The organism is Amycolatopsis heterodermiae (genome assembly GCF_034929455.1).
Lineage (GTDB): Bacteria > Actinomycetota > Actinomycetes > Mycobacteriales > Pseudonocardiaceae > Amycolatopsis > Amycolatopsis heterodermiae.
Genome location: NZ_JAYFSI010000018.1, coordinates 114,927 through 161,173, shown reverse-complemented (window position 1 = coordinate 161,173; position 46,247 = coordinate 114,927). Strand labels below are relative to the sequence as shown.

At 72.1% G+C, this 46,247-nt stretch carries 38 protein-coding genes (1 of these 38 only partly in view); 23 read left to right on the top strand and 15 right to left on the bottom strand.

From position 1 onward, the window contains the following. Positions 1-580 precede the first annotated feature (580 nt). Positions 581-1,342 carry a precorrin-6A synthase (deacetylating) gene (gene cobF / locus VA596_RS46220; protein WP_323336643.1) on the bottom strand — a complete coding sequence of 254 codons (762 nt, stop codon included), beginning with the start codon at positions 1,340-1,342 and terminating at the stop codon, positions 581-583. A 101-nt stretch (positions 1,343-1,443) separates the two neighbouring features. Here cobF and VA596_RS46215 point away from each other — a divergent pair, with 101 nt between their 5' ends. Genes VA596_RS46215 through VA596_RS46205 form a run of 3 tightly spaced genes read left to right on the top strand, consistent with a single transcriptional unit; the run spans position 1,444 to position 4,106 of the window. Next, positions 1,444-1,650, top strand: coding sequence for a heavy-metal-associated domain-containing protein (locus VA596_RS46215; protein ID WP_323336642.1), 207 nt, complete (start codon positions 1,444-1,446; stop codon positions 1,648-1,650). A gap of 5 nt (positions 1,651-1,655) precedes the next feature. Beyond that, positions 1,656-3,767 carry a heavy metal translocating P-type ATPase gene (locus tag VA596_RS46210; protein ID WP_410171989.1) on the top strand — a complete coding sequence of 704 codons (2,112 nt, stop codon included), beginning with the start codon at positions 1,656-1,658 and terminating at the stop codon, positions 3,765-3,767. 57 nt (positions 3,768-3,824) lie between these two features. Continuing rightward, complete coding sequence (locus tag VA596_RS46205) at positions 3,825-4,106, top strand: metal-sensitive transcriptional regulator (protein ID WP_247055614.1); 282 nt, start codon at positions 3,825-3,827, stop codon at positions 4,104-4,106. 1 nt (position 4,107) lies between these two features. Here VA596_RS46205 and VA596_RS46200 read toward each other — a convergent pair whose 3' ends face one another. From VA596_RS46200 to VA596_RS46185, 4 genes are all read right to left on the bottom strand, one after another. Next, on the bottom strand, positions 4,108-4,791 hold the full coding sequence (locus tag VA596_RS46200) for a CPBP family intramembrane glutamic endopeptidase (protein ID WP_323336640.1): 684 nt from the start codon (positions 4,789-4,791) through the stop codon (positions 4,108-4,110). After that, positions 4,788-6,053 carry an ABC transporter substrate-binding protein gene (locus VA596_RS46195; RefSeq protein WP_323336638.1) on the bottom strand — a complete coding sequence of 422 codons (1,266 nt, stop codon included), beginning with the start codon at positions 6,051-6,053 and terminating at the stop codon, positions 4,788-4,790. The genes VA596_RS46200 and VA596_RS46195 overlap by 4 nt, the downstream gene beginning before the upstream one ends. A 66-nt stretch (positions 6,054-6,119) precedes the next feature. Further along, entirely contained in the window at positions 6,120-6,965 is an 846-nt protein-coding gene (locus VA596_RS46190; RefSeq protein ID WP_323336636.1) for a coiled-coil domain-containing protein, read from the bottom strand. Between the two features lie 120 nt (positions 6,966-7,085). Beyond that, complete coding sequence (locus VA596_RS46185; RefSeq protein ID WP_323336634.1) at positions 7,086-7,805, bottom strand: MgtC/SapB family protein; 720 nt, start codon at positions 7,803-7,805, stop codon at positions 7,086-7,088. Between the two features lie 121 nt (positions 7,806-7,926). On the opposite strand from VA596_RS46185, the gene VA596_RS46180 reads away from it, so the two are divergent. Next, positions 7,927-8,601 (top strand): maleylpyruvate isomerase family mycothiol-dependent enzyme, encoded by a 675-nt coding sequence (locus VA596_RS46180; RefSeq protein WP_323336632.1) that lies wholly within the window; start codon positions 7,927-7,929, stop codon positions 8,599-8,601. A gap of 728 nt (positions 8,602-9,329) precedes the next feature. Here VA596_RS46180 and VA596_RS46175 read toward each other — a convergent pair. From VA596_RS46175 to VA596_RS46165, 3 genes are all read right to left on the bottom strand, one after another. Beyond that, a complete protein-coding gene (locus tag VA596_RS46175; protein WP_410171988.1) occupies positions 9,330-10,673 on the bottom strand; it encodes a copper resistance CopC/CopD family protein in 1,344 nt (447 codons plus the stop codon). Next, positions 10,670-11,248: a hypothetical protein gene (locus VA596_RS46170; protein WP_323336631.1), complete on the bottom strand. Its 579-nt coding sequence runs from the start codon at positions 11,246-11,248 to the stop codon at positions 10,670-10,672. The genes VA596_RS46175 and VA596_RS46170 overlap by 4 nt, the downstream gene beginning before the upstream one ends. A 173-nt stretch (positions 11,249-11,421) precedes the next feature. After that, positions 11,422-12,117 (bottom strand): winged helix-turn-helix transcriptional regulator, encoded by a 696-nt coding sequence (locus VA596_RS46165; protein WP_323336629.1) that lies wholly within the window; start codon positions 12,115-12,117, stop codon positions 11,422-11,424. Between the two features lie 296 nt (positions 12,118-12,413). Here VA596_RS46165 and VA596_RS46160 point away from each other — a divergent pair, with 296 nt between their 5' ends. From VA596_RS46160 to VA596_RS46150, 3 genes are all read left to right on the top strand, one after another. Next, entirely contained in the window at positions 12,414-14,705 is a 2,292-nt protein-coding gene (locus VA596_RS46160; protein ID WP_323336627.1) for a TOMM precursor leader peptide-binding protein, read from the top strand. Positions 14,706-14,742: 37 nt separating this feature from the next. Continuing rightward, positions 14,743-16,182, top strand: coding sequence for a SagB family peptide dehydrogenase (locus tag VA596_RS46155; RefSeq protein ID WP_323336626.1), 1,440 nt, complete (start codon positions 14,743-14,745; stop codon positions 16,180-16,182). An 81-nt stretch (positions 16,183-16,263) separates the two neighbouring features. Beyond that, entirely contained in the window at positions 16,264-17,469 is a 1,206-nt protein-coding gene (locus VA596_RS46150) for a sensor histidine kinase (RefSeq protein WP_323336625.1), read from the top strand. Between the two features lie 583 nt (positions 17,470-18,052). On the opposite strand, the gene VA596_RS46145 is transcribed toward VA596_RS46150, so the two are convergent. Beyond that, positions 18,053-18,658 carry a response regulator transcription factor gene (locus tag VA596_RS46145; protein ID WP_323336624.1) on the bottom strand — a complete coding sequence of 202 codons (606 nt, stop codon included), beginning with the start codon at positions 18,656-18,658 and terminating at the stop codon, positions 18,053-18,055. A 182-nt stretch (positions 18,659-18,840) separates the two neighbouring features. Further along, positions 18,841-19,590 (bottom strand): helix-turn-helix transcriptional regulator, encoded by a 750-nt coding sequence (locus VA596_RS46140; protein ID WP_323336623.1) that lies wholly within the window; start codon positions 19,588-19,590, stop codon positions 18,841-18,843. A 443-nt stretch (positions 19,591-20,033) separates the two neighbouring features. On the opposite strand from VA596_RS46140, the gene VA596_RS46135 reads away from it, so the two are divergent. Both VA596_RS46135 and VA596_RS46130 read left to right on the top strand, forming a co-directional pair. Further along, positions 20,034-20,216, top strand: coding sequence for a hypothetical protein (locus VA596_RS46135; protein WP_323336622.1), 183 nt, complete (start codon positions 20,034-20,036; stop codon positions 20,214-20,216). A gap of 319 nt (positions 20,217-20,535) precedes the next feature. Continuing rightward, positions 20,536-21,141: a response regulator transcription factor gene (locus VA596_RS46130; RefSeq protein ID WP_323336620.1), complete on the top strand. Its 606-nt coding sequence runs from the start codon at positions 20,536-20,538 to the stop codon at positions 21,139-21,141. A 502-nt stretch (positions 21,142-21,643) separates the two neighbouring features. Here the strand turns inward: VA596_RS46130 and VA596_RS46125 are convergent. Then, positions 21,644-23,995 (bottom strand): sensor histidine kinase, encoded by a 2,352-nt coding sequence (locus VA596_RS46125; protein ID WP_323336618.1) that lies wholly within the window; start codon positions 23,993-23,995, stop codon positions 21,644-21,646. Positions 23,996-24,156: 161 nt separating this feature from the next. Beyond that, positions 24,157-24,675, bottom strand: coding sequence for a DUF899 family protein (locus VA596_RS46120; RefSeq protein WP_323336616.1), 519 nt, complete (start codon positions 24,673-24,675; stop codon positions 24,157-24,159). A 145-nt stretch (positions 24,676-24,820) separates the two neighbouring features. On the opposite strand from VA596_RS46120, the gene VA596_RS46115 reads away from it, so the two are divergent. Beyond that, the gene (locus VA596_RS46115; protein ID WP_323336614.1) at positions 24,821-25,441 is read left to right on the top strand and encodes an L-threonylcarbamoyladenylate synthase; all 621 of its coding nucleotides are present in this window, start codon (positions 24,821-24,823) and stop codon (positions 25,439-25,441) included. A 6-nt stretch (positions 25,442-25,447) separates the two neighbouring features. Here VA596_RS46115 and VA596_RS46110 read toward each other — a convergent pair whose 3' ends face one another. Continuing rightward, on the bottom strand, positions 25,448-26,110 hold the full coding sequence (locus VA596_RS46110) for a maleylpyruvate isomerase family mycothiol-dependent enzyme (protein WP_323336612.1): 663 nt from the start codon (positions 26,108-26,110) through the stop codon (positions 25,448-25,450). Between the two features lie 140 nt (positions 26,111-26,250). On the opposite strand from VA596_RS46110, the gene VA596_RS46105 reads away from it, so the two are divergent. Both VA596_RS46105 and VA596_RS46100 read left to right on the top strand, forming a co-directional pair. After that, positions 26,251-26,634, top strand: a complete 384-nt coding sequence (locus tag VA596_RS46105; RefSeq protein ID WP_323336611.1) for a YciI family protein — start codon at positions 26,251-26,253, stop codon at positions 26,632-26,634. A 1-nt stretch (position 26,635) separates the two neighbouring features. Further along, on the top strand, positions 26,636-27,898 hold the full coding sequence (locus VA596_RS46100) for an RNA polymerase sigma factor (RefSeq protein ID WP_323336609.1): 1,263 nt from the start codon (positions 26,636-26,638) through the stop codon (positions 27,896-27,898). Positions 27,899-28,264: 366 nt separating this feature from the next. Here the strand turns inward: VA596_RS46100 and VA596_RS46095 are convergent, their stop codons facing one another. Then, positions 28,265-28,963, bottom strand: coding sequence for a winged helix-turn-helix transcriptional regulator (locus tag VA596_RS46095; protein ID WP_323336608.1), 699 nt, complete (start codon positions 28,961-28,963; stop codon positions 28,265-28,267). A 69-nt stretch (positions 28,964-29,032) separates the two neighbouring features. After that, complete coding sequence (locus tag VA596_RS46090; protein ID WP_323336606.1) at positions 29,033-29,845, bottom strand: AfsR/SARP family transcriptional regulator; 813 nt, start codon at positions 29,843-29,845, stop codon at positions 29,033-29,035. A 568-nt stretch (positions 29,846-30,413) separates the two neighbouring features. Here VA596_RS46090 and VA596_RS46085 point away from each other — a divergent pair. The 11 genes from VA596_RS46085 to VA596_RS46035 all read left to right on the top strand — a co-directional run. Continuing rightward, on the top strand, positions 30,414-31,241 hold the full coding sequence (locus VA596_RS46085) for a helix-turn-helix transcriptional regulator (RefSeq protein WP_323336604.1): 828 nt from the start codon (positions 30,414-30,416) through the stop codon (positions 31,239-31,241). Positions 31,242-31,269: 28 nt separating this feature from the next. Then, positions 31,270-32,268: a DUF1702 family protein gene (locus VA596_RS46080; protein WP_323336602.1), complete on the top strand. Its 999-nt coding sequence runs from the start codon at positions 31,270-31,272 to the stop codon at positions 32,266-32,268. Positions 32,269-32,381: 113 nt separating this feature from the next. Beyond that, on the top strand, positions 32,382-33,365 hold the full coding sequence (locus VA596_RS46075; RefSeq protein ID WP_323336600.1) for a DUF1702 family protein: 984 nt from the start codon (positions 32,382-32,384) through the stop codon (positions 33,363-33,365). Then, positions 33,362-35,335 carry a CRTAC1 family protein gene (locus VA596_RS46070; protein ID WP_323336598.1) on the top strand — a complete coding sequence of 658 codons (1,974 nt, stop codon included), beginning with the start codon at positions 33,362-33,364 and terminating at the stop codon, positions 35,333-35,335. The genes VA596_RS46075 and VA596_RS46070 overlap by 4 nt, the downstream gene beginning before the upstream one ends. A gap of 4 nt (positions 35,336-35,339) precedes the next feature. Next, a complete protein-coding gene (locus VA596_RS46065) occupies positions 35,340-36,347 on the top strand; it encodes an enediyne biosynthesis protein (protein WP_323336596.1) in 1,008 nt (335 codons plus the stop codon). Between the two features lie 54 nt (positions 36,348-36,401). Continuing rightward, positions 36,402-36,959, top strand: a complete 558-nt coding sequence (locus VA596_RS46060) for a DUF5987 family protein (protein WP_323336594.1) — start codon at positions 36,402-36,404, stop codon at positions 36,957-36,959. Continuing rightward, positions 36,956-38,671, top strand: coding sequence for a GMC family oxidoreductase (locus VA596_RS46055; RefSeq protein ID WP_323336592.1), 1,716 nt, complete (start codon positions 36,956-36,958; stop codon positions 38,669-38,671). The genes VA596_RS46060 and VA596_RS46055 overlap by 4 nt, the downstream gene beginning before the upstream one ends. A gap of 27 nt (positions 38,672-38,698) precedes the next feature. Next, entirely contained in the window at positions 38,699-39,493 is a 795-nt protein-coding gene (locus tag VA596_RS46050; protein WP_323336590.1) for a TIGR03084 family metal-binding protein, read from the top strand. 154 nt (positions 39,494-39,647) lie between these two features. Beyond that, positions 39,648-45,473, top strand: a complete 5,826-nt coding sequence (locus VA596_RS46045; RefSeq protein ID WP_323336588.1) for a type I polyketide synthase — start codon at positions 39,648-39,650, stop codon at positions 45,471-45,473. Next, the gene (locus VA596_RS46040) at positions 45,470-45,922 is read left to right on the top strand and encodes an acyl-CoA thioesterase (protein ID WP_323336586.1); all 453 of its coding nucleotides are present in this window, start codon (positions 45,470-45,472) and stop codon (positions 45,920-45,922) included. The genes VA596_RS46045 and VA596_RS46040 overlap by 4 nt, the downstream gene beginning before the upstream one ends. Positions 45,923-45,925: 3 nt before the next feature. Beyond that, positions 45,926-46,247, top strand: the 5' portion of a protein-coding gene (locus VA596_RS46035) for a flavin reductase family protein (RefSeq protein WP_410171987.1). Its footprint extends 254 nt past the window's final position; the window shows 322 of its 576 coding nt (coding positions 1-322); the start codon lies at positions 45,926-45,928; its stop codon lies beyond the right edge, outside the window.

Below are 46,247 nucleotides of genomic sequence, written 5' to 3'. Positions count from 1 at the left end.
AGAGGGCCCGGCCCGGTCGAGAACCCATGGTTCTCCCGGCCGGGCCCTTTTCTATATACCCACCCACAGTGCATGTGTCGTCCCCGCAATCACACGCGTCGACCTTCTGATCACGTGCCGGCTCCCCAATCACGCGTGTCGACCCTGCAAACACACGTGTCGACTCCGCAGTCACGGCTGCCGACTCCCCAATCACGCAAGACCCGGCTGGAATCACGCTAGTTCCAACACTGATCACACGAGACCGTGTCCCGGCACCGAGTGATGCCCGCCTGATCACGCGTGAAGCCCGTGGGATCACATGAGCCGGCTTTGCGGTGTCCGAAGTGGACTCTTTGGCGCTCGAATTCCTTGCCGGCAAGCGCGACCGGACGCGGAATGGCTTGATTCCCAGCGGACCCTCACGTGCTCCGAGGTGGAACTCGCGTGATTCGGGCCGGACCTCGCGTGACCGAAGGCCGAACTCGTGTGACCGAGGGGCAACACTCGTGATCGCAGGGGCATCTCGCGTGATTGGAGGGGCATCACGTGTGATGGGGAAGCCGACTCGCGTGTCTGGAGGGACGGGTCGGGCGGGGGGTTAGGGGGTGGGGCGGCGGAGTAGGTACGTGTCCATGATCCAGCCGTGGCGTTCTCGGGCCGTTGCGCGGGTTTCGCGGATTTCGGCCGCCAGGGCCGGGGTTAGCGGGCCCGAGATGAGGATTTCGTCTGGGGTGCCTACGTACGCGCCCCAGTAGATTGTCAGGTCGTCGGACGTGAAGCGGTCGAATGTTGTGTGGGCGTCCAGGAGAACGAAGACGTCGTCGACGTCGGGCGGCCAGCCTGCGGCCAAGCGGCGGCCTGTGGTGAGCTGCACGGCTCGGCCGATCTGGTTCATCGTCGTGCGGTGGCGGGCCGTCAGGGCCGAGATGCTGCTGATCCCCGGGATCACCTCGTACTCGAACTCGACGTTCCCCCGCCCTAGCACCGCCTCGATCAACGCGATCGTGCTGTCGTACAGCGATGGGTCGCCCCACACCAGGAACGCGCCCGTCTGGGACGGTGTCAGCGAGGAGAGGATCGCGTGCTCGTAGAGTTCGGCGCGGGCTGCGTGCCAGTCGGCTACCGCTGCTCGGTAGTCGTCCGGGGTGCGGTCGCGGGGTGGGTCCGGGACGAGCACGGTGCGGTACGGGCGGGTGACGAACCGGTCGAGGATCTCCTGGCGCAGGCGGACCAGGTCGGACTTCTCCTCGCCCTTGTCCAGCACGAAGAACACGTCGACGCGGTTGAGGCGGTCCACCGCCTGCACGGTGAGGTGCTCGGGGTCGCCGGCGCCGATGCCGATCGCGTAGATCTTCCGCATTCCGCGAGTGTGCCTGCCGGAGCGAGCACCGCCACACTGGGGGTTGCTGGAGAACCCCTACCCCCGATGGGTATAAAGGAAGGGGAACGAGAGGAGCTCCGATGACCGAAACGACCTACACCGTCGAGGGCATGACCTGCGGGCACTGCGCCACCTCGGTGCGCGAAGAGGTCTCCGAGCTCAGCGGCGTCCGCGAGGTGGACGTCGACTTCGAGAGCGGGCGCGTCACCGTGACCAGCGACACCCCGCTGACCGCCGACGCCGTCGCCGCGGCCGTCACCGAGGCCGGCTACCGCCTGGTGGCCTGACCGCCGTGGCCACCGCGCAGTCCGAACGCGTCGAGCTCGCCATCGGCGGGATGACGTGCGCCTCCTGCGCGGCCCGCGTCGAGCGCAAGCTCAACAAGGTCGGCGGCGTGACCGCGACGGTCAACTACGCCACCGAGAAAGCCCAGGTCAGCTACCCCGGCGGGCTCTCGGTCGAGGACCTGGTCGGCGTCGTCGAGGCCGCCGGGTACTCCGCGCGGCTCCCCGAGCCCGAGGCGCCGGCCGAGGACGGCACGCTGCGCAAGCGTTTGCTCCTCTCCGCCGTGCTCACCGTCCCCGTTCTCGCGCTCGCGATGGTCCCCGCCTGGCAGGTCGACTACTGGCAGTGGGTCTCCCTCGTGCTCGCCGCCCCGGTCGTGACGTGGGGCGCGTGGCCGTTCCACCGCGCCGCCGCGGTCAACCTGCGCCACCTCACCGCCACGATGGACACGCTGATCTCGCTCGGCGTCGTCGCCGCCACGGCCTGGTCGCTGTACGCGCTCCTGTTCGGCATGGCCGGCGAGATCGGCATGCGCCACGGCTTCGAGCTGGTCGGCACCGGCATGGCCGGCGACAACCTGTACTTCGAGGTGGCCGCCACGGTCACCACGTTCATCCTGGCCGGCCGCTACTTCGAAGCCCGGTCCAAGCGCCGCGCCGGCGCCGCCCTGCGCGCGCTGCTGGACCTCGGCGCGAAGGACGTCACGGTGCTCCGCGGCGGTGATGAGCGCCAGGTACCGATCGAGAGCCTGCACCCCGGGGACGTCTTCGTCGCCCGCCCCGGCGAGAAGATCGCCACCGACGGGGTGGTCACCGAAGGCCGCTCCGCGGTCGACACGAGCATGCTCACCGGGGAGGCGACGCCGGTCGAGGCCGGTCCGGGGGACGCCGTCACCGGCGCCACGGTCAACGTCGGCGGGCGGCTGCTCGTCCGCGCGACGCGCGTCGGCGCGGACACGCGCCTGGCGCAGCTCGCGCGCCTGGTCGAGGCCGCGCAGAACGGCAAGGCGCAGGCCCAGCGCCTCGCCGACCGGGTGTCGGCGGTGTTCGTCCCCGCGGTCGTCTTCGCGGCGCTCGCCACGCTGGTCGTCTGGCTGGCGACGGGTGGCAGCGAAGAGCAGGCGTTCACCGCGGCCGTCGCGGTGCTGATCATCGCCTGCCCCTGCGCGCTCGGCCTGGCGACGCCGACAGCGCTGCTCGTCGGCACCGGCCGCGGTGCGCAGCTGGGCATCGTCATCAAGGGCCCCGAGGTGCTCGAGTCCACCCGCCGCGTCGACACCGTCGTGCTCGACAAGACCGGCACCGTCACCACCGGCCGGATGACGCTGGTCGAGGGGGACGGCGAGGTCCTCCGGCTGGCCGGCGCGGTCGAGGCGGCGTCCGAGCACCCGATCGCCCGCGCGATCGTGGCCGCGGCCCGGGAGCGGTTCGGCACGCTCCCCGCCGTCACGGACTTCCGCAGCACGGCCGGGCTCGGCGTGACCGGCGTCGTCGAGGGCAAGCGGGTCAGCGTCGGCCGGGAAGCGGCCGGGACGTCCGGCGTGCACGTGGCCTGGGACGGCGAGGTCCACGGGCAGCTGGTCGTCGCCGACACGATCAAGCCGACGTCCGCCCAGGCCGTCGCCGAGCTGCGCGCACTGGGCCTGACACCGGTGCTGCTGACCGGCGACAACGCGGGCGCGGCCCGGGCGATCGCGGCCGAGGCGGGGATCGACGAGGTCGTCGCCGAGGTGCTGCCCGAAGGCAAGGTCGACGTCGTGAAGCGGCTGCAGGCCGAGGGCCGGGTCGTCGCGATGGTCGGCGACGGGGTCAACGACGCCGCCGCGCTCGCGCAGGCCGACCTGGGCCTGGCCATGGGCACCGGCACCGACGCGGCCATCGAGGCCGGCGACCTGACGCTCGTGCGCGGCGACCTGCGCGCCGCGGCCGACGCGATCCGGCTGGCCCGCCGGACGCTGGCCACCATCAAGGGGAACCTGTTCTGGGCGTTCGCCTACAACGTCGCGGCCCTGCCGCTGGCCGCGTCCGGGCTGCTCAACCCGATGATCGCGGGCGCGGCGATGGCGTGCTCGTCGGCGTTCGTGGTGAGCAACAGCCTCCGGCTGCGCCGCTTCCGCTGATACGTGGGGTGGGTATAGTCGAGGCGGAGGGATGCCGACGACGGGGACAGGTGCGCGATGACGGGTTACGGCAACGAGCGAGAGGCCTATCTCAAGCGCCTGCGGCGGATCGAGGGGCAGATCCGCGGGCTGCAGCGCATGGTCGAGCAGGACAAGTACTGCATCGACATCCTGACCCAGGTCTCGGCGGCGACGAAGGCACTCCAGTCGTTCTCGCTGGAACTGCTCGACGAGCACCTCGCGACCTGCGTGGTCCAGGCGGCCGCGGCCGGCGGTGAGGAAGCCGACCTGAAGGTCCGGGAAGCCTCGGACGCGATCGCGCGGCTGGTGCGTTCCTAGCTCACCGGACCAGCACGGCCAGCGTCAGGCCGCCGGCGTTCGTCGTGAAGTGGACGATCACCGACGCCAGCACGCCGTGACCCCGGTGGCGCCACCAGTGCAGGAAGATCCCGGCGACGCCGGCCGCGGCCATCGCGAGGACCTGCAGCACCACCACCGGCGTGCCGCCGAACACCGCGTGGACCGCCGCGTTGCGGCCGATCGCCAGGGCCGGCAGGTAGTGCCAGAGCCCGAACAGGGCCGCCGCGCCCACGATCGGGGGCCAGCGCCAGCGGTCGTCCCGGGCGCCGAGCAGGGCCGGCAGCACGCCGCGGAACGCGATCTCCTCGATCAGCACCGTGCCGAACAGGATGCGGCCGCACGTCAACCAGAGCAGCTGCCCGAAGTCCGGGGTGCCGACCCGGCCGTCCTGGTAGACCGTCCGCAGCGCCGGCACGGCCAGCGCGATGCCGAACACCACCGCGACCAGCCCGGCGCCGGCCAGTCCGACCAGGGCGGGCCGCCGGACCGAGCGCAGGCCCAGGTCGGCCCACGACAGGCCGGCCGCGCGCGCCAGGCCGACCAGCACCACCGCGGCCACCAGCCCGCACACCGGGTACGCCCAGCCGGGCAGCACGCGGTTGGCCAGCGTGGTCGACGCGGCCAGCGTCACGACGGCCGCGACCAGGGCGAACGCTCGGATCAAGGGATGATGTCCCGCGAGTTGAGCGCGTCCGTCAGCCGTTCACGCAGCTCGGCCGCGGTGGTGGCCGGGTCGATCTCGGACGGCGGGGACAGCACCTTCGAGATCACCGTCGACAGGTTCTGGTACGCCGGGGTCAGCGGCCGGACGGCGGCGTCGGACAGCGCGGCCAGGATGTCCGGCTTCATCGGGAACTGCGCGGCCATCGTCGAGCCCGGGTCGGCCGGGTCCAACGGCGCCGGGTCGTCGTAGACGGACCTGGTCGTCGGGGCCAGGCCGTCCTCGATCGCCTGGTACTTCTGGCTCGCCGGGCTGCGCAGGCACAACGCCGCTTCGAACGCCTCCGCCTTGTGCGGCGAGTACGTGCTGATCGCCAGGTTGAAGCCGCCGATCGTGACGCGGCTCGCGCGCCCCGGCACCACCGACGGGTAGCGGGCCCAGCGGACGTGCGGCAGGTCCTGCGGCTTTTCCTTCGCGTAGGAGGCGTAGACGTACGGCCAGTTCAGCTCCAGCGCGCCCTGCCCGCGCTGGAACGCCTGCCGGACCTCGTCCTCCTTGGAGTTGCCCAGCGACGGGTCGGTGATCCCGGCCGTGGTGAGCGTCTTCAGCAGCTCCAGCGCGCGGACGGCGCCGTCGTCCATCAGCACGGACCTGCCGTCGTCGGAGAGGATGTGCCCGCCCGCCGACGCGACGAGCGTGTTGTAGAACACCACCAGGCCCTCGTACTGGGCGCCGGTGAACAGGATGTTCGCCGGCTTCCCGGCCGCCTTCAGGGCCTTGGCCTGCGTCATCATCTCGTCGAACGTCTTCGGCGGTGACGGCGTGAGCCGGTCGTCGTACCAGAGCAGCTGGACGTTCGTGTGCTTCGTCGCCGCGTACAGCTTCCCGTTCCAGCGCGCGGTCGACAGCGGCCCGGGCAGCACGTCCCGCGTCGCCTCGGCTTCGGCGGCGCCGGTCCACGGCACCACCCAGCCCGCCTCGGCGAACTCCGGCACCCACGTGACGTCCAGGCCGAGCACGTCCAGCGACGGGTCTTCCGCGGCGAGCCGGCGCACCATCTGCTCGCGCTGGCCGTCCGCGCTGCGCGGGAGCTTGTGGTACTCGATCCGGTACCGGCCGCCCGCGGCCGCGTTGCAGGTGTCGACGACGTGCTGGAGGTTGTTCTCCGGGGAGACGTACAGGTTGACCGTCAGGCCGGAGCCGCCGCCGCACGCGCTGAGCGTGCTCGCGAGCAGCACGGTGACCAGCGGGATCGTGACGCGCATGGGTCCCCCTCACCTCGGCCGGGCGATCACCTGATCATCGGGGCAACCCGGCCGGGGGACAAGGGGTCAGCCGACGGCGTCCGAAAGATCGTCCGCCGGGGAGCGTCTCTGGACGGGCACCCGTTTCGGCATCGGCAAGGTGGCTTCGGGGTCGGACGCCGGCCGCTCGTCGAGCGCGACGGCCGCCTCGGCCAGCAAAGATCGGCAGCCGGTGAGGCTCGCGTGGAGCTTGTCGCGGACCTCGGTGAGGGCCGCGACCTCGCGTTCCGCCGCCGTGACCAGGGTTTCGGCGCGCTGGGTGGCTTCCGCGACCAGCCTGTCGGCCTTGGTGCGGGCGGCCGTGTCCTGCTCGGCCAGCTCGCGCATCGCCTCGGCCCGGCGGAGCGTCATCGCCCGCGTGTGATCCTCTTCCTGCTGCGCCCGGCGGTGCGCCGCGGCCTCGTCGAGCTCGCGGCGGCGCTGCTCGGCCGCCCGCAGGAGTTCCTCGTGCTCGGTGCGCTGCCGCTCGCGATCGGCTTCGGCCTTGGCGAGGGCGCTGCGTTCCTTTTCGGTGAGCCGGACGGCCTCGAGCTCCGCGTCACCCTTGATCCGTTCGGCGGATTCCGTTGCCCGCGCGGTGATTTCGGTCGCTTCCTCGCGGGTGAGCTCGATCATCCGGCGCGAGCGCTCCTGCAGCGCGTCCGCCGCGATCGGGGTCCGGCTGATCCGGTCGATCTTCAGCCGGAGCTCACGGTTCTCCTCGGCGAGCGCGGCCGCGCGACGCGCCGCGGCGTCGCGTTCGGCGGTGAGTCTGGGGATCTCGGCTTCGGCCCACTCGACGTATTCGACGACCTGCGCGCGATGAAAACCGCGCCACGCCAGGTCGAATCCGGGCCGCGTGCGCGCCACGTCCTCGCCACCGCCGGGGGCCATGTCTCACCTCCGAATTGGATGGTTTCTCCTCGGCCGCACGTTTTCCTTGCGGTACCGGGGATTTCCGGGTGCACCCCAGTGTGCCGCAAACCCGCCCCCGCGCGCTGCCCGGGCGGGTGATCATTCGTCGAGCGGTTCTCCCGCGCCGGTGGACGTGCTCCGGACGCCGGGCAGTTCGGCCAATTCGGCGGCGAGGTCGTAAAGATCACCTCGCCCGTCGAGCCGCAGCGTGACGACCGCGATCCGTTGCCCTTCCTCGGAAACCGACTCGTGATCTACCTCCACGTGGTGCACGGACCAGCCACGTCCGGTGCACACCGCGAGCGCCGCGCGCAGCACGCCCTGGCCGTCGGCGTAGGTCAGCCGCACCACCGGCGGTTCCCTGCGGTGCCGGGCGACGAACCGCTGCAGCGGCGGCAAACCGCGTGTCACCACGAAATGCCCGATGGTCGTGCCGACCGCGAGCACCGGCAGGCCGGCGCCGCACGCCGTGCCGACCGCGGCGGTGAGCCAGATCGTCGCGGCCGTGGTCAGGCCGCGGACGGCGTCGCGGCGGACGAAGATCAGCCCGCCGCCGATGAAGCCGATGCCGGAGACGATCTGCGCGGCGATCCGCGACGGGTCGAGCGCGACGTGCTCGGTGCCGAGCAGGTCGGCGAAGCCGTACTTCGACACCAGCATGAACACGGCCGAGCCGACGCCGACCAGGCTGTGCGTCCGCAGCCCGGCGGCTTTCATCCCGGCTTCGCGCTCCAGGCCGATGGCGACGCTGAGCAGCAGCGCGAGCAGGACCGGCGGCAGCAGCTCCCACTGCGCCGACGTGGACCACAGTGTGGGCAAGGTCACGACCTCCCGGGGTCTCGGGGCGCCCGGCGATCCGGCAAGCGAGGAGAACCTCCGGGGCCGTCACCAGGGCATACTGAGCGGATATCACCGATCGTGCCAGGACGGGGGAGAGCGCATGACAGTGCGTCGGCCGGTCGCGGCCCCCGACTTCGTCGGTTACCCGGAGGTGCGGCGCGGCATCCGCGCGCTGCTCGACGGGCGCGACGGCCTGGACCTCCGGCCGGTCCCGGCGTGTCCCGAGTGGACCGTCACGGACCTGCTCGCGCACCTGACCGGCATCGCCGAGCGCGTGCTCGTGCGCCACGGCGGGACACCGCCGGCCGCGCCCGCGCCCCGGGACGTCCCCGGCCTGCTCGACCGCTGGGACACCGTGGGCGAGGAGCTCGACCGGCTGCTCGCCGAGGCGGGCGGGACCAGCGGCGAGATCATGGTGATGGACGCCTACACCCACGAGCTCGACCTGCGCGCCGCGCTCGGCGTGGCGCCGCCGGACGAGCACCTCGCCTGGGCCCCGAGCTTCGAGGTGCTGGTCCGCGGCTTCTCCGGCTCGGTCGCCGGCCGCGGCCTCCCACCGCTGCGGGTTCGCACGACGGAGGGTTCCGAGTGGACGGCGGGGCACGGCCGGCCCGCGGCGTCGCTGACCGCGCCTGCCCACGACCTTTACCGCGCCCTCGCGGGCCGGCGGTCGGCGGCTCAGCTGGCGGTGTTGGACTGGAGCGAGGCACCGGAGCCCTGGCTGCCTGCGTTCACCTGGGGGCCGTTCGTGCCGCCTTCGTATCCCGGCGTTTGAGTTCTGGCCGCTTGGCGGTGGTCGCCGTGGTTGGTCGGCTGGATGCTGGTGGCTGGGCTGGGGCTCGGCGCGGTGGTCTGGTCGGTTGGCGCCTGGTTGCTGTGCTGGGGTGGGGCCCAGCGAGGTGATTTGGTCGGCTGGAGTCTGGTGGCTGGGCTGGGGCTCGGCGCGGTGGTCTGGTCGGCAGGCGTTCGGTGGCGCAGCCGGCGATGTTGAGCCGGGGTGAGGCTCGGCGCCGTGGCCGGCTGGCGGCCGGTGGCAGAGCTGAGGTGGGGTCCGGCGCCGTGGTTTTGGTCGGCTGCGCCTGGTGGCTGTGCTGGGGTTCGGCGGTCGTTCGCCGAGGTGTTGGCCGGTTGGCGTTCGGTGGCGCGGCTGGTGGTGTCGAGGCGGGCTGAGGCTCGGCGCCGTGGCCGGCTGGCGTCCGGTGGCTGTGCTGGGGCGGGGTTGGGCGCCGTGGTTTGGCCGGTGTTGAGCCTGGGTGAGGTTCGGCGCCGTGCTCTTGGTCGGCTGGTGCCTAGTGGCTGTGCTGGGGTGGGCTCGGCGATCGTTCGCCGAGGTGCCGGTCGGTTGGCGCCCGGTGGCGCAGCTGGTGATGTTGCGCCGAGGTGCGGCGCCATCGTCTTGGTCGGCTGGCGACCGATGGCTGGGCTGGGGTGAGGCTCGGCGACGTGCGCCGAGGTGGCGCAGCTGCCGGGCCGGAGTGAGGTGTGGGAGCTGCCGAGCGCGGCTCAGCCTCCTGGCGAGGTCACCGTGAGGACTGCGGCCAGGCCCAGTACCAGCACCGACAGCACGACCTCCGTGCCGACCGCCAGGCGTAGCCGGCGCAGGTCGGCCGTTACCGTGGCCGTGCCGCCGGATGACCTGACCGTGATGCCGCGCTGTACCGCGCGGCGGGACACGCGCGCCACCGCCAGCAGGGCGGCGAACCCGGCGATCTTCAGCAGCAGGATCAGGCCGAATCCCGTGGTCCAAAGCGTCGAGATCGACGGCATGATCCGCAGCGCCAGCACGGCGCCGCTGACCGCGACCGCGAAGACCGCGCTGCCGGCCAGGCGGGAGAAGCGGGTGACCACCGGGCCCAGATCCTCGCCGGCAGTGGGGCGGCGCAGGGCGAAGGCGAGCTGGATCAGGCCGCCGGCCCAGATCGCGATGGCGCCGTAGTGCACCAGGTCCGCGCCGACCGAGACGAACATGATCGGGTCGGTCACCGGGTGGCCGGTCGCCGAGAAGCTCAGCAGCACCAGGAAGCCGGTCACCATCGCGCCGTTCTCGTACCGCGCGCGCAGCCGCTCGGATTGCCCGGGCGCCAGCAGCCGCGGCACGAGCACCGCCAGCACGGCGACGGCGGCCAGCCGCAGCAGCAGGAGCTTGCCGTAGGCCACGCGCAGGGTGTCCGACAGCAGCCCGGTGTCGAAGACGGCACCCAGGCCGCGTCCGGCGGCGTACGGGCCCTGGAGCACGAGCGCGGCGACCGCCGTGACGGCGGTGAGCCCGGCTCCCCACGACAGCAGGCGCCGGGTCCGCGGGTCGGTGCCGCTGTCCGGGCGGCACGTCCGCACGAACGCGAGCCCGCCGAGCAGCACCACCCCGATGTAGGAGAGCCAGCGGAACGTCGTGGAGAGGACGTCCACCGCGGGGTCGGTGCCGGTCGCGGCCGCGACCGCGCCCGCCGAGGTGATCAGCGGGCCGGTGCCGACGACGAAGGCGAACGTGCCGCGCACCGGGTGGGAGTCGGCGGAGACGAAGGCGTACTCGACGAGGTAGCTGCCGTCGGGCAGGTCCGGCCGCAGCCGGACGGCGACCTGCTCGGCGGCGTCGCCGGGCTGGAAGACCGGGCCGGTGTCGGCCTCGGTGCCCTGGGTGTCGACGACCTTCAGCGAGCCCGGCTGGATGCCGACGTTCTCCGACAGCGTGACCGAAACCTGGGCCGGCGCCGCGGTCAGCCGGGTGCCGTCACCCGGCGTGGAGGAGATGATCTCGACGTGCGCCGACGCCGGAGCCGCGGTGAGCACCAGCCAGCCGGCCAGGAAGGCCAGCAGGGCCAGTGCCCGCCGCAGCACCCGGCGGCTCACGAGCCGGACAGCGCCGGCGCCTGCGGCTTCAGCCCGCAGGTGCAGCCGGTGAGCTCGTGCTCGGCCTTCGACGCGCGCCGGTGCAGCACGACGGCCACGATCATCGGGATGGTGACGATCGTGTTGTAGAACAGGTGCAGCTCCACCCGCGGGATCAGCAGCTGGATGATGCTGGTGGGCACCTTCTGCCCGGCCAGCCGCCAGCCGGACTGGGCCTGGATGAACAGCAGCAGGTGCTCGATGTGGTGCCAGAACTGGATGCCCAGCGCCAGGTTCCACCACTGCCGCGAGCGGCCCGCGAACCCGTGCCGCAGCACCCAGAGGAACACCAGCATGACGAGCGCGTAGCCGTAGTGCAGCCACTCCTGGGAGATCAGCCACGGGAACGGCATGCCGAGCACGCCCCTGGCCCGTGACGTCGGCCAGCCGAGCCCGTAGATCTGGACGGCCTGGACGATGTGCTCCGCCCAGTGCGCGATGACGATGATCATGAACACCGCGAGGGCGCGGTGGTGGTAGCGGCTGTTGAGCCCGCCGAGGAAGCCCGCGGGCCGGGCGAGTTCGGACGTCGACATGCTGACCCCAGTTTTCGCGTGTACGCCAATGCCTTGGTGCGTAGACGATAGCCGCTCGCGCGCGGTGATCCGTTACTCCGGATTGCTGACATCGCAAGGGAAGTTGCGGCAGACAGCGGATTGCGCACCGGCGGGCGGGTGAGACCGCGCCACCCGCCGGTGCGGGGGACAGGTCAGTGGAGGGCGAGCCCGGTCGGGCGCTCCGGTGCCGGCGGGATGTGGAACAGCCGGGTGAACAGCTCGAGGTGGGCCGGGTCGCCGTCGATGCGGACCTTGCCGCTGCTGATGGCGTCCTGGGCGCCGAGCTTGCCGTTGAACAGGTCGATCATCGCCGGTCCCTGCGGCTCGATCACCAGGTCCGCCGCGGGCAGCGCGCCCGCCGCGGCCTTCAGCGCGCCGTCGTCGACCATCGCGTGCACGATCATCTCGCCGCCCAGGTGGTGCAGCTCGTAGTTGACGTGCACGCCGGACGCGGCCTCCTCCTGGAAGGTCGTGTACAGCGAGATGATCGCGGTGTCGAGGGTGAACACCTCGTCGGCGCGGGGGTAGGTGAGCGAGCGGGCGCCCCACAGCCCCAGCTCGAGGACGATGTTGTCCAGCTCGTTGCCGTACTCGGTGAGCTCGTAGACGACGCCGGCGTCCAGCTGGGACAGCACGCGGCGGCGGACCACCCCGGCCTCCTCCAGCTCGTTGAGCCGCGAGGTGAGGATGCTGACCGGGATCCGCGGCAACGTCTGCTGCAGGTCGGTGAACCGCTTGGGGCCGAGCACCAGGTCACGGACGACGAGCAGCGACCAGCGTTCGCCGACGATCTCGAGCGCCCGTGCCAGGCCGCAGAACTGTCCGTAGGTGCGAGCAGAGGTAGGCATACTCGGGTCCTCACTTGTCTCGGGTCCGGACCGGGCACCGTCCGGCTCGCGCGTGGCCGCGGGTTCCGCTACGGTGCCTCAGTCGCCGTGCATGTACTCCCGGCGTCTCCGTCTACGGTGACGGCTCGGGACGTGACCCGGCCAGTGGGATCCTCACCGCTACCACATGTGTTGCCCAGGTGGGCCCGTGCAATTCGCACGACTTCGCGATGTCTCGCGCACTGGCTGCGAGTCCCCCGGAGGAGCAGGATTCGGACACTCGTCCCGTACGACCTCGCAGACCGGCAGGAGTGCTCATGCGCAATCCAGCGGTGGACACGACCGGTGCGCGGACGGCGGGCGGGCAGGGGGCCGCGGGGCCGACGCTGGCGTTCAAACGGCACCTCCGGGCGGAGGTGCGGGCCGGGAAGGGCGCGTACCTGTTCTCGGAACAGGGTGTCATAGCCATGCGCGGCGCGCAGATCGAATCACTCGCGTCCCTGCTCGACGGGACCCACGACCTCGAAAGCCTGCTGCGCGACCGCCCCGGCGGGATGCCGCCGGACCAGGTCCGCGCGCTGCTGGCCCAGCTCGTGCAGGCCGGGCTGGTGACGGTGCGGGAGCAGGGCGGGCAGAACGACGAGCGGGCGCTGGCCTACTGGGACGCCTGCGGGGTGGACGCCGAACGCGTCGCGACCCGCGAACGGCCGAGCCGGGTCCGGCTGATCACCGTCGGGGACGACATCGGCACCGAGCGGGTGCGCGCAGCGCTGACCGAGGCCGACGTCGAGGTGGTCACCGGCGGGACCGACGTCGCCGACCTGTCCGTGGTGCTCTGCTCCGACTACCTCGACCCGCGCCTGGCCGCCGTGGACGCCGCGCACCGGGCCGGCGGCCGTCCGTGGCTGATCGCGCGGCCGTTCGGCGCCCAGGTCTGGATCGGGCCGGTGCTGCGGCCCGACGGCGGGTGCTGGCACTGCCTGACCCACCGGCTGTGGGGCCACCGGCACGCCGAGGCGTGCGTCCAGGAGGTGCTCGGCCACGACGGTCCCGCGCGGCGCCCGGTATCGGCGGTGCCGCCGCTGACCGCGGCCGCGGCCCACTTCGTCGCGCTCGAGGCGTGCAAGTGGCTGGCCGGCTACCGCTACGAAGGCCAGCAGTGCGTGTGGACGCTCGACACGCTCGACCTGCAGGGCCGCCTCCACGAGCTGCGCCGCCGCCCGCAGTGCGACGGCTGCGGCGACACCGGGCTGGTGGCCCGGCGCTCGGCGGCCCCGGTCGTGCTGCAGCCGGCGAAGAAGGTGACCTCCGGCGGCGGCGGGCACCGCACCGCGACGCCGGCGCAGATGCTCGAGCGGCACCGGCACCTGATCAGCCCGATCACCGGCATCGTCAAGGCGGTGCGGCCCGACCCGTCGGCCCCCGCGTTCGCCAACGCCTACCACTCCGGCCCGAACGTGACCCGGGGCGTCACCGGGATGGCCGCGCTGCGGGCCGGGCTGCGCTGCCAGAACGGCGGCAAGGGCGTCACCCCGCTCGACGCCGAGGTCGGCGCGCTGTGCGAGGCCGCGGAGCGGTTCTCCGGCAGCTACCAGGGTGACGAGCTGCGTATCCGCGCCACCTTCGCCGAGCTCGGCGAGGAAGCCCTGCACCCCAACGACTGCATGCTGTTCGCCGAGCGGCAGTACGACGGCCGGGAGGCCTGGAACGCCGAGCACGCGGACTTCCAGCGGGTGCCCGAGCGCTTCGACACCGGCGCCGCGATCGACTGGACGCCGGTGTGGTCGCTGACCGGCCGGCGCCGGCTGCTGCCGACGGCGCACCTGTACTACGGCACGCCCGGCGCGCGTGGCGTGCACGCCGACTCGAACGGCGCGGCGGCGGGCAGCAGCCTGGAGGACGCGATCCTGCAGGGCGCGCTCGAGCTCGTCGAACGCGACGCCGTGGCGCTGTGGTGGTACAACCGCGTCCCGGTGCCGGGGGTGGACCTGAACTCCTTCGGCGACCGGTGGCTGGAGGAGATGACCCGCAACTACGCGGGCATCGGCCGCGAGCTGTGGGTGCTCGACCTGACCTCGGACCTCGGGGTGCCGGTGATGGCCGCGCTGTCGCGGCGCACCGACGGCCCGCGCGAGGACGTCATCCTCGGCTTCGGCGCCCACCTCGACCCGCGCATCGCGGTGCGCCGCGCGGTGACCGAGCTCAACCAGATGCTGCCGATCGTGCTGGCCGCCGGCCACGAGCTGGACGACCCGGACGCGCGCCGCTGGCTGGAGTTCGCCACCGTCGCGAACCAGCCCTACCTCCGGCCGGCGGCCGGGGAGCGGATGCGGGCGGCGGGCGACTTCCCGTTCGTCGAGCGCGCCGACGTCGGTGACGACGTCGAAGCGCTGGCCGCGACGCTCGGCGGGGCCGGCTTGGAGCTGCTGGTGCTCGACCAGACCCGCCCCGACGTCGGGATCCCGGTCGTCAAGGTGCTCGCGCCCGGCCTGCGGCCGCTGTGGGCCCGCTTCGCCCCGGGCCGCCTGTTCGACGTGCCCGTCCGGCTCGGGCGGCTCGACGCGCCGACGCCGTACGACCGGCTCAACCCGCTGCCCATGTTCCTGTAGCTCCTCCCACTCGCGGTACCCGCTCTAGGAGTTCGCTGTGCCTGCTGACCGCCCGGAAGCGGGCTCGGAGACCGTCCGGCTCTGGTCGTTCACCGAAGACACCCTGCTGGAGAACGGGGAGGACGACACCCTGGTCGCGGTCACGTGGTGGGGTGAGTACGAGCTGGCGCACATCGCCCCGCAGGTACGCGACTCGCTGGACCGGATGCTGCTGGGGCCGGTTTCGATGGACAACCTCGCCTCGTCGATGCCGGACGCCGCCGGGGACTGGCGGGGGATGCTGCGGAAGGTCCTCGACCGGCTGGCGGGCTCGGTGGTCCACTCGGTCGGGCTCAGCGACGGCCGCGGGCCGGTGCTCTCGGCGATCCCGGTGACCCAGGCGCCGGTGTTCTCCGCCGAGCCCGTCCCGCCCGGCCGGCTGGTCAAGCTCTCGCGGTTCGCCACGATGCGCCCGGACGACGGCGCGCTCGTGGTCGAGTCGCCGCGCGCCCGGTACCGGCTCGCGCTGCTGCGCCGTCCCGCCGTCACCGTCGCCTCGTCGCTGGCCGGGCCCGTCACCGTCGAGCGGGTCGCGGCCGACAGCGGGCTGCCGGAGCCGGTCGTCGCCGACGTCGTCGCGTTCCTGGTCGCCGCGGGGGTGGCGCTGGTCGCCGGGCCGGGGGCGGAGTTCGCCGAGGACACCGACACCGACCTGGCCGTGTGGCCGCCGGAAGACCTGATGTTCCACTCCCGCAGCCGGACCTGGCAGAAGGTCGGCCCGCTGGAGCCGGGCGGCGACCGGTCGGGGCCGGAGCCGCCGGTGCTCAAGCTGCTCCCCGCCGGTCCGGTGATCCCGCTGCACCGCCCGGACCCGGTGACCGTCGGATCCGACGGCGCGAGCCTGACGTCGCTGCTCGAACACGACCACAGCTGCCCGGAGTCGACCGGCCGGAGCCTCACCGCCGAGCAGCTGGGCGAGTTCCTCTTCCGGGCCGCCCGGGTCCGCTCGATCGGCCAGGCCCACCTCCCCGGCTGGCCCAGCCACGAGGCGTCCCAGCGGCCGTACTTCAGCATCGGCTGCCTCTACGAGCTGGAGATCTACCTCAGCGTCAACCGCTGCGTCGGCCTGGCGCCCGGGATCTACCACTACGACCCGCTCGCGCACGCGCTTGCGCCGGTCAACGACGACCCCGCGGCGCTGGCCGCCCTGCTCGACCTCGCGATGATCGGCGCCGGCGGCCACCGGCGCCCGCCGGTCCTGCTGACGATCACCGCGCGGCTGACGCGGACCGCGTGGGTCCTCGGCAAGGCCGCGTACGCGACGACCCTGGTGCACGTCGGCTGCCTGCAGCAGATCCTCTACCTGACCGGGCTGGCGATGGGGCTGAGCGCACACGCCGTGCCGGTCGACGCGGGCGACCGGGTGGACCGCACGCTGGGGCTGGAGTGGCCGGCCGAGGTCAGTGTCGGGGAGTGCGTGCTGGACCTGCCGGGGTGACGCCGTTCCGGTGACGCGCCGTCGCCGGAGCCGACCTCCTGTTACCTTAAACTCTCGGGGGTGGGCGACGCGGGAGGGGCCGTGGTTGTTCCGGTACGGATTTCTGGGGTCGGCCTGGCCGCCCGGACGGTCGCGGCCGCCGACGAGCCTGATGAGCCGGAAGAGACGCCGGCCGCCGTGGCCGCGCGCGGGCAGCGGGACTTCCGCCACCTGGTCACCGGGGCCCGGTTCGTGGCCGCCGTCGCGGTGGGCCTGCTGGTACCGGCCTTCACGCTGACCGGGCGGGAGCCCTGGCCGGCCCAGCTCTCGGCGGCCGGGTACACCGCCGCCCTCGTCGTCGTCTACCTCGCCGGGCTCGGCCGGGGGCGGGCCCGCCGTCCGGTGCCCGCGCTGATCCTGCTCGCCGCGCTGAGCGGGCTGCCGATGCTGCAGCTCGGGGTGCGCTGGGCGGTGGCGAGCGGGTTCCTCGCCGGCGGTGTCCTCCTGGTGGCGCGCCCGGCGCGGGCGGTCCCGGCGGTGGTGCTGGTGTGCCTGGCGGCCGGCCTGCTCGTCGCGCTGCCCGAACCGCCCGTGGCCGCGGTGTTCGACGGCCTCACCGCCGCGGCGGTGACCGCGGTGGCCGGGGCGGCCCTGTTCGGCTCGGCCACCGCCGCGCGGCTGGTCGCCGAACGGGAGGCCGAGGTCCACGAGCTGAAGCGGCGGACGGTCGCCGAGGAGCGACGGCGGTTCTCCCGGGACATGCACGACCTGCTGGGGCTCAGCCTGTCGGCGATCACCCTCAAGGGTGAGCTGGTCAACCGGCTGGTCCTCACCCGGCCGGCGGCGGCCAAGGAAGAGCTCGCGGAGCTGCTCGTGATGTCGCGGCGCGCGCTGGCCGACGTCCGGGCCGTCGCGGCCGGGTACCGGGAGCTGTCGCTCGACGACGAGTGCCGCGCGGTCGTGGACGTGCTGACGGCGGCCGGGGTGCGGGTGACGTCGTCACGGGCCGGCACCGGCGACCTCCCGCCCCGGGTGGCCGGCACGCTGGCCGCCGTGCTGCGGGAGGGCGTCACGAACGTGGTCCGGCACAGCTCGGCGACCTGGTGCGCGTTCAGCGTGTCCACCTCGGACGGCACGGCGTGGCTGGAGATCGTCAACGACGGCGTCGGCGCGTTCGCCGGCGGCCCGGCGGGCTCCGGCAGCGGGCTGGTCAACCTGGCCCGCCGGGTCGAGGCCCTCGGCGGCCGGTTCACCGCGGCGGCGGAACCGGACGGCACGCACCGGCTGGTGGCCGAGATCCCGGTGTGAGGGCCCGGGCGGAAGCGCTTTCTCCGCCGCCGTCCTTTCCGGACCGCGAGTTCGGCTTACCGGACGCTCGAGGGCGAGTGCGGCTCACGGGCCGCTCGAGGTGGCGCGGTGCGGGAATCCGGCGTGGTGGCGGCGGTTCCGGCGGGACGGATTCCGGCGGGCCCACCGGTGCGGACCCGGCGGATCAGCCGGCGGGGGCGGTGCGGGTCGGCACGTCGCCGGCAGCGTTCGGGGACACAGTGCCTAGAGCCACTCCGCCTCGGTGGCGGTGCGGGTCGGCACGTCGTCGGCAGCGTTTGGGGGCACAGTGTCTAGAGCCACTCCGCCTGGGTGGCGGTGCGGGTCGGCACGTCGTCGGCAGCGTTTGGGGGCACAGTGTCTAGAGCCACTCCGCCTGGGTGGCGGTGCGGGTCGGCACGTCGCCGGCAGCGTTCGGGGACACAGTGCCTAGAGCCACTCCGCCTGGGTGGCGGTGCGGGTCGGCACGTCGTGGGAAGCGTTCGGGGACACAGTGCCTAGAGCCACTCCGCCTCGGTGGCGGTGCGGGTCGGCACGTCGCCGGCAGCGTCCGCGGGCACCGCGCCTAGAGCCACTCCGCCTCGGTGGCGATGCGGATGGCGTGCACCCGGTTGCGGGCGTTCAGCTTCGTCACGACCGCGGCCAGGTAGTTGCGGACCGTGCCGGCCGACAGGAACAGGTCGGCGGCGATGTCCGAGACCGTGCGCCCGCGGGCGGCGAGCGAAAGGATCTCGATCTCCCGCGGCGTGAGCGGGCAGTCGTTGGTCTCCCAGGCGGCCAGCGCCAGCTCGCTGTCGATGACCCGGCGTCCGATCGCGACGGACCGCACGGCGTTCGCGAGCTTGTCCGACGGCGCGTCCTTCAGCAGGAAACCGTTCACCTTGGCGTCCAGCGCGCGCCGGACGGTACCCGGGCGGCCCAGGCTGGTGAGGATCAGCGTGTGGCAGTCGGGCAGGGTCTCGTGGATCTCGATGGCCGCGGACAGGCCGTCCTTGCCCGGCAGGTCGATGTCGATCACCGCGACGTCCGGCTGGGTCGCCTTCGCGGCCGGGAGGATCTCGTCGCCGGCGGAAACCTCGGCGACGACTTCGATGTCGGACTCGAGGTTGAGCAGCGCGACCAAAGCGCCGCGGACCATGTGCATGTCCTCGGCCAGCAATACCCTGATCACTGCGATACCTCGCACCCCAGTAGGCGATACCCCGTTCGCAATGGTACGCCATTGCCCGTCACCGCCGTCGTTTTCGCGAAAGGCGCGCCCCATTCCGCGCCCCCTCGCGCCGGCGCGGAAATGCCCGCCGGCCCGGGGAATCGCGGCGGTGCGAAGTGGCGCACCGCGCGCGGTTCCCTTCCTCAGACGGCCACCGCGTGAGCCGCCACGGCCTTGCGCAGGTCGGGCAGCGCCAGCAGCACCGGCGGGTCGAACCCGCGCCGGGGCCGCAGCCGGACGTCGGCCAGGCGCGCGGTCACGCCCACCTGGATGGTCACCGGCCCGGTCAGCCCGGTGAACGGGCGCTGGCCGTACTGGTCGAGCGGGCTGGCGCCGTAGGCGTGCGTGATGAGGTACCACGAGCCCGGCGGCACGTCTGCCAGCGTGTACGGCCCCGGGCCGGGCACCAGGGTGTGGCGCGCCGGCAGTCCTTCGGCGATCCGGGCGGGGAACAGCCCGACGAACACCGGCCCGACCTCGGCCGGAGGCATGGCGTGCAGCTGGCCGCGCACCGTCGCACCGGGCAGCCGGTGGTCCGGCCGCTCGGCGATCCGCGGTGACGCGCCGCGCAGCTGGCGGTAACCCGACGGCGAGACGCCCACGCTGCCGCTGAAGCGGGCGCTGAAGGTCCCGACGCTGTTGTACCCGACCTGGTGGCTGATGTCGGCGACCGAGATCGTGGTGGTCGTCAGCAGCCGCTTGGCCTCGGCGAGCCGCATGGCCGAGAGGAACCGGCCGGGCGAGAGCCCCGTGGTCCGCAGGAACACCCTGGTGAAGTGGAACTTGCTGAACATCGCGGCGCGGGCGAGGTCGTCGATCGTCAGTCGTTCGCCCAGTCTGTCCCGCATGGTCACGATGGCCCGTGCCACCGCCTGCCGGACGATCTCATCCATGGTGGGCCGTCCCCTCAGTCGACGTGGCCGCCCCGCGCCTTCCGGCGAAGGCATCCGGTGCGGAGAAATGGGTTGCGTCTAAAACCCTAGAACGGTCGGCGTCTACTTCTTAAGTGCTCAGCGCATCGGTGCGGATGGATTTCGCCGGGTGCGGACATGCGTTTTGCACATGCCCGCGAACGCCCCGATCCGGTGGTTCTCGTCGGCCACTCGACACGTCCGCGACCCGTGTGATCCACAACACGTCGCAGTCGCCTTGTGACGCAGCGTCGTATTCCGGGCTTCTTCGACCTATTCATTGCTCTGTTCGGAGCAACGCCGGGCACTGGAAAGAGCATGTGTAAGGCACAAGTGGCCGATGACACGGGCACTGGCCGCCATCGGCCCGCTGGGCGACTATTTATGTCACGTGAAGCATTCATCTTCGCCACTGGGAGAGAACAATGTCCGCACCTTTTTCTGCTGACGTTCGCACGCTTTTCGCCGACCTGGGGATCGAGACCGAAAGCACCGAGCGCGCCACCGGGCTGGTCATCGACCGGTTCGAGCTGTGGGGAGACAGCGCGCCGGCCGCCGGGGCCGTCCGGGCCAGCATCTGCCGCGTCGACGTGCTCGAGGCGGCTTGACCGACGTCGATGCCGGGCGTTCTCACCACGGGCCGGCCGTGACCGGGCACTCTGTGCCCGCCGCGGCCGGCCCGCCGCGTTGGTGGGACAACGCCTTCCCCGTACTCCTGCCGGAAAGTTTCCGACGCGAACTGAGTTTGTCACTTCGGGTAGTCACCCGAGTGCGTGGCGGCATTTTTAACCGTGCTCTTGCCCTAATGCGCGAGCATTAGCGTCAGTAGTGCCCAAGGGCGCCTGAACGGGGTAACCGAGTTTGCCGTACACGGTGTTTAACTGGGTTTCTGGGGAGAGTTCCGGGGAGCCGTCTGGGGAGGCATCCGTGATCCGAGTGCTCGTAGCCGAAGACATGCACATAGTCCGGGGGGCCCTGGTGGCCCTGCTCGGCCTCGAGCACGACATCGAGGTGGTCGCGGAGGTCGCGGACGGCACGGAGATCCTGCCCGCGGCCCGCGAGCACCGCGCGCAGGTGGCCGTGATCGACATCGACCTGCCGGGCATGGACGGCCTGACCGCCGCCGGTGAGCTGCACGAACGGCTGCCGGAGTGCCGCACGCTCATCCTCACCAGCCTGGGCCGCCCGGGCACGCTCCGGCGGGCGCTGGACGCCAAGGTGGGCGGTTTCCTGCTGAAGGACGCGCCCCCGGACAAGCTGGCCAACGCGGTGCGCGGGGTACTGGCCGGCCGCCGCATGGTCGACGGCGACCTGGCCCTGGCCGCATGGGACACGGTGGACTGCCCCCTCACCGGCCGCGAGCGCGACGTACTGAGGATGACGGCGCAGGGGTACGGGACAGTGGAGGTCGCCGCGCGGCTGTACCTGTCGGCGGGCACGGTCCGCAACTACCTGACGACGGTGGTGGCCAAGCTGAACGCCCGCAACCGCGTGGACGCGATCCGCATCGCCGAGGAGTCGGACTGGATCTGACGCCAGGTTCGGTTTCTGTGGTCGGCTGGCCGCCGGGGTCGGTGGGTGTTCGGCTGGGGCTGGTTGGTGGGTCGGTTCGGTGGGTGCCGCGTGGACTGGGCTGCGGTTCGGCTTCTGTGGTCGGTGCCTGCCGGCTCTGCGGCGCGCCGTGGAGCCTGGCGGGGGCGTGGGGCTGGCGTTCGGCTCTCGTTGCCGGCCGGATCGGGGAGCTGTATCGGCTGCGGTCCGGTGGTTCGGACCTGTTTCTGTGGTGAGGTGCTCGCCGGGGTCTGTGGCGCGCCGAGATGCCGGGGCTGTGGGACCCGCGCCGATTGACGTGTTGGTTTGGTGGGGGCGTGGGGCTGCGGTCCGGCTCCTGCGGTCGTTGCCGGCCCGGAGCTGGGCCTGGCGCCGAATCGCCTAGCCTGGCCGTGGCCGTATGGTGCCGCGGCTGGTGGTTCGTTCCGCGCTCAAGCCGGTGGTCGGCAACCGAGTCAGGTGTGGTTCTGGGCCGCCGTCCGGCTCAGACCGGGACCACCGCGCGGAGCCGGAAGCGGCCGTCCGCCTCCACTCCTGCTGTCAGCTGTCCGCCCAGGTCCGTGACGCGGTGGGTGAGGTTGCCGATGCCCGTGCCCGGGGAGACCTCGCGGCTTGCGCCGTCTGTGGCCGCCGGGGCCGGTGACGGGTCGGTGCCGTTCACGCCGTCGTTGACGATCTCCAAGGTCACGCCCGAGTCCGAGCGTCGCATGGCGATCTCGCAGCTCTCCACCGAGCTGTGCCTCAGCACGTTCGTGACGCCTTCGCGCAGGACGACCGCCAGTACCGTGCGCACGGGCGTCGGCAGCTCGTCGTGCAGCATCTCCATGCGTACCCGGACGTCGGCGGCCACCAGCACGGACCGGGCGGCGCGTGACTCGTTGTCCAGGGACAGCTCGCGGTAGCCGCTGGCGACCGAGCGGACGTCGGACAGGGCCTGCCGGGTCAGCTGGAGGACCTCGACCAGCTCCTCGGTGGCCCGGCCGCGGTCCAGCGGGAGCACCCGGGCGGTCAGCTCGCTCTTCAGCGCGATCGCCGACAGGCTCATGCCGAGCAGGTCGTGCAGGTCCCTGGCGAACCGCAGCCGCTCCTCGGCCAGCGCCATCTCGGCCAGGCGGCGGCGGGTCTCGTCCAGCTCGGTGACCAGCCGGGCCAGCCAGAGGAGGCCGAACACGGCCAGCCCGATCATCACGGCCGCGACGGTGTAGAAGACGGTCGCCGCGGGGCCTGCCCCGGTGAGGCGCTGGATCTCGGCGTAGGCGGCGATGTTGATCAGGAAGAACAGCCAGCCGACGGCGGGCGGCATGACCAGCAGCGCGCTCCCCAGCAGCAGGCCCAGGACGCTGGCCCAGTCCTTCCCCAGCGCCACCAGCGGCAGGTAGATCAGGCACGCCTGGACGAACAGCATCGCGTAGCTCTGGGCCGTGCGCAGCACCGTCGACGGGCGGTTGAAGTAGGAGAACTGCAGCGCCAGCAGGGCCGTCACCGGGCCGGCGACCAGCGCGATCCGCCACGGCTCGGTGGTCAGCTGGAGCTCGTGCACCACCGCCCCGGCGCCGAGCAGCGACATCACCACCGGCAGCAGCAGCCGGATCCGCCGGGACTCGGCCGCCGGCTCGGGCCCGGCGGCGTCGCCCGCCGGCCGGTCGAGCACGGTCGGCAGGGGCAGCTCGACGCGCAGGGTGAACCGGCCGTCCGGGCCGGCCTCGGCGGTGGCGGTGCCGCCGAGGGCCGCCACCTCTTCCGGCAGCTTCGTGAGCTTGCTGCCCGGTTCCAGGGCCTCCTGGCCGGCCGTCACCCCGTCGTTGACGATCTCCAGGGTGACCTTGCCGTCGTGCTGGCGCACGTTGATCTGGCAGTGCTCGACGTCGCTGTAGCGCAGGACGTTCGTGACGCCCTCCCGCAGCACCCTGGCGAGCAGCGTCCGCGCCTGGACCGGCAGGTCGTCCTGGTCGAGGTGCACCTGCACGGCGATCTCGGACGCGCCGAGCAGGGACTCGGCCGTCCGGGACTCCTTTTCCAGCGACAGCTCGCGGTAGCCGTGCGAAACCGCGCGGACGTCGGAGAGCGTGCGCTGGGCGGTCGCGGTGATCTCCGCGAGCTCCTCCTTGGCGCGCTCGGCGGACTTGCGCATCAGCCGGTGCACCAGCTCGCCGCGCAGCGCGATCGCCGACAGGCTCAACCCGAGCAGGTCGTGCAGGTCGCGGGCGAAGGCGAGCCGCTGTTCGGCGACGGCCCGCTGGGCCAGTTCGGTGCGGGCCAGGTGCAGCTCGTGCACCATCCGGGCGAGCCGGGCCAGCAGGTAGAAGACCAGGCTGTAGACCAGCATCGCCAGGCCGCCGTAGATGGTCGACAGCAGGTCCTGGTCGAAGGCCTGGTAGATCCAGATGACGCTGGCGCAGGTGGCGGCCAGTGCCGGCCACGCCCACCGGGACGGCAGGACCAGCAGCGCCGCGCCGCCGACGAAGTCCGGCATGTCGGCCCACAGGATGCCGAACACCGGGATCGGGAGGTAGGCGAGCACCACCATCACCGCGAACAGGACGTGGCCGGTCCTCGAGCGGAGCCGGGCGGTGGGGCGGCTGAACCACAGCAGCTGGATCGCGAGCAGCGCGGTGATGCCGAGCAGGCCGTAGACGCCGTGGATGACGTCGACCGAGGCGGACAGCAGGAGCAGGTTGGCGATCCCGATGACGCTGAACCCGGCGATGACGACCACGATGATGCCCGCCGCCAGGTAGGTCGCGAGCCGGGGCCGGCGGTCCACGCCGGTGGTGCCGCGGGGTGCGGCCGTGGCGGACTGGCCGGGGGTGGGTTCGAGCGCTGCGACCGGGGACATCGGGAACCCTCCGGCTGTGTGGTGCGGCCAGCTACTCCGGGACCGGTCAGGGCGCAGTGCTGTCCGTCCGCGAGCCATCGTAGCCCACTCACGGCCGGGACCCCGGTAACCGGAATCGGTCTGGACCATTCGTCGTACCCCGTCGCCGTCGCGGTCCGGTGCTACTGCCCGGCGCGCCGGGCGAACGGGACCGGCCCCGGGACGGCGAGCAGCCCGAGGAAGTCCAGTTGCGGCACGGCGATCGAACCGATGTGGCGCACCGAGTCCCGCTCCCGGCGGAAGAAGCTCAGCCCGGCGCAGTCGTCGTCCCACGGATCGGTGGGCTCGGCCGACGGGATCCGGTGGGTCGCCGCGAAGTCCTCGGCGAAGCCGGCGCTCACCACGGAGTACGCCGGGAGGTTGCGGCCGAAGTGCCGCCGGTACTGCTCCAGCTTGGGGTACGGGGCGTGGGAGACCAGCACCAGCCGCAGGTCCTCCTCGGCGAGCGCGGCCGCGACCTCCGCCGTCGGCACCAGGTCCTCCGGGCCGCTGAAGTCCGGCATCGGGTGGTACACGGCCAGCCGTGCGCGGTCGCCGAACAGGTCCGCGAGCAGGACCCGGCCGTCCGGGCCCTCGAACTGGTACTTCCACAACGTGACGGCGGGAGTCCGTTGGGACTCCGGCAGGGTCAGTTCTGTCACGGCGAGTCCTCCCGGCTGTGGCCCTCGACGCCGATTGTGCGCCCGCCGGGCCGGTGCTGTCCCCACCCTCGCGGGGACACCGCACGCAGGGAGACGCGCGGGCCCGCCGTGCCGTGCACGGGCCGTGACCCTAGGCTCACGGGCCATGGCACGCTATTTCGACCTGCACCCGGACAACCCGCAGAAACGGGCGCTCGGCCAGGTCGTCGACATCCTCCGCGGCGACGGGCTGATCGCCTACCCGACCGACTCGTGCTTCGCGCTCGGGTGCCGTCCGGGCAACCGCGAAGGGCTCGACCGGATCCGCTCCATCCGCAAGCTGGACCACCGCCACCAGTTCACCCTGGTGTGCCAGAACTTCGCCCAGCTCGGCCAGTTCGTCATCATCGACAACTCGGTGTTCCGCGCGATCAAGGCCGCGACGCCCGGCAGCTACACGTTCATCCTGCCGGCCACCAAGGAGGTGCCGCGGCGGATGATGCACGAGAAGAAGAAGACCGTCGGCGTGCGCATCCCCGACCACCACGTCACCCAGGAGCTGCTCGCCGCGCTCGGTGAGCCGCTGCTGTCGAGCACGCTGCTGCTGCCCGGTTCGGACGAGCCGATGACGCAGGGCTGGGAGATCAAGGAAGAGCTCGACCACCAGCTCGAAGCGGTGCTCGACTCGGGCGACTGCGGCGTCGAGCCGACCACGGTCGTCGACTTCTCCTCCGGTGAACCGGAGATCGTGCGCTACGGCGCCGGGGACCCCGCGCCCTTCGAGTGACGCCGCTCAGCTCTCCAGCAGTTCCAGCCATTCCACGGGGTGCTCGCCGATGAACGTCAGCGCGAGGTCCTCCGCACGGCGGCGGCCGGTGACGAGCAGGCAGAAGTCCTCGGCGGAGCCCGCGACGCGGCCGGCGGCGTCCTCCGGCCCGAACGTCCACAGCGTCCCGGACGGCGCCCGCAGCTCGAACCGGAACGGCCCCGGCGGCGTCAGCCGGTGGCGCCGGTAGGCCCGGTCCCTGGTCCGGACGCCGTAGTAGGCGACGTGCCCGATGGCGTCGTCGCGCCGGGCGCGGACCCCGAGCGCGTCCGCGATGTCCTGGCCGCCGGCGAACAGCTCGGTCAGCGCGGCGGCGGCGAGCACCGACGGGCGCAGCGGGCCGTCGCGCCACGGCAGCGCCGGCTCCGGCGGGGCCGCGGCGAGCAGGGCGTTGGCCTTCCGCTGCTCGATCAGCCAGGACACGATCGCCTCGTCGAGCGAGTCGTAGGAGACCTGCGGCGTGACGCCGAACGAGCCGGGGTTCTCGGCGCTGAGCCGGACCAGGCGCGCGGTCGACGTCAGCCGGGCGAAGTGGCCGGTGAGGTCGGGGCCGGGGCCGTACCCGTGCCGCTCGGCCAGCTTGACCAGCTCCTCGGTCTCGGCCTGCAGGTCCGTGAACACGTCGGCCATCGGTGCCACCCTCCTGGTTCCGGGTACCGGGCTGCGCAGGCCCAGGCTGGCACGCGGGCCCGCGGCCGCTCCACTCCGCGCGTGCGACGCTATGTTCGTCGCGACGAACATAGCGACGACCAGGCGAAGGGAGCCCGGAGTTGAAGTACCTGCTGGCGATGTACCTGAACCCCGACGTGATGGCCGGACTGTCCGAGCAGGACATGGACGGCATCATGACCGGGCACCAGGAGTACATCCGCACCATCCGGGAGTCCGGCGAGATGATCGGCACCCAGGCCCTCGCCCCGGTCGCCGACAGCAGCGTCGTGCGGGTGCGCGGGGGCCTGCCGGCCATCACCGACGGCCCGTTCCTGGAGACGAAGGAGTTCCTGGCCGGCTACTACCTCGTGGACGTCGAGGACAAGGCGCGCGCACTCGAACTGGCGGCGATGATCCCGGACGCCGCGATCGACGGGCTCGCGGTCGAGGTGCGCGAGATCGTCTTCTTCGCCGACGCCGAGTCCGCGATCCCCGGTTCGTGAGGTGACCGCGCCCGCCCCGGTCGCCGAGGTCCTGCGCCCGCTGGTGCCGCAGGTGCTGGGCGTGCTGGTCCGCCGCCACGGCCAGTTCGACGCGTGCGAGGACGCCGTCCAGGAGGCCCTGCTCGCGGCGAGCGAGCAGTGGCCGGCCGAGGGGGTGCCGGACAGTCCGCGCGCCTGGCTGGTCACGGTCGCGACCCGGCGGCTGACCGACCTCTGGCGCAGCGAGAGCGCCCGGCGGCGGCGCGAGGAGTCGGCCGCCGTGCGCGAGCCGGTGACCTCGGCGGTCGTCCCCGGCCCCGGCGAGGACCGGCCCGCGGACTCCGACGACACGCTGTCGCTGCTGTTCCTCTGCTGCCACCCCGCGGTGTCGCCGCCTTCGCAGGTCGCGCTGACGCTGCGCGCGGTCGGCGGCCTGACCACGGCGCAGATCGCGAGCGCGTTCCTGGTGCCCGAGACGACGATGACCCGGCGGATCACCCGGGCGAAGGAGAGCATCGCCGCCGCGGGGTCGACGTTCAGCGAGCCGTCGCCGTCGGACTTCCCGGAGCGGCTGCGCGTGGTCCTGCAGGTGCTGTACCTGATCTTCAACGAGGGGTACACGGCGACGTCGGGGGAGAACCTCGTGCGCGCCGAGCTGGCCGCCGAGGCGATCCGGCTGACCCGCGCCGTGCACGCGCTGCTCCCGGCCGAGGGCGAGGTGGCGGGCCTGCTCGCGCTGCTGCTCCTGACCGACGCGCGGCGGGCGGCGCGCACCGGCCCCGGCGGTGAGCTCGTCGCGCTGCCGGAGCAGGACCGCGGCCGGTGGGACGCGGCGATGATCGCCGAGGGCACCGCGCTCGTCCGGGCGACGCTGGGACGCGGCCCGGTCGGCCCGTACCAGGTGCAGGCCGCGATCGCGGCGCTGCACGACGAGGCGCCCGGCACGGACGAGACCGACTGGCCGCAGATCGTCGAGCTCTACGGCGTGCTGGGCGAGCTCATGCCGAGCCCGGTGGTGACGATGAACCTCGCCGTCGCCGTCGCGCAGGTGGCGGGCCCCGCCGCCGGCCTGGCCGTGCTGGACCGGGTCGACGGCAAGCTCGACCTGGCCCGCCGCGTCGACGCGGTGCGCGCCCACCTCCTCGAACGCGCCGGCCGCCCGGCCGACGCGCGCGAGCACTATCTGAGGGCGGCCGAACGCACCGAGAGCGGCCCGGAACGCCGTTACCTGCGGGACCGGGCGGACCGGCTTGACCCTGGTCGGCTGATGGACCGAGGGGACTGACCGGTTCGCTTCGCCGGACGACGACGGCGGTGGTCGCTTACGGCTCGACCGGCTTGAGCAGACCACGATGCCGGTGGCCTGCCCGGATCCGCCGGCCGACAATGCCGCCGGGCTCACCGGCTTCGCCTGGTTCGGCGGGTGCCGATGGTGGTCCGGCTGTGCCGCGATCGGACCTGGCCGGGTGCAGCAGGCCGGCCGGCTGACCAGACCGCTTCGGCGGGTGCCGATGGCGGCGATCTGACCGGACCCAGCGGCCGAGGATGCCGCCGGGTTCGGCGGGTGCCAATGTGGTTCGGCGGGGCCGTGACCGGAGCCGGCCGGGTTCAGCTGGCCGGTCGGCTCCCTTCATCAGGCGGCGATGCCCCGTCAGCGGACCACGATGCCGGTGGTGCGCTCCGGGGCCGACGGGACGTGGAACAGCTGCGCGAACAGCTCCAGGTCCGTGACGTCGCCGTCGATGGTGAGCTTGCCCGCGCGGACTGCTTCGGCGGCGGAGAGGCGGCCGCTCATCACGTCCAGCAGGGCCGAACCGTGCGTGGCCTTGATCACCAGCTCGGCGCCGGGGAAACGGCCTTCGCCGACCTTGACCACGCCGTCCTCGACCAGGGCGTGCACGATCATCCGGTCGTCGTAGCGGATCTCGAAGGTGACCTGGACGCCTTCGGCGCGCTCGGCGCGGAAGGTGGAGTACAGCGACAGGATGGCCGAATCGAGGATGACCACGTCGTCGGCGGCCGGGGTCTGGAGCGAGCGGGCGCCCCAGAGGCCGAGGTCCAGCAGGATCTGGTCGAGCTCGCTGCCGTACTGGGTCAGCTCGTAGACGAGGCCCGCGTCGAGCTCGGCGCGCACGCGGCGGCGGATCACCCCGGTCGCCTCCAGCTCGTTGAGCCGGGCCGACAGGATGGACGGCGGGATCTTCGGCAGGCCGGTCTGCAGCTCGTCGTAGCGCTTCGCGCCGAGGACCAGGTCCCGGATGATCAGCAGCGACCAGCGCTCGCCGACGATCTCGAGGGCGCGGGCGACGCCGCAGTACTGGCCGTAGGCACGGGTGTGCGGAGCAGTCATCGAACTTTCCTCACTTCTTTTCGGGCGGGACGACGGACTCCGGCGGCTGCCGGGGAAGCGGTGGGCGGCTCAGCGGTGGTCGCCCTCGGAGATCAGCTCGCGGTGCAGCAGCTGCAGGTCGTCGCACGGTTCGACGCCCAGCTCGCCGGCCAGCCGCGAGCGGAGCCTGCGGTAGACGGCCATCGCGTCGGACCGGCGGCCGCTGCGGCCGAGCGCGCGCATCAGCTGCCCGTGCAGGGCTTCGTCGAGCGGGCTGCCGGTGGTCAGCGAGCGCAGCTCGCCGATCAGCTCGCGGTGGCGCCCGCTGACGATCTCCGCCTCGATGCGCATGTGCAGCACACTGCGCCGCTGTTCGAGCAGCTCGGTCCGGTACGCCGACAACACCGGTCCACAGTGGACGTTCGCGAACGGCGGACCGGTCCAGACGTCGAGCGCGTCCCGGAAGGCGTCGGCCGCCCCGGCGTGGTCCCCGGCTTCCTGGCGTTCCTGCCCGGCCTGCTGCAGCCGGACGAAGCGGTGGGTGTCCACTTGGGACGGATCGATGTTGAAGGTGTAGCCGGTGTGCTTGGTGGCCAGCATCTCTTCGCCGTCGGCCGCGAGCTTGTTCTGGTCGATGCACCGGCGCAGGTGGTAGACGTAGGTGTGCAACGTCGTGCGCACCGTCCGCGGCGGGTGGTCCGACCAGAGCTCCCGGATCAGCGTGTCGATGTGTACCATCTTGCCCGGCCGCATCACGAGCACGGCCAGCAGGGAAAGGATCTTCGGCGCGCTCGGCGCGTAGTCGACGCCTTGGCGTAACACTTCCAGCGGCCCGAGCACGGTGAAGTGGACGGTGCCGCGGTCCGCCTCGAGCTCTTCTTTTCGCTGCAGTTCGGAGTACATGGGCTGGCCTCCACCATCGTCAGTGCGTCCTCGCGCTCCCCAGGTCGTGCCGCGCGGGTCGGTGGACGGCCGAACTCCGGGCTTCTGTCCGAATGTGACAGAGCGCCGGGTCGGCGGCCAGTGAACCGCCCACCAGAGTCGACATGCGTTCACCCCGCCACCACGTGCGTTCCGCAGGTCCCGGGCGTGCACGGCGCATCCTCCGCCATCTGGTCGAACTGCCGATCCGCACGGTCGCGGGGTCCCTGGATCGGCCCAGACGCTCGTCACGCGGGACCGCCCTCGATCAGCTCCGCGGGCGTCCGGCACGCCGCACCCGGGCGTTCCGCACGGGCGGCCGGGGTGGATCACCCGCACCCGGCCGGGCGTCCCGCGAACGTCGGCGGAAGATCACCGGAATCCTCGATCGCTCGTCAATCGATCTGCGACCCGTGCCGTCTTCCCTGGCAGCAGAGGAGAACAGCCACCAGGGGAATTCGAGGTTGGACTGATGATGTTGCACTCTGTTGCGTCTGTCGGACACGACAGCGAGTTCGACGATCCGCCCCGTCGCCCGGCTCTCGAGCGCGTGGAGAAGTCGGTCCGGCCCGCGGTGCTGCAGGCGATCTCGTCGATCAGGGAACGGTACTTCGAGCCGATCACGCTGGCCGACCTCGCGTCCGAGGTGTTCGTCAGCCGGTTTCACTTCTCGCGGATGTTCGCCGACGCCACCGGCGTCACGCCCGGCCGCTTCCTCGCCGCGGTGCGCCTGTTCGAGGCGAAGCGGCTGCTGCTGACCACCTCGCTGAACGTCTCCGACATCGTGTGCAGCGTCGGGTACAGCAGCGTCGGCACGTTCACCAGCCGGTTCTCGAACGCGGTCGGGCTGACGCCGACGCAGTACCGGGAGCCGCAGGTCGCCGAGCTGCTCGTGGCGATCTCGCCGAACCTGCAGCGGCTGCCGCCGCTGCGGACGCTGCGCGCCGCCGGCCACAACTGCGCGTCCCTGCAGCCGGGCACCGGCACGCTGGCGATGGACCTCGGCCTGCCGGAGGGCTCCGCGCCGGCGGACACCCTGGTCGGGCTCTTCGCCGACCCGGTGCCCCAGTGCGGCCCGGTCGCCTTCAGCGGCATGGCCGAGATGAGGTCCGGCGAGCTGACCATCCCCGGCGCGCCCGCCGGGCGGTGGACCGCGATCGCGGTCGCGCAGCACCGGCCGGGTTCCGCCGGGCCGCGGTTCTCGATCGGCTACTCGACCGTGCAGGTGGCGCCGTCCGGGCGATCCACCGCCCGGATCGAGCTGCGCGCGCCGGCCCAGACCGACGCGCCGATCGCGATCACCCTGGCGTCGAAGCAGTCGCCCTACACGCAGCGCATGCTCGCCTCGCAGCGGCCGCACCTGCGCTCCGCCGCCTGATCCCGACGAGCAGAAGGATCACACGACGATGTCCACCTTGATCGGTGTCCTCCGTAAGCGTTTTCTCGCCCCTTCGATCGCCTCGGTCGGCTTCGCCGAACGCGGCTTCCCCGTGACGCACACCGACGCGACGGCCCGGCTGGAGGCGGTGCCGCAGGCGGTGGTGTGCGGGTTCGAATGGGCCATCGAGGGCGCCTCCCTCTGGGAGATCGAACGGCGCCTCGCGCTCGTCGAGCCCGAGCAGCGCGGGTTCGCCTACGAAGGCGCGACGATGGGCTACACCATCCTCGACGTCATGCCGGGCGGGCGCCGCGACCGCACCCGCGAGCTGCTGGAAGGGCCGGGGCGCCCGCACATCTTCCTGACCTACATCGGGATCGGCTTCGCGATGGCGCGGCTGCCGCGTCCACTGTGGAAGAACATCCTGCCCGAGCTGACCGGAGAGCCCTACCACCCGGTGATGAGCTGGCTCGCCGTCGACGGTTACGGCTTCGACCGCGCCTACTTCGACACCGAGAAGTGGGTGGGGGAGCAGGCCGAGCCGGTGCCCTACCCGTGGGCGGGCCGCCCGGAGTACTTCCCCCGGGCGTTCGACCAGGGGGTCGGGCGGGCGCTGTGGTTCATGCACGGCGGGAAACCGGACGCCGTGGCCGCGGCGGTCGGCCGGTTCGCCGAGCACCGGCGGGCGGACCTGTGGAGCGGCGTCGGCCTCGCCTCGACGTTCGCCGGCGGCGCCGACCAGCGCGGGCTCGCGCAGCTGCGCCGGGCTTCCGGGGAGTACTACGACCAGCTCGCGCTGGGTGTCGTGTTCGCGGTCAAGGGCCGGACGTACGCGGGCCACGTGCCCGCGCACACCCACCTCGCCGCCGGCGTCCTCACCGACCTTTCGGTGCAGGGGCTGCAGGCCGTCTCCGACCGGACCGAGGCCGCGGAGAGCGACGACAACGGTCCCGTTCCGCAGTACGAGCTCTGGCGCGAGCGCATCCGCACGGAGTTCCGGCCGGAAGCGCGCCGCGCAGCGGGCTGACGTGCGGATTTCGCCCGCGGGCGGCGGCAAACGTGGAGTAGACCGACCGGTACGAAATCTGTGACCGTGGAACGAGCACAGTACGAAACCACAACCCTGAAGGGGGAAGTGCGTTGGGCGACAGTTGGCGCGCGTTGAGGCGCCGGATCCTCACACCGGACGTCTCCGAGACGTCGCTGGACAAACGTGGTTTCCACAAGAAGAGCCCGCAGGCTCAGGAATTGCTGGAGACGGTCGGGCAGAAGTTCCTGCTCGGCTACGCGCACGCCGTGGAAGCCCGGAACCCCGCCCAGTGCGAGGAATGGCTGAGCCGCATCCCGGTCCAGTTCCGCGGATTCGCCTACGAGGGCGCGGGAATGGGCTACGCGATGCTCGACGGCCTGCCCTTCGGGGGCCGCAAGCACGTCGACGACTTCCTCGCGAACCCGGGCGGGGCGCTGCAGAACTACATCGTCCTGGTCGGCGTCGGCTGGGCGATGGCGCGGCTGCCGCGGTTCGCCTGGCCGAAGGCGGAGCGGTTCGACCCGCTGCTGCGCTGGCTGGTGCTCGACGGCTACGGCTTCCACCAGGCGTACTTCAAGACCGAGAAGTACGTCCGGCAGCAGTACCAGGAGCGCGACTTCCCCTGGCCCGCCAAGGAGTACAGCGGTTACGCGCTGCGGGCGATGGACCAGGGCATCGGCCGGGCGCTGTGGTTCATCTGCGGCACCGACGTCGACCTGGTGACGAAGACTGTCGCCGAGTTCGACCCGGCGCGCCACGGCGACCTGTACGCCGGGATCGGCCTCGCCTCGACCTACGCGTGCGGGGTCGACGAGGCCGAGCTGACCGAGCTCGCCCGCCGCGCGGGTGAGCACCGCGGGCAGCTCGCCCAGGGCAGCGCCTTCGCGGCCGACGCCCGGGTGCGCGCGGGCCTGCTGATCCCCGAGACCGAGGTCGCCACGCGGGCGATCTGCGGGCTGCCGGCCGAACGTGCGGCGGCGATCACCCAGGAGGTGCGCCCGGCGGAGGTCGTCGACGGCGAGCTCCCGGCGTTCGAAACCTGGCGGCAGCGGATCGCCGGCGAAGTGCTGACCCGTGGAGGAGTGAACCAATGACCGCGACCTTGCGCTGGCTGCGCCGGCAGCTGGCGGGCATCGTGGCGATCGCGCTGGTGCTGACGATGTTCTTCGTCGCTCGCCTGCCGAACGTCTCGGCCGCCGAGCAGGACCAGCTGGCGGGCAAGTTCCATTTCACCCCGATGACGATCGCGCTGCCGGCGGCGGCGAAGTCGCAGAACGTGCGCACGCTGAACAAGCAGTACGAGCACATCTCGGCCTGGATGTCCTCGACCGGTGCCGCCATCGCGATGAACGACCTCGACGGTGACGGCCTGGCCAACGACATCTGCCTGGTCGACCCGCGCAGCGACCAGGTCGTCGTGACCCCGACGCCGGGCCAGGGCCAGGACCGCTACGCGCCGTTCGCCCTCGACCCGGCCCCGCTGCCGACGTGGGACTACATGGCCCCGATGGGCTGCGTCCCCGGCGACTTCAACGAAGACGGCCGGATGGACGTCCTGGTCTACTACTGGGGCCGCACCCCGGTCGTGTTCCTGCAGAAGGCCGGCGCCACCAAGCTGAGCCCGGCGGCCTACCAGCCGGCCGAGCTGGTGCCGGGCAACCTGCGGGGACCCGACGGGAAGTACAACGGCCCGCTGTGGAACACCAACGCGGCCACCATCGGCGACTTCGACGGCGACGGGCACGTGGACGTCTTCATCGGCAACTACTTCCCGGACAGCAAGGTCCTGGACCCGAACGCCGACGGCGGCATCACGATGAACCAGTCGATGTCGCACGCGACGAACGGCGGTGGCAAGTTCATCTACCGCTGGACCGGCGCCACCGCGGGCACGAAACCGACGGTGTCCTTCGTGGACTCGTCGACGGCCATCCCGGCCAACGCCCGCACCGGGTGGTCGCTGGGCGCCAGCGCCACCGACATCGACGCCGACGGCCTGCCGGAGCTCTACATCGCCAACGACTTCGGGCACGACCACCTGCTGTACAACAAGTCCAAGCCGGGCGCCATCGAGTTCGGCGAGGTCACCGGGGTCCGCGGGGTCACCGACCCGAAGTCGAAGGTGCTCGGGAACGACTCGTTCAAGGGCATGGGCGTCGACTTCGGCGACTTCAACCACGACGGGCTGTACGACATCTTCGTCAGCAACATCACGACCTCGTGGGGTGTCGAAGAGTCGAACTACCAGTTCGTCAACACCGCCAAGGACCTCACCGACCTGAAGCAGCAGCTGCAGAAGGGCGTGGCCCCGTTCCACGACGAAAGCGGCGACACGCGCACGGCGTGGTCCGGCTGGGGCTGGGACCCGAAGATCGAGGACTTCAACAACAGCGGTGACGTCCAGATCGCCCAGGCGACCGGGTTCATCAAGGGCCAGGTCAACCGCTGGCCGCAGCTGCAGGAGCTGGCGGTGGCCAACGACGGCATGACGTCCAACCCGTTCTGGTGGCCCAACGCCCGGCCGGGGGACGACCTCGCCGGTGACCAGACGCTGCACTTCTTCGTGAAGCGCTCGGACGGCACCTACGTCGACCTCGCGCCGAAGCTCGGCCTGGCCGTCCCGGTGCCCACCCGTGGCATCGGCGTCGGCGACGCGGACGGTGACGGCCTGCCCGAGTTCGCGGTCGCGCGGCAGTGGGAGCAGCCGGTCTTCTACCACAACGACAGCCCGAAGACCGGGAAGTTCCTGCAGCTCAAGCTGAGCACGGACGCCCCCGTGGCGCCGGGCCCGCTGCCCTCCGCCGGTTCGCCGGCGATCGGCGCCGAGGCCACCGTCACCACGGCGGACGGCAAGAAGTACGTGGGCCGCGTCGACGGCAGCAGCGGCCACGCCGGCCGCCGCAGCTTCGACGTGCAGATCGGGCTGGGCGAGAACGTCACCGGCCCGCTGGACGTGCACCTGCAGTGGCGGGACCGCACCGGGCAGCTGCGCACGCAGGACCTGAAGCTCATGCCGGGCTGCCACATGTACCAGCTCGGGACCCAGGCGAAGGAAGAGATGTGACGTCATGGTGACGCCCATAACGACCAAAGTGGACACTGCACCGCCGAAGCGGACCAACAAGGTCATCACGGCCCTGCGCCGCTTCGCCATCTCGATCACGATCTTCAACATCCTCGGCTACACCGTGCTCGGGTTCGAGCAGCCGTGGCTGTACCCGTTCGTCGCGTTGCTGACCGCGTACACCACGGAGATCGGGCTGGAGATCCTCAACGCGAGGGTCACCCACCGCGACGTCCGGTTCCGCGGCAACGGGTTCCGGGGCCTGGTGGAGTTCCTGTTCCCGGCGCACATCACCGCGCTGGCGCTGAACATGCTGACCTACGTCAACGACCACATCTGGGCGATGATCTTCGGTGTCGTCGTCGCGGTCGGGGCCAAGTGGGTGCTACAGGCGCCGGTGTTCGGCCGGATGCGCCACTACATGAACCCGTCGAACTTCGGCATCACCATCATGTTGCTGGTGTTCCCGTGGGTCAACATGACTCCGCCGTACCACTTCTCGGAGAAGGTCGACACCTGGATCGGCTGGCTGATCGTGGCGATCATCCTGATCTCGGGCACGGTGCTCAACTCGCTGCTGACCGGCCGGATGTTCCTGATCGCGGGCTGGCTGTCGTTCTTCGTCGTCCAAGCGGTGCTCCGCGGGGTGCTGTTCGGCACGGCCATCCCCGGCGCGCTGGCCATGGGGACCGGGATCGCGTTCGTGCTCTACACGAACTACATGGTGACCGACCCGGGCACCTCGCCGTCGAAGCCGTTCTCCCAGTTCGCCTTCGGTGGCGGGATCGCGATGATGTACGGGTTCTTCACCGCCGCGCACATCGCCTACGGCCTGTTCTTCGCCACCGCTTCGGTGTGCCTGATCCGCGGGATGTTCCTGTGGGGCCTGCACTTCTCGAACAAGGCGCGGATCAAGTTCGAGGCCGAGCAGGCCGAGAAGGCCGAGCTGGCGGAGAAGCCGGCCCCGCCGGTGATCGCCGCCGCGGGCGAGGAGAAGCCGCTCGCGGCGTGACCCGTACGAGGCAGTAACGCTCTACTTGGGACAGTTTGCTGAGGAGGCAGGCCGGTGGCAGGCGAAGAAGAGGACAGGGTCCTGACCCTGGAGGCGTACGCCGACACGATCGTGCCGGGTGAGAAGCGGTTCCCGGAGGATCGCGCGGTGGCCGGCGCTTCGCCGGGGCCGGGCGCGGTGGCGGCGGGTGCGCTGGACCTGATCAGCTGGGAAGCCACCGGCATCACCGCCGGCCTGCCGTACCTCGCGCAGTCGCTCAACGACCACGCGAAGTCCTACGCCGGGGAGGTCGAGCTGGAGATCGACTCCGACGTCCCGCCGTTCGTGGCGCTCCCGTACGAGCACCGGCGGGCGCTGGTGACCCGGCTGACCAAGCCCGGCCACCCGGAGAAGGACGGGTGGGTGAGCCTGGCGATGTTCTGCAACATGGCCTTCGACAGCGCCGCCCACCTGCCCACCGCCCAGGCCATCCGGGACGGGCACCCGGGGCTGCTGGCCCTGGGCTACCGGCCGCCGGACGAGGACGGGTTCTGGCGGTTCCCGAAGTTCTCCTACGGCCGCAAGCTGGCCGAACCCCACCCCGACACGACGCCCTCCGGGAGTCCCGCATGAGCGCGGCTGAGACATCCGGGGCTTCGCCCCGGGCCGGGGGCTCCGCCACCCGGAACCCCCGAAATGCAATCGAAAAGACCGACGTCGTCATCGTCGGCAGCGGCTTCGGCGGCTCCATCCCGGCGTACCACCTCGCCGCGGGCGGGGCGAAGGTGGTCGTGCTCGAACGCGGGCCGTGGCTGGCCGCGGACGAGGTCGAGCACGACTACGCCCTCGGCTCGTCCTACACCCGGGCGTTCGACTTCGTCGCGGGTGACGGGATGAGCATCCTCGGCGGCAACTGCGTCGGCGGCGGCAGCGTCGTCTACTTCGCGGCGATGCCGCGGGCGCCGAAGTTCGTCTTCGACCGCCACGGCAGCATCGGGCGCCGCATGTGGCCGTCCGTGCTCAGCCGGGACACGCTGGAACCCTGGTACGACCGGGTGTCCGAGTCGATCCCGGTGTCCCAGCAGGACTGGAACGACGTTTCGTACGCGGGCGGGCTGTGGGCCGCGGCCTGCGACCACTCGGGCCGGACGGCGAACCCGGCCCCGGTGGCGGTGGACAACGACAAGTGCGTCAACTGCAACTTCATGATGGCGGGCTGCCGGTTCGACGCGAAGCGGTCGATGCTGACGAACTACCTGCCCGCGGCGCTGTCGCACGGCGCGAAGATCCGGCCGCTGCACGAGGTCGAGCGGCTGGAGCGGACCGAGACCGGTGACTACCGCGTCCACTACGACCTGATCGACGAAGAGGACTACCGGGTGCACACCGGCTCCGGGGTGATCGAGGCGAAGATCGTCATCATCGCCGCCGGCGCCGGTGCGACGCCGGTGATCCTGCAGCGGTCCGAAGCGGCGCTGGGCACGATGCCGCACGCCGTCGGCCGGTACTTCTCCGGCAACGGCGAGCGGCTCAACACCGCGATCATCGACGAGGACCGGGTGCGCGAGGTGCTCGGACTGTCCCGTGAGGACGGTGCGGTCTACGCGGCCAACCACATCGGCAAGGGCCCGACGGTGGCGAACTGGGACAAGCTCGACGGCTCGCTGCCCGAGTACGAGCGGTACTCCCTCGAGCAGCTGTACTTCCCGCCCGGCCTCGGCACCATCCTCGCGCAGGCGCCCGGCGGCGAGGAGCCGCGGTGGTTCGGCGCGGAGAAGAAGGAGATCCTCAAGCAGTGGTCCAACTGGCTGACGATCTTCCTGATGACCGAGGACGACAACGAGGGCGTCTTCGGCACCCCGCCGCCCACCGGCAACGCCTACCGCATCTCGCAGCAGATGCTGGGCCGCGGGTCGCTGCGCTACGACCCGACGCCGAACACCCGGCGCGGCTGGGCCCTGGCGGACGCGGACTGCAAGGCGATCATCGAGAAGGACGGCATGGCGAAGGTCGCGCCGTGGACCAACGACGTCGTCGGCGCGTACACCGTGCACCCGCTGGCCTCCTGCCGCATCGGTGACGACCCGGCGACCTCGGCGCTGCACCCGAACCACGAACTGCGCGACCACGCGGGCATCTTCGTCACCGACAGCGCCTCGGTGCCGGGTGCGCTGACGGTGAACCCCGCCATGACGATCGCCGCGCTGGCCGAGCGGGCCGTGCCCGGCATCGTCCGCGCGCTGGCCGCCCGCGGAGTCGAGGTCACCTACGGCGCCCCGGCGCCCGACGGCTCGATCACCGGCCGCCGCGCGGTTTCCAAGCTGGATCTGGTGGCGGGCAGTTGAGCCGGCCCAACGAGAGGACAGGACAAAGTGACTGACACGACGGGTGTGCTCGCCGACCTGACCGCCGAGGCCGCCGAGGTCGACGCGCTCGTGGCCGGCCTCACCGAAGCCGAATGGGAGACCCCGACGCCCGCGCCGGGCTGGCGGGTCCGCCAGCAGATCGCCCACCTCACCTTCATCCTCCGCATCGCCGGCCTGGCCGCCGCGCAGCCGGAAGCCTTCGTCGCGATGACGAAGTCGCTCACCGGCGGGCTCGACGTGGCCGTCAACGCCGCGCTCAAGGAGTTCGAGCACGACCCGGCGGAGGTGCTGCTGACGAAGTGGCGCGCCGACCGGGACAACTCGATCAAGGCGCTGTCCGCGGTCCCGGGCGACCAGCTCGTGCCGTGGCTGGTGAACCCGCTGCCGCCCTACATCCTGGCGTGCGCCGGGATGATGGAGCTGTTCGGGCACGGCCAGGACATCGCCGACGCGCTCGGCGTGCGCCCGGTGCGCACCGACCGGCTGCGCCACCTCGTCGGGTTCGCCGTCCGCGTCCGCGACTTCGGCTACGAGGCGAACGGCCTCACCCCGCCGGAGACCGAGTTCCGGTTCGAGATCACCGGTCCCTCGGGCGCGCTGTGGGCGTTCGGGCCGGAGGACTCGCCGGAGCGGATCACCGGCGGCGCGGAGGACTTCTGCCTGCTCGTGACCCGCCGCCGGCACCGCGACGACCTGGGCCTGCGGGCCGAGGGCGCGCTGGCCGACCAGTGGCTCGACATCGCGCAGGCGTACCGCGGCCCGGCCGGCGAAGGCCGGACGCCGGGTCAGTTCGACGGCTGAGCGTGCTTCTGTCCACTGTGGACTTGAGTGCGGATTGTCGCTGCGTGCGGCCTGTGAGGCCGCGGGCATGCAGAAAGAAGACACAACCGGCAGGCCGGGTGATGCTGGACCGGACCGGTTATCGGGGCACGAGATCCAGTGGGAGTGCGGTGGCATGAGCGGTGAGCGGATTTCGATCGTGGGTATCGGTCTCCGGTACCCGGACGCAGGTTCACCGGAGGAGCTCTGGGAGAACGTGCTGGCCGGTCGCCGGGCGTTCCGGACGCTGCCCGATGAGCGGATGAACCGGGCGGACTACTACTCGCCCGACCCCAAGGCACCGGACCGTTTCTACGCGCAGAAGGCCGCGGTGCTGCGGGACTACGAGTTCGACCGGGTCGCCCACAAGGTGGCCGGCAGCACGTTCCGGTCCACCGACACGACGCACTGGCTCGCCCTCGACGTCGCCGCGGCGGCGCTGGCCGACGCCGGGTTCCCCGAGGGGGAAGGCGCGCCGAAGACGGCCACCGGCGTGGTCGTCGGCAACAGCCTCACCGGTGAGTTCTCCCGCGCCAACGTCCTGCGGCTGCGCTGGCCCTACGTCCGGCGCACCGTCGCCGCGGCGCTGAGCGAGCGCGGCTGGGGCGACCAGGAGACCGGGGACTTCCTGCGGGAGCTGGAGGTCCAGTACAAGTCGCCGTTCCCGGAGATCAACGAGGACACCCTGGCCGGCGGCCTGGCGAACACCATCGCCGGGCGCGTCTGCAACCACTTCGACTTCGCCGGTGGCGGCTACACCGTGGACGGCGCCTGCTCGTCGTCCCTGCTGTCGGTGGTCAGCGCGGCCAACGCGCTGGTGCAGGGCGACCTCGACGTCGCCGTCGCCGGCGGCGTCGACCTGTCGATCGACCCGTTCGAGGTGATCGGCTTCGCGAAGACCGGCGCGCTCGCCAAGCGGGACATGAAGGTCTACGACGCCGACTCCAACGGCTTCTGGCCCGGCGAGGGCTCGGGCATGCTCGTCCTGATGCGCGAGAGCGACGCGATCGAGCAGGGCAAGCGGATCTACGCCTCGGTCGCCGGCTGGGGCGTCTCGTCCGACGGCAAGGGCGGCATCACGCGGCCCGAGGCGGCGGGGCACCGGCTCGCGCTGAAGCGCGCCTACACCCGCGCCGGCTACGGCGTCGAAACCGTTTCCTACTTCGAGGGTCACGGCACCGGCACCGCGCTCGGCGACGCCACCGAGATCGAGGCGCTCTCCACCGCCCGCCGCGACGCGGACCCGCTGGCCAAGCCGGCGGCGCTGTCCACGATCAAGGGCAACATCGGGCACACCAAGGCCGCCGCCGGCGTCGCCGGGCTGATCAAGGCGACCCTGGCCGTGTACCACCAGGTGATCCCGCCGGCCACCGGCCACTTCGACCCGCACGAGTCGCTGGTCGGCGACTCCGCGCGGATGTACGTGCCGAGCGACGCCGGGCTGTGGCCGTCGGACCAGCCGGTACGGGCCGGCGTGTCCGCGATGGGCTTCGGCGGCATCAACTCGCACATCACGGTGTCCGAGGCCCCCAACGCGGCCCGGCGCGCGGAGCTCGACGAGCGCTCCCGCAGCCTGGTCGCCGGCCGTCAGGACGCCGAGATCCTGCTGTTCGACGCCGACGACGTCGCCTCGCTGCGCGGCCGCCTCGCGGCGCTGCTCGAGACGGTGCCGAAGCTGTCCTTCGCCGAGCTGACCGACCTGGCCGGCGCGCTCGCCGGTGAGCTGTCGGGCAAGCCGGTGCGGGCCGCGGTCGTCGCGGCGAACCCGGAGCAGGCCGAGCGCAAGCTGACCAAGCTGCTGGAGCTGCTCGAAGAAGACGGCTCGGTGTTCGAGGGCGTCGACGGGATCTTCTGCAGCTCGCGTCCGGCCGAGCCCAAGATCGGGTTCCTGTTCCCCGGCCAGGGTTCGGGCCGGGGTGGCGACAGCGCGCTGCGCCGCCGGTTCAGCGTGGCCGCCGAGATCCACGACGCGGCCGGGCTGCCGGCGGCCGGCGACCAGGTCGCCACCGACGTGGCGCAGCCGCGGATCGTCACCGGATCGCTCGCCGGGCTGCGCGTCCTGCGCTCCTTCGGCGTCGAAGCGAGCACGGCGACCGGGCACAGCCTCGGCGAGCTGACCGCCCTGCACTGGGCCGGCGCGGTCGGTGAGCGCGAGGTGCTGCAGCTCGCGAAGATCCGCGGCCGCGTGATGGCCACCGAGGTCGGCCCCGGCACGGGCGCGATGGCGAGCATCGTCGCCTCGCCCGGCCGGACCGAGGAGCTCGGCCTGGGCACCGACGTCGTCATCGCCGGGTACAACGCACCCCAGCAGACGGTGATCTCCGGGCCGGTCGCCGCGGTCGACCGCGTGGTCGCCCAGGCGAAGGCCCAGGGCGTGGGCGCGGCGCGGATCAAGGTGTCGCACGCGTTCCACTCGCCGGAGGTCGAGCCCGCCGCGACCGCGATGATCGAGCGGCTCGGCGAATTCGACTTCGCGCGGCTCGAGCGTCCGGTGGTCTCCACGGTGACCGGCGACGTCCTGCACGCCGCGGAGAACCTGCCGGAGCTGCTGCGCGAGCAGATCGTGCTGCCCGTCCGGTTCCGCGAGGCGGCGGCGAAGGTCGCCGAGCGCAGCGACCTCGTGATCGAGGTCGGCCCCGGCCGGGTGCTCACCGGCCTGTTCGAGGAGATCGCCCCGGGCACCCCGGTGCTGGCGCTCGACACGGACAACGGCTCCCTCGCCGGCGTCCTGCGGGTGCTCGGCGCGGCGTTCGCGCTGGGCGCGCCGGTCGGCCTGGAGCAGCTGTTCGCCGGCCGCGTGGTCCGGGACCTGCCGGCCGACGGGGTCTTCCGGTTCCTGGCCAGCCCGTGTGAAGAGGCACCGGCGATCGACGCCGAGCTCGCCGCGGAGGTCGCGGCCGAGCGGGCCCAGGCCGACGCGTCCGAGACGGCCGACACCGGCAGCAGCACGCTCGACCTGCTGCGCAAGCTCGCGGCCGAACGGGTCGAGCTGCCGCTGGAGGCGGTCACCGCCGACACGCACCCGCTCGACGACCTGCACCTGTCCTCCATCACGGTCGGGCAGCTGGTCAACGACGTCACCCGGGCACTGGGGCGTCCCGCGCTCGAAGGGATGCCGAACTTCGCGACGGTCTGCCTCGGCGAGCTCGCCGAGATGATCGACGAGCTGGCGCAGACGGCCAAGCCGGCCGACGCCGCCGGCAAGGGCGAGGCGCCCGGCATCGGGCCGTGGGTCCGGCCGTTCGCTGTCGAGTACCTGCCGGCGGCCCGCCCGCCGGCGGACGTCGCCACGGGCGAGGCGGCCACGCAGTGGCAGGCCTTCGCGACGGCGGGGCACCCGCTGGCCGAGCCGCTGCGGAGCGCGCTCGCCCGCAGCGGCGCCGGTGACGGGGTGCTGCTGTGCCTGCCCGCCGACTGCGACGAGAGCCACGTCGGGCTGTTCCTCGACGCGGGCCGGGCGCTCATGTCGGCGCCCAACGGCACGCGGTTCGTCGTGGTGCACCACGGTTACGGCGCTTCCGGCCTGGCGAAGACGCTGCGGCTGGAGGACCCGTCGGCGAAGACCACGATCGTCGACCTGGCCGACCCGTCCCCGGCCGAGCCGGAGTCGATCGCGGCCGCGGTGAAGACGGTCGTCGCCGAGGTCGCCGCGACGACGGACTTCATCGAAGCCCGTTACGACGCCGAAGGCGCCCGCACGGTGCCGCGGCTGGTCGGGATCCCGGCGGCGCCGTCCGAGCCGAGGGCGGACACGCTCGACAGCTCCGACGTCCTGCTGGTCACCGGTGGTGGCAAGGGCATCACGGCGGAAAGCGCGCTGGCGATGGCGAAGGACTCCGGCGCGAAGCTGGCCCTCCTCGGGCGCAGTGACCCCGAAGAGGACACCGAGCTGGCGGAGAACCTCGACCGCATGGAGGCGGCGGGCATCCGCCACCGCTACGAGCGGGCCGACGTCACCGACGCCACGGCCATCGCCGAGGCCGTCGCCCGGATCCAGGCCGACCTCGGCCCGGTCACCGCGGTCCTGCACGGCGCGGGCCGCAACGAGCCGGCCGCGCTGTTCAGCCTGACCGAGGACGCCTTCCGCAAGACGCTCGCGCCGAAGATCGACGGCCTGAACACCGTGCTCGACGCGATCGACAAGGACCGCGTCAAGCTGCTGATCACCTTCGGCAGCATCATCGGCCGCGCCGGCCTGCGCGGTGAGGCGCACTACTCCACGGCGAACGACTGGATGACCGAGGCGACCCTGCGCTTCGGCCGGGAGCACCCGCAGGCGCGGGTGTTCGCCCTGGAGTGGTCGGTCTGGTCGGGCACGGGCATGGGCGAGAAGCTCGGTGTGGTCAGCGCCCTGATGCGCGACGGCATCACGCCGATCCCGCTCGACGAGGGCATCGCCATCCTGCGCCGCCTGCTCGCCGACCCGGCCGCGCCGCCGGTGCTCGTCGTCTGCGGCCGGATGAACGGCCTGCCCACGCTGCCGATCCAGCGGCGCGAGCTGCCGCTGACCCGGTTCATCGACCGGACGGTAGTGCACTACCCGGGGGTCGAGCTGATCACCGAGGCGGAGCTGTCCGCGGGCAGTGACCCGTACCTGACCGACCACCTGCTCGACGGCCAGCTGCTCTTCCCGGCCGTGCTGGGCATGGAGGCGATGACCCAGGTCGCGACGGCGACCCTCGGGCGCGGCGGCACGCCGGTGCTCGAGGACGTCGAGTTCCTCCGGCCGATCATCGTCTCGCCGGGCAAGTCGACCACGATCCGGCTGGCCGCGCTCGCGCGGGACGGCGAGACCGTGGACGTCGTGGTCCGCAGTGAGGAAACCGGCTTCAGCGCGGACCACTTCCGGGCCCGCCTGAACTTCGCCCGCCCGGAGGTGCTCGGCGAAGTGGCGCCGCGGACCGTCGCGCTGCCGGCCGTGCCGGTGGACCCGATCCACGAGCTCTACGGCTCGGTCCTGTTCCAGGGCAAGCGGTTCCAGCGGGTCGTCGGCTACCGCCGGGCCAGTGCCCGGCACGCCGTCGCCGAGATCGCGACCACCGCGAACGTCTCGTGGTTCGCGCCCTTCCTGCCGCAGGACCGGCTCCTGGCCGACCCGGGCACCCGGGACGCGATGATGCACGCGATCCAGTGCTGCGTCCCGGACGCGACCCTGCTGCCGCAGAGCATCGAGAAGCTCTACCTGGCCGCACCGGGCGAGCAGCACGACGAGTACGTCCTGCTCGACGCGCGTGAGCGGTCCCAGGACGGCGACAGCTACCTCTACGACCTCGACGTCCGCAACCCGGACGGCACCCTGGTCGAGCGGTGGGAAGGCCTGCAGCTGCGGGCGGTGCGCAAGCGCGACGGCGCGGGCCCCTGGGTCCCGTCGATGCTCGGGTCCTACCTCGAGCGTGCGTGCGAACGGCTGCTCGGCGGCACCCGGGCCGTCGTCGTCGAGCCGGACCCGGCGGACCGCGCGGTGGAGGGCATCGCCGAACGGCGGGCGCAGACCGCGCTGGCCGCGGGCCGCAGCCTCGACCGCCCGGTCGAGATCCGCTACCGCCCGGACGGCAAGCCGGAGCTCGACGGCTTCGAGGTGACGGCATCGCACACCTCGCAGCTGACGCTGGCCATCACCGGCAGCGGGCAGCTCACGTGCGACGTCGAGACCGCGGTCGAACGGACCGAAGAGGACTGGGCCGGGCTCCTGGGCGAAGAGCTCGTCGCCGTCGGCAAGCTCCTCGCCGCGGACACCGGCGAAGCGGTCACGGTGGCCAACACCCGGGTCTGGAGCGCGCTGGAGTGCGTGCGCAAGACCGGCGAGATGACCCAGGCACTCACCGTGCGCCGGGTCGAGGCCGACGGGTGGGCCCTGCTCGCCTGCGGCGACGCCCTGATCGCCACCTGGTCGACCACCATCGACGACCGGCCGGACCCGGTGGTCTTCGCCGTCCTCCACGCAGAGGGGAACCGAGCATGACCGGCTACTACGAGATCCGCCACACGGTCGGCTTCGAAGAGACCAACATGGTGGGCAACGTCTACTACGTCAACTACGTGCGGTGGCAGGGGCGCTGCCGGGAGATGTTCCTCGTGGAGCGGGCCCCGGCGGTCCTGGAGGACATCCGCGGCGACCTGAAGCTCTACACGCTCCGGGTCGAGTGCGAGTTCTTCGCGGAGATCACCGGGTTCGACGAGCTGTCCATCCGGATGCGCCTGGAGGAGCTGACCCAGACGCAGCTGCAGTTCACGTTCGACTACGTGCACCTGCACCCGGACGGCGAGCGGCTGGTGGCGCGCGGGCGGCAGCGGATCGCGTGCATGCGCGGGCCCAACTCCGCGACCGTGCCGGTGCGGGTGCCCGAGGCGCTGCTGGAGGCGCTGGCGCCCTACACGACGGCGTCGGCACGCAACGGCAAGGGAGCGTGACCAGTGGGCTCTCCAGGAGCGAACCCCGTCGAGCGGCGTCCGCTGCAACGGCTGGCGAAGTCGAAGACCCACCGCGCGCTTTCGCCGCAGCCGGCCCTGCGCCAGGTGATGGGGCAGTTCGCGACGGGCGTCACGGTCCTCACCGCCGGCGGTGACGACGCGCACGGGATGACCGCGAACGCGTTCTCGTCGGTGTCGCTGGACCCGCCGCTCGTGCTGTGCTGCGTGTCCAAGGCGGCCCGGATGCACTCCTCGATCGTCACCGCGGGCTCGTTCGCGGTGAACTTCCTGGCGGCGGACCAGCAGCGCCTGTCCGAGTACTTCG

Coding starts and splice junctions, on each gene's coding strand:
- VA596_RS46115 (WP_323336614.1), top strand. CDS start 24,821: ATGGCACGCTATTTCGACCTGCACCCGGACAACCCGCAGAAACGGGCG.
- VA596_RS46125 (WP_323336618.1), bottom strand. CDS start 23,995: ATGTCCCCGGTCGCAGCGCTCGAACCCACCCCCGGCCAGTCCGCCACG.
- VA596_RS46065 (WP_323336596.1), top strand. CDS start 35,340: ATGGTGACGCCCATAACGACCAAAGTGGACACTGCACCGCCGAAGCGG.
- VA596_RS46170 (WP_323336631.1), bottom strand. CDS start 11,248: ATGTCGACGTCCGAACTCGCCCGGCCCGCGGGCTTCCTCGGCGGGCTC.
- VA596_RS46070 (WP_323336598.1), top strand. CDS start 33,362: ATGACCGCGACCTTGCGCTGGCTGCGCCGGCAGCTGGCGGGCATCGTG.
- VA596_RS46090 (WP_323336606.1), bottom strand. CDS start 29,845: ATGTACTCCGAACTGCAGCGAAAAGAAGAGCTCGAGGCGGACCGCGGC.
- VA596_RS46195 (WP_323336638.1), bottom strand. CDS start 6,053: ATGCGCGTCACGATCCCGCTGGTCACCGTGCTGCTCGCGAGCACGCTC.
- VA596_RS46055 (WP_323336592.1), top strand. CDS start 36,956: ATGAGCGCGGCTGAGACATCCGGGGCTTCGCCCCGGGCCGGGGGCTCC.
- VA596_RS46095 (WP_323336608.1), bottom strand. CDS start 28,963: ATGACTGCTCCGCACACCCGTGCCTACGGCCAGTACTGCGGCGTCGCC.
- VA596_RS46110 (WP_323336612.1), bottom strand. CDS start 26,110: ATGGCCGACGTGTTCACGGACCTGCAGGCCGAGACCGAGGAGCTGGTC.
- VA596_RS46180 (WP_323336632.1), top strand. CDS start 7,927: ATGACAGTGCGTCGGCCGGTCGCGGCCCCCGACTTCGTCGGTTACCCG.
- VA596_RS46045 (WP_323336588.1), top strand. CDS start 39,648: ATGAGCGGTGAGCGGATTTCGATCGTGGGTATCGGTCTCCGGTACCCG.
- VA596_RS46205 (WP_247055614.1), top strand. CDS start 3,825: ATGACGGGTTACGGCAACGAGCGAGAGGCCTATCTCAAGCGCCTGCGG.
- VA596_RS46080 (WP_323336602.1), top strand. CDS start 31,270: ATGTCCACCTTGATCGGTGTCCTCCGTAAGCGTTTTCTCGCCCCTTCG.
- VA596_RS46215 (WP_323336642.1), top strand. CDS start 1,444: ATGACCGAAACGACCTACACCGTCGAGGGCATGACCTGCGGGCACTGC.
- VA596_RS46140 (WP_323336623.1), bottom strand. CDS start 19,590: ATGGATGAGATCGTCCGGCAGGCGGTGGCACGGGCCATCGTGACCATG.
- VA596_RS46165 (WP_323336629.1), bottom strand. CDS start 12,117: ATGCCTACCTCTGCTCGCACCTACGGACAGTTCTGCGGCCTGGCACGG.
- VA596_RS46135 (WP_323336622.1), top strand. CDS start 20,034: ATGTCCGCACCTTTTTCTGCTGACGTTCGCACGCTTTTCGCCGACCTG.
- cobF (WP_323336643.1), bottom strand. CDS start 1,342: ATGCGGAAGATCTACGCGATCGGCATCGGCGCCGGCGACCCCGAGCAC.
- VA596_RS46160 (WP_323336627.1), top strand. CDS start 12,414: ATGCGCAATCCAGCGGTGGACACGACCGGTGCGCGGACGGCGGGCGGG.
- VA596_RS46190 (WP_323336636.1), bottom strand. CDS start 6,965: ATGGCCCCCGGCGGTGGCGAGGACGTGGCGCGCACGCGGCCCGGATTC.
- VA596_RS46040 (WP_323336586.1), top strand. CDS start 45,470: ATGACCGGCTACTACGAGATCCGCCACACGGTCGGCTTCGAAGAGACC.